The organism is Micromonospora sp. LOL_015 (assembly GCF_048060275.1).
Classification (GTDB): domain Bacteria; phylum Actinomycetota; class Actinomycetes; order Mycobacteriales; family Micromonosporaceae; genus Micromonospora_E.
On sequence record NZ_JBHMIO010000022.1, the window covers coordinates 56,776 to 97,555 of the forward strand.

A 40,780-nucleotide genomic window follows, 5' to 3' on the forward strand; every position below is an offset into this window, starting at 1 on the left:
AAATGGGCGGCGACCTCCCGGCCAGCCAGGGTGCCGTCCGGAAAGTCCCACAGTGGGCGTTCCCCGCGAACTGGTTTGTACACGCACCGGATCGCCGTCCCGTCGGCCTCGATGACGGCCCGCAACGTCGTGTTCGATGCGTCGATCAACTGGCCTTCGAGCCGCATCGCGCCGGTATGGAGCAGTCGCAGCACGGTGGCGTCCCGGTCCACCGCCGGCTGCCGGCCGATCTCCCTCACTTCAGCGGTGATAGCCGTTGTGCCGCGGGCAGAGGTGGCCGCGCGGGTCCAGCGGTTGACCACAGAGCGGACAGGGTGGACGCCCGGCGGCCACCACCCGGCGTGCCCGGTCGATGAAGCCGCGGGCCGCCGCCGGGGTCAGCCGGACCCGGAGCCGGTCCAGACTGGCGTCGACCTCGTCGTCAGTGTCGTCGTCATCGTCGTCGAGCAGGCCGTCGTCGTCGCCGGCTTCGAGCCCGGTTTCCGGCTCACCGGCGGCTATGGCCTCGATGACAACGGTGGTGGTGTCCACGTCGAAGGCCAAGCCGAGCGTGCCGACCCGGAACTCCTCGTCGACCGGCGTTTCCAGCGGTTCGTTGTCCGACTGCCCGGTCGGTAGTTCCGGCACATCGACACCGAACCGTCGCTGCGCCTCGGCCAGCAGCTCCTCGAGCTTTTCGGCCAGCAGCGACACCTGGACCTTCTCCAGGGCAACGCTGACCACGCGACCGCCACCCCGGGCCTGCAGGAAGAACATCCGCTCCCCCGGCGGTCCGACGGTCCCCGCAACGAACCGCTCCGGCGGCTCGAAGGCATGCACCTGGTGGGTCATGTCATCGACCCTATCGGGCGGCCGGGTCGATCCGGTAACGCACCGACCCGATTGACCGGTACGCTCACTGCCGGTCACGTCCGCCGGTACCGGAGCCGCCGCCGACGGCGGCGTCGGAATCGGCCGACCCACCCCGACGCCGTGGCCGACGCCGCTTCGCCGGCACCAGCCCGGCCACCTCACCACCGGTGTCGTTGAGCCGCACCAGGAACGGCCGAGTCGTCGTGTACCGGATCACCGTCAACGAGGCCGGATCGGCCACGATCCGCTGGAACAGGTCAAGGTGCAGGCCGAGCGCGTCGGCCACGATGGCTTTGATCACATCGCCGTGGGTGCAGGCCAGCCAGAGAGCGTCGGGCCCGCGTTCGGCGTCGACCACACCGTTCCAGTGCCGCACCGCAGCCACCGCGCGGGCCGCCACGGCGGCCAGCGCCTCCCCACCGGGGAACACCGCAGCGCTCGGATGCTCCTGCACGACCCGCCACAGCGGCTGTTTCACCAGTGACCGCAGCGACTGGCCCTCCCACTCGCCGTACCCACACTCGATCAACCTGTCGTCGATCACCGGGGTCGCCCCGGGGACGGCCAGCTCCACGGTCTGCCGGCAGCGGATCAGCGGGCTGCTGACCACCTGTGCCCACGGCACCCCGGCCAGCCGGGCACCGACCGCCCGGGCCTGTGCCTGGCCGGTCTCGTCGAGCTCGACCGGCTGCCGGCCGGCCAGGCCGCCCTCAGCGTTGGCGGTCGTCCGACCATGTCGCAGGAGTACCAACGTCGCCACCGGACCAGCCTACGGGGGGCGGCCTGGCCGGCCGGCAGCCGACCCGGTCACAGCGGTCGGGTCTGGTCGGGTCCGGTCAGGTGGCCGAGATGGTTCCGGTGACCAGTAGCGCCATCACCAGGGAACCGAGCGCCACCCGGTAGAGCACGAAGGCGTACAGGGTGTGATGCGCGACATAGCGCAGCAACCAGGCGATCGCCGCGTAGCCGACCACGAACGCGATGGCGGTCGCCACCACCATCTGGGCCGCCGTCGGCGCCCGGCCCTGCGGGTCGAACACGTCGGGCAGGCTGAACAGCCCGGACATCACCACCGCAGGGATGGCCAGCAAGAAGGAGAACCGCGCGGCCGCCTCCCGGGTGAGGTTCAACAGCAGTCCAGCGGTCAGCGTGCCACCGGACCGGGAGACGCCCGGGATGAGCGCCATCGCCTGGGCGAACCCCATGATCACGCCATCCCGCAGAGTCAACCGCTGCAGGGTACGGGTCTGCCGGCCGAGGTACTCCGCGACGGCGAGGATCAGCGCGAACACGATCAGCACGGTCGCGGTGATCCACAGGTTACGCAGACCGTCGCGGATCTGATCCTTGAACAGCAGGCCGATCACCCCGATCGGGATCGACCCGACGATGACGTACCAGCCCATCCGGTAGTCCGGCTCGCCGCGTACCGAGGGATTCCAGATGCCGACGACCCAGGTCCGGGTGATCCGCCAGATGTCCTTGGCGAAGTAGAGCAGCACCGCGGCCTCGGTGCCCAACTGGGTCACGGCGGTAAACGAGGCGCCTGCGTCCGCCTCGAAGAACAACGCCGAGGTGATCCGCAGATGTGCCGACGAGCTGATCGGCAGGAACTCGGTGAGCCCCTGCACCACGCCGAGCACGATGACCTCGATCCAGCTCACCGCCCCACCCCGGCCACGTCGAACGCCCGCGCCACAGTCCGCAGCGTCGCCAACCGCGCCTCCGTGTCGGCGTCGAACAGACTGACCGACAGGGTGGTCACCCCCGCGGCGGCGTACTCGCCGATCCGCTGCGCGATCCGGTCCGGCGGGCCCAGCAGCGCGGTCTGGTCGATGAACTCCAGCGGTACGGCCGCCGCGGCCTCCCGCAGCCGGCCGGCCAGATAGTGGTCCTGCACCTCGTCGGCGGCGGCACCGAAGCCCATCCGGGTGGCCAGCTGGTGGTAGAAGTTCTGCGTCCGGCTGCCCATCCCGCCGACGTACAACGCGGCGTACCCGCGCAGCAGGTCGGCGCAGGCGGCGACGTCGTCGCCGACCACCACCGGCACGGCCGGCACCACGTCGAAACCGGTGAGGTCCTGACCGGTGCGGGCCCGGCCGGCGGCGATCAACGCCAGTTGATCGGCGGCGGTGCGGGGCGAGAAGAACACCGCCAGCCAGCCGTCGGCGATCTCGCCGGCCAGTTCGAGGTTGCGGGGGCCGACCGCAGCCAGATATACGGGGATCCGCGACCGGGCCGGGCGGAAGTTGAGCTTCAACGCCTTCCCCGGGCCGTCGGGCAGCGGCAGGGTGTAGTGCCTGCCCGCGTACTCGACCCGCTGGCGTCCGACCGCGAGCCGGACGATCTCCACGTACTCGCGGGTCCTGGCCAACGGCTGACCGAACCGTACGCCGTGCCAGCCCTCGGAAACCTGCGGACCGGAGACCCCCAGGCCGAGGCGGAACCGGCCAGCGGACAACGTGTCGATGGTGGCGGCGGTCATCGCGGTCGACGCCGGGGTGCGGGCCGGGATCTGCATCACCGCCGAGCCCACGTCGATCCGGCTGGTCTGGCCGGCCAGCCAGGCGAGCAGACTCGGCGAGTCGGACCCGTACGCCTCGGCGGCCCAGACCACCGTGTAGCCGAGCCGCTCCGCCTCCTGGACGAGCGCCAGTTGGTCGGCCGGTGAGCCAGCGCCCGTGAGGTAGCCGAGATTTAGTCCGAGTCGCACTCCCAGTCATCCCCCATCTCCCGCCAGGCGGGGCGTCGACGGCGCTGCCGGAGCAGCGGCCGTGGCCAAGCCGCACCAGGGTACGCAATCGTCCGCCGGCACTGGACAACCGGCCGGTCGACTCGCCGACCGGCCGGTGCCGGTCGGCAGCAGACGTCGGCGAGAGTGAGGATGTCCGTACCGCCAGGATCTGCTTAAGGTGCATCCATGCAGCAGCGACCGCTCGGCCGCAGCGGGCTGGCGGTCTCCCGGCTCGCGCTCGGCACCATGACCTGGGGCCGGGACACCGACGCCGACGATGCCGCGGCGCAACTGAAGAGCTACCTGGACGCCGGGGGCAATCTGATCGACACCGCCGACGTGTACGGCGACGGCGACGCCGAGGCGGTCATCGGTTCGCTGCTGGACAGCATGGTGCCCCGCAAGGATCTGGTCATCGCTACCAAGGCCGGGTTGCGGCCGGGCGGGCCACGGCGGCGTGACACGTCCCGTTGGCATCTGCTGCGTACCCTCGACGCCTCGTTGCGGCGGCTCGGCACCGACTACATCGACCTGTGGCAGGTACACGGGTACGACCCGGACACCCCGATGGAGGAGACCCTTGGCGCGTTGGACACGGCGGTGGCCAGCGGGCGGGTCCGGTACGTCGGGGTGTCGAACTTCAGCGGCTGGCAGACCGCCCGGGCAGCGGCCTGGCAGGCCGCGGTGCCCGGCCGAGCCGCCGTGGTCGCCGCACAGGTCGAGTACTCGTTGCTGCAACGTGGGATCGAACGGGAGGTGCTGCCCGCCTGCGCCGCGCTGGGGCTGGGCGTGCTGCCCTGGTCACCGCTCGGCCGCGGAGTACTCACGGGCAAGTACCGGCACGGCCGCCCGGTCGACTCCCGGGCCGCGTCGCCGCATCTGGAACTGTTCGTCGCGACCTACCTGGAGCCGCGCTGCTCCAGCATCGTCGAGGCGGTCTCGACGGCCGCCGCTGGCCTGGGGGTGGCACCGCTGGAGGTCGCGCTCGCCTGGGTCCGGGACCGCCCCGGGGTCACCGCGCCGATCCTCGGGGCACGCACGGCGGGGCAGCTGGTCGGGGCGCTGCAGGTCGAACGGATGACGCTGCCCACGGAGATCACCCGGGCACTAGACGACGTGTCGGCACCAGCGGTCGGCTATCCGGAACGCGACGGGTGACACCGCCGCCGGAGGTGGCCGGCGGGTGACACAGCCGGGGGCCGGCGGCAGGATGGTGGTCATGGACTACGAGTACGCGCCGCTGCGGTTGCCGCCGAACGTCGACCGGTTGACCGCAGCCGCGCAGTTGGCGATTCAGGCCGAGTTCTCTGGCTGGGAGCTTGCCCGGGTGCGGCTGTTCCGTGACGGGACGCGCCAGGTGGTGCTCCGGCGCAGGATCGCCCGGCAGCCGCAGCCCGGGCTCAGTACGTAGGCGGTGTGCTTAGCGCAGGCCGCCGCCGGCCGGGCCGCCGCTGGCCGGTGAGTCGTCGCCGTCGTCGTCCGGCAGGTAGGCGTGCTCGTCGAGTCGGCCGACGATCTCGTCACCGGGAACTGACCGGAACGGTCCATCGACATCGCCGTCGCTGAACGCCTCCGGATCCAGCGGCGTGGTGACCTCGTGCACCATGACCACGCCGTCGAGCGGTTCCAGCTCCGGGATGTCCAGCGCGCCGAGTGAGCCGTCGCCGGCCTGCAGCAGCTCGAGCACCGCCTCTCCGACGCCACCGACCGGCTCTGCCTCCTCGGCGGACGGGCTGCCCTGGCGGCGGGCCGCGTCGGCGATGCGGACCAGCGCGGCGACCGACGGCACCCGGTAGTCACGACGCTGGCGTACCGAGACGACCTGCGGGTGCGGGTCGGCCGGCTCGTCGCCGTCGACACCGCCGGCACCGACACCGAACCGTTCGTCCGCCTCCTGCGGATCGATCGACTCGACGTCCCAGGGTGTCACCTCACCGAAGGCGTCCAGCAACTGCTCGTCGTACGCGTACGACGCGTTGTTGAGCGCCACGTACGCCTGCCAGACGGCGTCGTCGTCGATTCGGCCGTCGGCGGCCTTGACCGTGGCCAGATGTGCCCGGGCAGCCTGGAACACCTGCTCCAGCGCGGCGTCGAGGTCGGTGTGCTGGTCGGTCATGCGGATGAAATTCCCTTCACCGTCGATGGGGCGCCGGCGGTCAGCTCTGGCGCAAGAAGCGGTCGAGCACATGCACGCCGAACTGTAGCCCCTCGACCGGGACCCGCTCGTCGATGCCATGGAACAGCGCAGAGAAGTTCAACTCTGCCGGCAGCCGTAGCGGGGTGAACCCGAAGCATCGGATGCCGAGTTGGCGAAACGCCTTGGCGTCGGTGCCGCCGGAGAGCATGTACGGCACCGTCCGGGCACCCGGGTCGGCGTGGCGCAGCGCGGCGGCCATCGCGTCGACCAGCGCACCGTCAAAGGTCGTCTCGATCGCCGGCTGCCGCTCCACGTGTTCGATCGCCACATCCGGGCCGATCAGCTGGCGGAGCTCGGCCAGGAACTGGGTCTCCTGGCCGGGCAGCACCCGGCAGTCAATGGTGGCACTGGCTCGACCGGGGATGACGTTCTCCTTGTATCCGGCGTCCAGCCGGGTCGGATTGGCGGTGTTACGGACCGTGGCACCGATGATGTTCGCGATCGGCCCCAGCTTGGCGATCGTCGACTCCGGGTCGTCCGGGTCGAACTCGATGCCGAGCAGGTCGGAGACCTCGGCCAGGAAGTCCCGCACGGTCGGGGTGACGACGATCGGGAAACTGTGTCGGCCAAGCCTTGCCACCGCCTCGCACAACGCCGTCACCGCGTTGTCGTCGTGCATCATCGAGCCGTGTCCGGGACGGCCCCGGGTGTGCAGCCGCAGCCAGTTGATGCCCTTCTCCGCCGTCTCGATCAGATACAGCCGCAGGTCGTCACTCACCGTGTAGGAGAAGCCGCCGACCTCGCCGATCGCCTCGGTGCAGCCGTCGAACAGCCCGGAGTGCCGCTGCACCAGGTGGTGGGCGCCGTACCGGCCGCCAGCCTCCTCGTCGGCGGTGAAGGCCAGTACGATGTCGCGCGGTGGCCGGGTCCCGCTGCGCTGCCAGTCACGGACCACGGCGAGCACCATCGCGTCGAAGTCCTTCATGTCGATCGCCCCACGGCCCCACAGGTAGCCGTCGCGCAACTCGCCGGCGAACGGCGGGACCGACCATTCGGATGCGTCGGCCGGGACCACGTCGAGGTGGCCGTGCACGAGCAGCGCCCCGCGGGACGGGTCGGTACCGGAGATGCGGGCGACCAGGCTGGCCCGGCCGGGTGCGGACTCGACGATGGTGCTGGTGACGCCGACCTCGGCGAGCTGGTCGGCGACGTACTCCGCGGCGACCCGTTCACCGACGCTGGTCAGCGGGTCACCGGTGTTGGTGGTGTCGATCCGCAGCAGGTCGCGGCAGATCCGCACGACCTCGTCGGTCGGCGCCGGCGGCGGGGAGGGTGCAGTCATGCGGTTCTTCTTACCAGCCGTCCGGCCGCTGCCCCAGCCCCGCGGCGGCACGCCCCACGGTTTCGACGACGGCATGGGGGTACCGCCCCATTCGCAGGGCATCGCGACGGACCGCTGCGGCCGCCGTGGAACCGGGTGGTGAACCCGGCGCTGGGGGTGCTGGACAAGACCCGGGATCTGCTGTCCGGCCGTGCCGCCTATCCCGAGGATCTGACGGCGACGCGGGTCGGCCGCGACGGCTAGTCCGAAATGTCCGTTCAGTTCTGTTTCATATTGATGTCGGAGAACGTTTCCCGCATCGAAGGTCTTCCCGTCGATCCCGTTCTGGTCCTACCGTCACGTTATGAACCTGGAGCTGCGGCACCTGCGGGTTGTCTGCGCCATCGCGGAGACGGGAAGCGTCACCAAGGCGGCCTCCATGTTGGGGTTGGCGCAGCCCGCACTCACCGCGCAACTGCAACGGATCGAACGGACTCTCGGTGGGCCCTTGTTCGAGCGCGACCGACGGGGTGCCCGGCCGACCGCACTGGGCGAACTGGTCCTGGCCCGGGCCCGGGTGCTGCTGCCGGCGATGAAGGGGCTGCAGAACGAAGCGGCCCGGCTGGCCGGCACGGGCAGCGTGATGAGCAGGTTCCGGCTCGGCGGGGTCAACAGCCCGATCCTGGGTGGCCTGGTACACCGGCTCGCCGCCGACCAGCCGCAGGCGCAGATCAGCACCTACGCCTCCTGGTACGTCGACGAGCTCGCCCAGATGGTGCTCAGCGGTCGACTGGACTACGCGCTCACCGGGGTGTGCGGCGACGCCACCCCATCGGCTGAGTTCGGTTTGGCGTGGCGGGCAGTCGCCGTCGACGCGATCTTCGTCCTGTTGCCCGAGACCCACCCGCTGGCGCACCGCCCAGAGATCGAGCTCGGCATGCTCGCCGACGAGCAGTGGGTCGCCGCGCCCGGCGACGGATGCTTCGGCGACTGCTTCGCCGCCGCCTGCGCACGGTCCGGGTTCACCCCCCGCAAGATGTACGAGACCGACATCCGCGGCTGTGTCGACCTGGTCGAGTCCGGCGAGGCCATCGCCCTGTGCCAGGCGACATTCCGGCCGATCAGCGGGCTGGTGACCCGACCGTTGGCCGGCGCGCCGCTGCGCTGGCGGCTGCTGCTGGGCTGGCACCCGGACGCGACCGCCGCCGCCCTCGCCGACCGGGTGTTCACCCACGCAACCACGGCGTACACCGACTCGCTGGGGCGCAACCCGCAGTATCTCGGCTGGCTCGCCGACAACCCCGGATTCGGGGCGCAGAGCCTGGCCGGCATCCCGGTTTCGGACGGCTGACCGGGCTGACCGGGCCTGCCTCTCCCCGACCGGCCCCACTCCGCCCCGACCGATCGCTGTGACGGTATGAGCCAGCTGGTATCTGCCTGCTGACATAGACCGCCATTAAGTTGACAGCAACTCAACGTTACCCCGAACACCGACATCCGGGCCCGACGGCGCACCACGACCGGCGGACCGTTCGGGCTCCGGCCCCCGTCGGTATCGGAGACGTCGGGGTGCCACGTGCCTCCGGTCGGCTCCGCCAGGCGATCCCTGGCCCCCGCCGGAGTCACTTCCCGTTCAATCGTCAGGGGAGCAGATGAGACGAGCACTGATCGCGGCCACCGCAGCCGCCGTCCTGCCACTGGGCGCGGCCGGTCTGGCCGCGATGCCCGCCATGGCAGCACCCAGCGCCGGGCCGGTCGCCCAGCCGGCCGCCGACGCGGCCGCACCCGGAATGCTCGCGGCGATGCAGCGTGACCTGGGCCTTACCGCAGACCAGGCGCGGGTCCGGATCGCCAAGGAGGCCAGCGCCAACAAGAAGGAAGCAATGTTGCGTGCCACCCTCGGCACCGATTTCGGCGGGGCGTGGCTGTCCCCCGACGGCGGCACGCTGACCGTGGCGGTCACCGACTCGGCCCAGGCCGCCGCGGTGACCGCCGCCGGCGCGAAGGTCAAGGTGGTCGACCGCAGCGCGGCCGAACTCGACCGGGTCAAGGCCAAGCTCGACCGCACCGCGGCGAAGGCGCCGGCGAACGCCGTCGCCGGCTGGTACGTCGACGTGGCTACCAACGCCGTGGTGGTGCTGGCCCGCGGCGACATCTCGGTGGCCGAGAGCTTCGTCGCCGGCAGCGGCGCAGCGGCGGACGCGGTACGGGTCGTGCGCACCGATGAGACGCCGACCACCTTGTACGACGTCCGGGGCGGCGACGCCTACTACATGGGCGGGCGCTGCTCGGTCGGCTTCTCGGTGACCGGCGGGTTCGTCACCGCCGGGCACTGCGGCAGCGTGGGCACCGCCACCCAGGGCTACAACCAGGTGTCGCAGGGCACCTTCCGTGGGTCGTCGTTCCCCGGCAACGACTACGCCTGGGTACAGACCAACTCGAACTGGACGCCGCAGCCGTGGGTGAACAACTACAGCGGCGGCAACGTCACGGTCGCCGGCTCGGCCGAGGCGGCGGTCGGCGCGTCGGTTTGCCGGTCCGGATCCACCACCGGTTGGCGCTGCGGCACCATCCAGGCCAAGAACTCGACGGTGAACTACCCGCAGGGCCAAGTGTCCGGCCTGACCCGGACCAACGCCTGCGCCGAGCCCGGAGACTCCGGTGGGTCGTGGCTCTCCGGCCAGCAGGCCCAGGGGGTCACCTCCGGCGGTTCGGGCAACTGCTCGACCGGCGGCACCACCTACTTCCAGCCGGTCAACGAGATCCTCTCGGTGTACGGCCTCACGCTGCGGACCGGCGGTGGCGGCAACCCGCCGACCACCCCGCCGCCGGGCAGCGGAACCTGCAGCGGCTACCAGAACACCTACACCGGTTCGCTCTCCTCCGGCGGCACCCAGATCCAACCCAACGGCAGCTACTTCAGCGCCGGCTCCGGCACCCACCGGGCCTGCCTGGACGGGCCGACCAGCCGCGACTTCGACCTGTACCTGCAGCGGTGGAGCGGCAGCAGCTGGGTCAGCGTGGCCAGCGGCACCAGCCCCGGTCCGGATGAGACGCTGACCTACAGCGGCTCCTCCGGCTACTACCGGTACGTGGTCCACGCGTACAGCGGTTCGGGCAGCTACTCGCTCGGCATCACCCGGCCGTAGCCGTTCGTCTCCCGGCCGAGCCGGTCGGGCCGGGAGACGAACCGGCAGAGCCACACCCCGACGGCGGGTACCGGGAACGGGACCCGCCGTCGGCGTGCGCCAGGTGGAGGTGACTGGTCAGCCCGCCGTGTCCGCGTCGACGCGCAGCGGATCGTGCCCCAGGTCAAGCAGCGCCCGCCGCCACCGGTCGTCCGCCGCGCCCGCCGCCGGACGGCTGGCGAGCAGGTCCCGGATCTCCTCGACGACCCGCGCCATCACCTGCCGGTCCGGTTCGGTCAGATCCACCCGCCGTTTGCCCAGCACCGCCAGTACGGCACCACCGGGCTGCGGCAGGTCGACGCCGGGTCCGACGAACGCTTGTTCGCCGGACGCCTCGGTCAGCAGCCAGTCACGCAGCTGTTCCGAACTAATGTTCACGTACGCGTGGAACTCGTTCCACAACTGATCAGTGTCGGTGTCGGTACGCCGGTACGCCGCCATCGACAACCTCCTCACCTTGACAGTCAGTCGGGGGGCTCGGTGCTGCTCACCGGATCGTCGGAGTCGGCCCGGGTCTGTGTACCGGCCGGTTCCGGGCGCACATCGGTGTCCGCCAGGACGGCGCCGGGTCCGGTCCCGGTGTCCAGCGGGCTGTTCCGGGCCAGCACCTCGTCGGTCTTCGCGGACTTCTCACGTTGTTCCTCAGGTTGACTCATGATCGTCTCCTCCCTTCGGCCGCGCTGACGACATCGAACCGCAGACCACCGTCCCGCGCGTCGACGGTGACCCGTTGCCCCGCCGCCAACGTGCCGTCGAGCAGCAACCGGGACAGTTGGTTGTCGACCTCCCGCTGGATCGTCCGACGCATCGGCCGCGCGCCGAACTCCGGCTGGTATCCGGCTTCGGCTATCCAGTCGGCCGCCGCATCGGTGACCTCCACGGCGATGTCCTGGGCATGCAGCCGCCGGCGGGTCTCCTCCAGCAGCAGATCGGTGATCTGGCGCAGCTGCTGCTGGGCCAGTTGCCGGAAGATGATGATCTCGTCGATCCGGTTGAGGAACTCCGGACGGAAGTCCTCCTGCAGCCGGCGCAGCAGGCGCTCGCGCAGGTCGTCGTCAGGGCTGTCGCCGTCCGTCCCACCAAAGCCGACGCTGCGGCCGCCGCCGGTGATCAGCTCCGAGCCGAGATTGCTCGTCATGATCAGAACCACGTTACGGAAGTTGACCGTCCGGCCCTGGCTGTCGGTCAGCCGGCCGTCGTCGATCAGCTGCAGCAATACGTTGAACACGTCGACGTGCGCCTTCTCGATCTCGTCGAGCAGCACCACTGCGTACGGTCGTCGGCGAACCGCCTCGGTCAGCTGGCCGGCCTCCTCGTAGCCGACGTACCCGGGCGGTGCCCCGACCAGTCGACTTACCGTGTGCCGTTCCTGGAACTCGCTCATGTCGAGTCGGACCATCCGGTCGGCGTCACCGAACAGGGCCGCCGCGAGGGCCCGGGCAAGCTCCGTCTTGCCGACGCCGGTGGGTCCGAGGAACAGGAAACTGCCGACCGGCCGGTCCGGGTCTCCCAGCCCGGCCCGCGAGCGACGGACCGCCTCGGCGACCGCGGTGACCGCGTCGTCCTGGCCGACCACCCGTTGGTGCAGTTCGCCCTCCAGCCGCAGCAACCGGTCCCGCTCCTCCTCGGTGAGCTGGCTGACCGGAATGCCGGTGGACCGGGATACCACCTCGGCGATCTCCTCGATGCTGACCTGGGGCACCCCGGCGCTGTCCGGGCTGCGGGCCGTCTCGATCCGCTGTTGCACCTGCGTCAACTGGTCCCGCAGGCCGGACGCCCGTTCGTACTGTTCGTCGGCGACTGCCTGAGCCTTGTCCCGGTGCAACTGCTCGAGCTGCCGTTCCAGGTCCCGTACGTCGGCGGCCGGTGTGCGGGTGCGCAGCCGGACCCGGGCGCCGGCCTGGTCGATCAGGTCGATCGCCTTGTCCGGCAGGAAACGGTCGCTGATGTAGCGGTCGGCGAGTTCCGCCGCCGACAGCAACGCGTCGTCAGTGAACCGCACCTGGTGATGCGCCTCATAGCGGTCCCGCAGACCGTGCAGGATCGCGATGGTGTCCGCCACGGTCGGCTCGGGCACCAGGACCGGTTGGAACCGCCGGGCCAACGCGGCGTCCTTTTCGATGTTGCGCCGGTACTCGTCCAGCGTGGTCGCGCCGACCACCCGCAGTTGGCCTCGGGACAACGCAGGTTTCAGCATGTTGCTGGCGTCCATCGACCCTTCGGTGCCGCCGCCGCCCGCCCCGACCAGGGTGTGCAGCTCGTCGAGGAAGACGATGAGGTCGTCGCCGTGGTTACGGATCTCGTCGATGACCTTCTTCAGCCGTTCCTCGAAGTCGCCGCGGTACCGGGTACCGGCGACCAGCCCGGCGAGATCCAGCTGCACCACCCGCTTGCCGATCAGCGTCTGGGGGACGTCCCCGTCGACGATGCGCTGCGCCAGTCCTTCCACAATCGCGGTCTTGCCGACCCCGGCCTCCCCGATCAGCACCGGGTTGTTCTTGGTCCGCCGGGACAGGATCTCCACGGCCTGCTCGATCTCCTCACCCCGGCCGACGACCGGGTCGATCGCCCCCTGAGCGGCGAGTTCGGTCAGATCCTGCCCGTACTGGTCGAGGGTCGGGGTCCCGCGGGCCGTCCGCGGCTTGGCCGCACCGCCGCGTTCGGCGCTGGCGTTCTGCAGCGACCGGGGTTCGACGTGGCCGGCCGCGAGCATCCGCCCGGCGGCCGACTCCGGGTTGACCGCCAGCGCCATCAGCACGTGCTCGGGTCCGATGTAGGTCGCGCCGGTGGCCCGGGAGAGCTGGTGCGCGTCCAGTAGTGCACGTTTCGCCGCCGGGGTCAGCGAGAGGTTGGCCGGTACCTCGCCCCGGCCGGCCGCCGGTCCGCCCAACTCGGCGAGCAGCCCGTTCGGGTCGGCCCCGGCCCGGCGGACCAGCTCCCGCAGCGGTTGACGCTGCAACGCCGCCCAGAGCAGGTGATCGGTGTCCAGGTCGCTGGTGCCGGCCTGGGCCGCCCGCCGGGCGGCGGCGGTGAGCAGGTCACGGGCATCGCCACTCATTAGCCGGGTGATGTCGACCCGGTGCACCGGCAACCGGGGCTCGCCGCCGGTGAGAAACCGGGCCAGCAGGTCCTCCCAGGGATCGGTGCCGAGCCCTCCCGGGCCGTACGGTCCGTCACTCATCTGCGCGCCCCCTCGCCGTTTCGCCCCCGCCGGCTGTGAACCGGACTGTGGCTACCCGGGCCGCCCCGGGCCAAACGTCCCGGTCGACGAGCGACGTCCGGAACCACCCCGCATGCCGCCGAGGTAACGGCACGTGGGTCGGGATTGGGGCGGCCGGCCGGGGTGCCGGGTCCACGGCCGCGCATGCTGGCAGGCTTGCCGGATGCGGACTCTGCTGATCGTGGACGGCGCGAACGTGGTCGGCTCCCGACCCGACGGTTGGTGGCGCGACCGGATGGCGGCGGCCGCCCGGCTGCGTAATCAACTGGTCGGCGTCGCCGACCGGGGACTCCCCGAGCTGACCGGCCCGCTGGAGGTGGTCCTGGTGGTGGAGGGGGCGGCCCGTGGTCTGCCGCCGACCGACGGGGTACGGATCGGCGTGGCTCCCGGGTCGGGGGACGATCTGATTGTCGAGATCGCCGCCGAGGGCGGACCGGACCGGCGGGTGGTAGTCGTCACGGCCGACCGCCGGTTGACGGACCGGGTCGCCGAAGTGGGCGCGCAGATACGCGGACCCCGATGGCTGACCAGGCAGCTGACCGATCCGGTGTCGGACTTCTGACCGGTATTCAGCCTGAATACCTGATCCGCCACCGGCAGTTGCCCAGCTCACACGGGCTAAGCGCCGGCGGCCGGACGGTCGCTGCGGACCAGCCTATCTGCGGGACCAGACAGCCGGGCAGCAACCACCCACCAGCGGTAGGCTCTAATAGAGCCTTCCAGCCGCTTGAGGAGGTTTCGCCCGTGGCGAGTGTCGCCGAGGTCAAGTCCGCCATCGAAGCCGCGATAATGCAGGTGTCGGAGGGCCAGGCTGCCGTCCAAGCCGCCAGCGAGAAGATCGCCGAGGCGCAGCAGAGCCTGGCGGCCGCCTTCGAGGGCAGCGGCCACGAGGCGGTCGGAGCGGCCCAGGCCGCCCTGTTCCAGGCCAGCTCCGAGCTCGAGGAGTGCCTCGCCGCCACACTCGCCGCCGTCGAACAGGCGCAAACGTACTCCGCGACGCTGTAGTCACCAATGTCCCTCGCCGAGAATCTCGCCGCCCGGGTCCGGGCGGCCACCGACGACCTGCCGGTGGGCCAGCTCGCGGTCGCGGTGCAGCGGCTGCGCGCCGCGACCGAGCTGCTCATCTGGGTCCGCCAGGAGTCGGCGGACCCGCTGGCAGTGCCGCAGCTCGCCGGCGCCACCGAACACGCGGAGCAGGCCGGCCACGCGATGCGGGTCGCTGCGCAGTCAGTGGACGACTACCTGGCGGCGATCGGCTTCGGCGCCGGCCCGGCGTCGGGGGGCGACGGCGGGTGGCGGGCGGCGCTGGACAGCGACCGGGACCCGACAGCGGCACCGGACGGCACCGGACGGACGAGCGCGCCTGTCGCGCCCGAGCTCGGCAACTGGTGGGCCGCCCGGGTCGCGGAGCTGACCGACCGGGAGTCCGGGGTCGGGCCGGGGCCGGACGCCGCGACCGACACGCCCGGGCCGGACGCCGCCACAGACACCGCCGAACTGCTGCGCAGGGTCGCGACGGCGGTCCGTCGGGAGGACCGGGCCGGACTGCACCGCGACCTCGCCGCGGCGGCCGCGCCGACCGGGCTGAATCTCGCCGCGGTCACCCCACCGCTGCTGCACCGGCTCGCCGGGGACCTGCTGGACCACGAGCCGCAGGCCGAGGACCTGCGTCGGCTCGCCTCCGCCACCACCCGACAGGTACGCGAGCTGCTACCCGGCATGCCGGACTCGGTGCTGTCGACCCTGTTCGCCCGGATCTGCCGGGTGCCGGCCGACGAGCGGCGCGGCGACGTTCACCGGGCCGACGATGAACAGGCCGGGCAGCCCCCGGCTCCGCCACACCCGGCCGATTCGGCGGTCGCCGGCGCGGTACTCACCGGCGTACTGCTACGGCTGCTCGACCGCGAGCCGCAGACGCTGCGCCCGGAGCAGCCCCGACCGCTGCGGGGGCGCGATGCCTGACGCGCGGGCCGAGCTGGTAGCCGCGGTCCGCCGGGCGCTCGGTCATGCCCGCGCGGCGGCCCGCAACCGACTCGACGACGTCGAACAGGACATCGCCGCGGCGCAACAGCAGCTCAAGCGGGTACGCAGGGCAGCCGAGCAGGTGCCGCACCGAGCCGCAGCGCACCGCGACCGCCGGCTCGCCGACCTCGCCGAGCAGTACCGCGATCAGATAGCGGTGACCGCCCGGCGAGCCGTCGCGGCGGTGAACCGGGCGGCACCAGGAGCCGCCGCCGCTGACTGGGCCCGGTGGCGTCCTGCTCCGGCGACGCGCACGGAAGCGCCAGGAGCTGCCCGGATCGGCCTGACCGGGCTGGCCGGAGGTCCCGCCGTACCCGCGCTCGTCGCGGTCCTGGACCACGGCCACGTGGCGCTAAACGGCGCCGACCGAGCGGGGTGTGACGCCGTGCTGTCCGCGCTGCTGCTGCGGATCCTCGGCCGTACCGCGCCCGGCACCGTCCGGCTGACCGGCTACGACCCGGAACAGCTCGGTGGCGGCCTCGCCGGTTTCGCCCCGCTGGCCGGACCCGGCCTGCTCACCTTCGCCGGCCCCGGTGGGTTGAGCCGGCACCTGGACGAGCTGGTCGACCACATCCGCCGGATCAACGAGAAGGTGCTGGCCGGGGAGTTCCGATCGCTGAGCGAACTGGCGACGGCCACCGGCCGACGGCCGGAGCCGTGGCGGATCGCCGTCCTGCTCGGCGGGCCCGGGGAGGAGCTGTCCCGGCACGAACGGGCTCAGCTGGACCGGATCACCCGCGCCGGTGCCGCCTGCGGCGTCCATCTGATCGTCCGCGGTGTCGGGCTCAGCGCCGCGCCCACCGTGACCACCGTGTCGGTCTCCGGCGGCACGGCTCGGGTCAGCGGCTATCCGCAGCTACCGGTGCGGATCGACCCGCCGCCGCCGGCCGAGCTGGTCACTCGTACCTGCCGGGAGATCGCCGCCGCAGTCGCCGCCGGCCCGGTTCCGGCGGTATTCAGCGATCTGCTGCCCGAACAGGAATGGACCGAGGACGCCACCGCCGGGCTGACCGCGCCGGTCGGCGACAGCCCACAGGGCCGGCCGGTGACGGTGACGTTGAGCGACTATCCGCCGCACGCGCTGATCGGTGGGCCGTCCGGTACCGGAAAGACCAACCTGATCTACGCGTGGATCGGTGCCCTAGCCGCCCGCTACTCCCCCACCGAGCTGGAGTTCTATCTGCTGGACTTCAAGGAGGGGGTGTCCTTTGCCCGGTTCGCGCCGGGCCGGCGGGACCCCAGCTTCCTGCCGCATGTCCGGCTGGTCGGGGTGAACGTCAACACCGACCGGGAGTTCGGTCTGGCGATGCTGAACTTCCTCGGTGCGCAACTGCGGCAGCGGGCCGACGCCGCCAAACGCCACGAGGTGACGAAGCTGGCGGAGCTGCGCGCCGAGGACCCACAGGGCCGGTGGCCGCGCATCGTGGCGGTGATCGACGAGTTCCAGGTGCTGCTCGCCGGCAACGACGCGCTGGCCACCGAGGCCGCGACGCTGCTGGAGGACCTGGCCCGGCGGGGCCGGTCACAGGGCATCCACCTGATCCTGGCGTCCCAGGACGTCTCCGGTATCCAGGCGCTGTGGGGGCGTACCGCGCTGATCGCCCAGTTCGCACTACGGATCGCGCTACCGAAGGCGCGCCGCGTTCTGCCGGAGACCAACACCGCAGCGGAGTCACTGCCCCGCCATCACGCCGTGGTCAACGCCGAGTCCGGGGCAACGGAGGCCAACCAGATTGTCCGGGTTCCGCCGGCCAGCGACCGGGACACCTGGCAGGAGCTGCAACACCGGCTGTGGCGACGGCGGCCCGCCGACCTGCCCACGCCGCGGCTGTTCGACGGCGACGTGGTGCCCCGGCTGGCCGAGGCACCGGACTACCAGGCACTGGTCGCCGACGGCGACGGACCGCGCGTACCGGTGGCGTTGCTCGGCGAGACGATCGACGTACTGGCCCGCTCCGCCCAGCTCAGCCTGGCCCGGGCACCCGGACGTAATCTCGCGGTACTGGGCACCCGGGTGGACGAGGCGTGCGCCCTGCTCGACGCCGGTGCCCGGTCGCTGGCCCGGCAGTACCCGCCCGGCGCGGCGCGGTTCGACGTCGCCTGTCTGGATCCGGACGCGGAGGCAGCCGCCCACCGGCTACACGCGGCGTTGCCGGCCGGCACCGGACTGTACGACCTGGATACCGTCGGCGGGCTGCTCGCGGACACCGCCGACCGGCTCTCCGGTGACGTGCTGGACGGTCCGGTCCGCCCACACTTCCTGGTGCTGTACGCGGTCGACGCCGCCGCCGGGCGGCTGGCGGCGAAGTTCGCCGGCCGCTCCGGCCTGGACCGGCTCCGCCGGGTGCTGCATCTCGGGCCGGAGCGGCACACCCACGTGCTGGGCTGGTGGCGCGGGGTGGCCCGGATGCGCGACGATCTCGGCGGGGTCGGCTCACGGACCGACCAGATTGGCGCCTGGGTGGCGTTGGACGTGCACGGCTCCGACCTCGGACCGCCGCTGTACCCCCGGGCCGGCGGCCCGGCCTGGTATCCCCGGCCGTGGCGGGCGCTGTTCTTCGACCGAACGGTGCACCGCAGCGCAGAGGTCATCATCCCGTACGGGCTGACCTGATGGACGCCTCCTACCCCGAGCTGATGCGCCGGCTCGCCGAACTCGCCGCCGCGCTGCAGAACCGCCGGGACGAAGCGCAGCAGTGGTACGCGCAACGGTGCGACGGCGCGCAGACCGCGGTGGCTGAGGTGGAGGCCGACCTGGCGGAGCTGCACCAGCTCCACGATCAGGCAGGCCGGGAGCTGGCGGACGTCGACCGGGTGGCCGCCGACATCTGGACCGAGATCGGTCACCGGTTCGGGCCGTTGGCCGGACGGCTCGGCGGCCTCCCGCCGCCACTGCCGACGCCCCCGGGTACCGCCGTCGACGACGATCCGGAGCACTGGCTCGCGGCCGCCCGCGCTTTGGTCGAGCGGTCCAACGACGTGGGCCCCCTGCCCCGGTCGGCGTATCCGGTGCTGGCGGTGTTCGGCGCCGCCGGAGCCGCCGCCGCGTTCGGGCTGTCCACCGCCGCGCGATGGGCTGGCCAGCGCTACGGCGGCGACCTGGCGGTCGGGATGCCGGTGATCGCGCTCGTGGTCACCTTGGTCGGTCCGCTACTCGGGCTGGGTCCGGCCAAGGCGCTGGCCGACCGCCGGCACGCGGTGCTCGACCTGCGTACCGTGTCGATCGTCCTGGTCGCCGGCCTGGCAACGACCGCCGCCCTGCTGACCGGGCTGGGCTGACCAGCCGACGCCCGGCCCCGGTGGTCATTCGGCGACCGCGACCGCTTCGCGCAGCAGACGGCGGGCCAGCACCAGCTGGTCGGCGGTGGTGTCCAGCCCGGGCAGATCACCGACCCGGACACCGGCGGTGTCCAGCACCGTCCGCAGGGCCGGAACGCACCTACCCGGAAACTCCACCGCACGGTCGAAGATCTGCAGGGTGACCCGGTCGTCCGACTGCGAGGTGAGCCGCCAGCGCAACCCGGGTCGGCGGCGGATGACGTCGTCGACGGTCAGCGTCCGGATCCGGTCCGCCTGCTGCAGTGGGGGCAGTGGGGCCGGGCGGACCGCCGACCAGGCCCGACGGCGCATCCGCGCCGCGACCTGGCCGGGCTCGACGGAGGCCAACCAGTCACGCAGTACCGCCGCCGTTGCGGTCAGCTCCGAGGCGATCCCGGCCGGTTCGCCCGGGTCGGTGCCGAACGGCAGCGAGGTGCGCAGCCGGGGCTCGGTCACGGCGAGCTCGAGCAGCGCCTCGACCAGCGAATAGCGGGTGAACGCGCGGACCCCGACGGTGAGGTGGATCGAGCTCTCCTGCTGCGCGGTGGCGCTGTGCAGCCAGCCTCGAGGCAGGTAGAGAGCATCGCCAGGGCCGAGCACGACGTCCAGCGCAGGTGCGGCCTCGGACCGGGCGGCTACCTCGTCGGCCCGGCCCGACCAGGTCTGCTGAGGCAGCGGATCGATCAGTACCGGATCGTGCACCTGCCACCGCTTGCGGCCCTCGGTCTGCAGGACGAACACGTCGTGGGTGTCGTAGTGGGTGGCGAACCCACGGCTGCCGGCCGGGGTGAGGTAGGCGTTCGCCTGCAACGGCTGGCCCAGCATGGTGGACAACTCGCCGACGAACGAGATGATCGGTGGCCAGAGCCGGTGCAGGCCCTGCAGAACCAGGGTAGCGCCGTCCGCGTACAGGCCCAACACCCGCTCGTCGAGCACCTGGTCGTCGATCTCGGCACCGGCACCGGCACCGCCGGTGTAGGTGGGTTCCGCGAACACCTCGCCGTCCCGGGCCACCCGGAGGAACGGGGTACGCAGGCCGTGCCGGCTCAGCAGTTGGTCGGCCGCAGGGCGATCGAGCAAATCGGTGAATCCGGCGGGGCCGGCCAAATCGACGGCGCGGGACAGCAGCGGTCTACGCCCCCAGTAGACATCTGCGAAGGTCGCCGGGGCGACGGCAACACACCGGGTCAGCGCCGCCGGGCGGCGGGACGGGTCCGCACCGCCCGGCGGGCCCGGTGGCGTCGCGGCGATCCGCAGCCGGTCGGGAGGTTCAGGTCCGCCGGTGCCGGTACCGCGCGACGCCGTGGGCAACTGGGTCAACGCCGGTTCGCCCCGCCGTCAGCACCACCGTCCCGCCCAGCCGGATTCGCCCCACCATCGGCCGGGCCCTCCTGCGCCTTCGGACCAGCGCCGCCGTCAGCACCACCGTCCCGCCCAGCCGGATTCGCCCCACCATCGGCGGGGCCGTGACCCGCTGCGGGCCCGGTGCTACGGATGTCGTCGTCGTCGAGTGTCATGGCTGCCCCCTGCGGGTCGGTCGACACGCGCCGGTTCCACGCCGGCACGGTCCTGCCTGCGGGTGGTACCCAGGGCGGATCGCCACTAACCTCGCATGCACCCGGACCGGCTGAGGATCACAGCTCCTGGTACGGCGCGCAACTGTCCCGCACGACCAGCTCGGTGGCGAGCTCCACCCGCGGTGTCTCCAGTGGTTCCCCCTGCGCCAGACGCAGCACCGTCCGCGCTGCGAGCAGCCCCATCTCGGCCAGCGGCTGGCGCACCGTGGTCAGCGGCGGCGACGACCACTGCACCTCGGGCAGGTCGTCAAAGCCGACCACGCTGACGTCGTCCGGGACCCGCAAACCGCGTTGCCGCAGGGCCTCGTAGGCACCGAGGGCCATCTGGTCGCTGGACGCGAAGATCGCACTGGGTGGTTCGTCGAGGTCGAACAGCGCGGCCGCGCCGGCGAAGCCGGACTCATGGTAGAAGTCGCCGGGGACGACATACTCGGGGCGCAGCGGTATCTCGGCTGCCTCCAACGCGGCCCGGTAGCCGTCGAGCCGGGCCCGGCTGCACAGCAGCCGGGGCGGACCGGCGATGAAGCCGATCCTGCGGTGTCCCAGGGAGATGAGGTGTTCCGTCGCCCGCAGTCCGCCGGCCCAGTTGGTCGCCCCGATGGTGGGAATGTCCAGGCTCGGGACGCCGGCCGGGTCGACCAGCACCATCGGAACGTTGAGCCGTCGCAGTTCGGTGTGCAACGGCGGAGCAAGTTCGCTGGTAACCAGGATGACACCGTCGGTGGCCCGGGTACGCAGGTTCTGCAACCACTGCCGGGTCGATGCGGACCGGCGGTGGATGGCGGAGACGACGGTACCGACCCCGGCGGCGTGCGCGACATCCTCCACGCCGCGGATTATCTCCACCGCCCACGGGCTGTCCAGGTCGTTGAAGACCAGGTCGATCAGGCTGGCACCGGCGCGGGACCGGGTCGCCCGCCGCCGGTAGCCGTGCCGACGCAGCAGCTCCTCGACCCGTTCACGGGTCTGCGGGGCGACGTCGTTGCGACCGTTCAGCACCCGTGACACGGTCGGCACGGAGACACCGGCTTCCTGAGCGATCGCGGTGATCGTGATCCTGCGTCCTTCATCGACCGTCACGGCAGCAGCTCCTTCGTCGAGGCTTCAGCGTACGGCCGAACTTTCCGCCGGCCGGTCGGGCTCCGTACGCCGAGTCCGGGCCCTATCTTGCCGCAGCTGGAAACGCCTGGCATCGACCCGGCCGACAGTGTTTCGCCGATGCCGGCGGCCGGGTCGACCACACCACCGGCCGGAACTTTCCGGAGAATCTGGCGGCGGTGGCCAAACGGTAGCCGGACGGGGCGCTTGCGGCCCCTACGATGCGGGAGCGTACCCGGACACTGCCAGCAAACTGTAGGGCGCCGGATCTCGACGGGGCGGTAGGTTTCCGGAAACATGTCGGAAAACAGGGCGCGACGGTCCGGCGAAGCCGGGATCGGACTGGCGCGGCGACGATCGACAGGAGGCTGCCGGTGAGCGGCAAGGACTACGCCCTGGACGAGGGGCCGGCCCAGCCCGGTCCGGCCGGGCAACCGGACGATCACGCCGCCGCCGCCGCGGCCACCGGCCGGGCGGCCGGGTCGCCCGCCGCCGACACCCCCGACCGGTCAGCACCGTGGCGCGATCCCACCCTGGCGGTGGAGGAACGGGTGTTCGACCTGCTCAGTCGGATGTCGCTGACGGAGAAGGTCGCACAGCTGTACAGCTATTGGCGGGGCGCCAATGCCTCGATCGACGACATGGCCCCGTTGCAGCATGACCTGGTCGACGAGTCGGTCGACTGGGCCGGCCTGCTACACACCGGCCTGGGGCAGTTGACCCGGCCGTTCGGCACCGCGGCGGTGACTCCGGCCGACGGCGCCGGGGCGCTGCTCCGGCTGCAGACCGAGATCGTCGCCGGTAACCGGTTCGGTATTCCCGCGGTGATCCACGAGGAATGTCTGACCGGGTTCATGACCTGGGGCGCCACCGTGTACCCGACCCCACTGGCCTGGGGTGCCAGCTTCGACCCCGACCTGGTGGCGCAGATGGCCGGACGGATCGGGCAGGACATGCGGTCGGTCGGGGTGCACCAGGGACTCGCCCCGGTGCTCGACGTGGCCCGAGACCCCCGTTGGGGCCGCACCGAGGAGACCATCGGCGAGGATCCGTACCTGGTCGCCACGATCGGCACGGCGTACGTACGAGGGCTGGAATCGGCCGGGGTGGTGGCCACCCTCAAACACTTCGCCGGTTACTCGGCCTCCCGGGCGGGGCGCAACTTCGGGCCGGTGTCGGTCGGCCCGCGAGAGTTCGCCGACGTCCTGCTCCCACCGTTCGAGATGGCTGTCCGGGACGGCGGCGCCCGTTCGGTGATGCACTCGTACGCGGAGGTGGACGGCGTCCCGGCGGCGGCAGACGGCGGTCTGCTCACCGATCTGCTCCGCGGCCGCTGGGGGTTCACCGGCACCGTGGTCGCGGACTACTTCGGCGTGTCGTTCTTGGAGCTGCTGCACCGGGTGGCCGACGGTCCCACCAGCGCCGCCGCCCTGGCGCTCAGCGCCGGAGTCGATGTCGAACTGCCAGCGGTACGGTGCTACGGTTCCCCGCTCGTCGAGGCGGTCCGGCAGGGCGCCGTACCGGAGTCGGTGGTCGACCGGGCCGTCACCCGCGTCCTGCGGCAGAAGTGTGAGTTGGGGTTGCTCGACCCGGACTGGGATCCGGTGCCACCGGCGCTGGTTGGTGCGTACCGCACGGGCAAGGCGGGCGGGGCGTCCGCTGGTCCGGGGATCGACCTGGATTCGCCGGCGAACCGGGACCTGGCCCGGCGGCTGGCCGAGGAATCGGTGGTGCTGCTAGCCAACGACGCCGTCCTTCCGCTGCCCGAGCGGGGCCGTATCGCGGTAGTCGGGCCGCTGGCCGACTCGGTCAGCGGGCTGTTGGGCTGCTACACGTTCCCCAGTCACGTCGGTACCGTTCCGGCCGATGTCGGGGACCAACCCCAGATGGGGACGGTCCTGGCCGCGCTGCGGGCCGAGCTGCCCGCAGCCGCCATCGAGCACGTCGTAACCGGTCCGGTGGACGGGCAAAACACCCCGGGCATCGTGGTGGCCGCGGACGCCGCGGCGCGGGCGGACGTCTGCGTCGCGGTGGTCGGGGACCGGGCCGGGCTGTTCGGCGCCGGGACCTCCGGCGAGGGTTGCGACGCCACCGACCTGGAACTGCCCGGACGGCAGGGTGAGTTGATCGAGGCGTTGGTGGCCACCGGCACTCCGGTGGTGCTGGTACTGCTGACCGGACGCCCGTACGCGCTCGGCCGGTACGCCGACCGGCTGGCCGGGGTGGTGCAGGCGTTCTTCCCCGGTGCCGAGGGAGGCGGTGCGGTCGCCGGTGTGCTCAGCGGCCGGGTGTGCCCGTCCGGCAGGTTGCCGATCGGGGTTCCCCGGCTGGCCGGCGGCCAGCCGACCAGCTACCTCAGCCCGCTGCTGGGACACCGGACCGAGGTGAGTAACGCGGATCCCGGTCCGCTGTACCCGTTCGGCCACGGCCTGTCGTACACCTCGTTCGAGTGGTCGACGCCGCTGGTCGACGGGGTCGAGCACGGCTGGGGTGCGGCCCCGGCGCAGATCGGCACCGACGGCACGTTGCGAATTCGGCTGCAGGTACGCAACACCGGCGACCGGGCAGGCAGCGAGATCGTCCAGCTGTATCTGCACGACCCGGTGGCGCAGGTCACCCGACCGGTGATCCGGCTGGTCGGGTACGCCCGAGTGCCGTTGCAGGCTGGCCAGGCGCGCTGGGTCGAGTTTGACTTCTCCGCCGACCTGTCGTGTTTCACCGGGCGGGACGGGCGGCGGATCGTCGAGCCCGGCGACCTGGAACTGCGGCTGGCCGCGTCGAGCATCGACGTCCGCCACCGGGTCGCGGTCCGGCTGGTCGGCCCCCAGCGGCAGGTCGACCACCGACGCCGGCTGGCCACCGAGGTGACCGTACGGTGACTGACGCTGCGGCCCGCGCTGGCGCGGGCCGCAGCGTCAGTCACCCAACAGGTCGCGCAGGTCGACCGGTACGGTGGCCAGCACGTCGTCCCACTCGCCGGAGCTGACGTGCCGTCGCAGCACCCGGCTGACCGTCCGGATCACCTGTTCGGCCCCGCCCTCGACGTCGAACGGGAAGTCCCGTCGCACCCGGGCGACGAAATCGGCACGGTCCAGCTTCGTCGGCGCCGAGGTGGCGTCCCAGCCCTCGTAGTACAGCCCGCGGACCAGTAGCGGCAGTTGCGCCGCAAGCTGCACCACCTCGGCCAGGGGTAGCCGGTCGCGCAAGGTGTGCAGCACGGCGGCGAGCGCCGAGTAGGACTGCTGGCGGCGCTGGGCCGGCCAGCCGAGTTCGTGTTCGATCTCGCTGAGCAACCGGTTGGTCTTGTCCACCGTGGCGTCAATGGCAGTCAACTGGGCAGTCGTCATCTCGTGCTCCCTCGTCGGTTCGCGGTGCCGGTGATCCGGGGGGCGCTGATGAACGCGGCCTCGGTCAGGCCGCCCGCCGCTCGCGGGACTGCTTGCAGGTGACGCAGGTGGTGGCCGAGGGATAGATTTCCAGCCGCTCCACCGGAATGGCCGCGGCACAGCCCTCGCAACGCCCGTAGTCGCCGGCGGCGAGCCGGGCCAAGGCATGCTCGAACTGGGTACGACGCTCCAGGATGGTCCGGATCAGGGACTGGGCCGCGTCCCGCTCGGCGGTCTTCGTGCCGCTGTCGGCCTGGTCGTCGCCGGCGGTGTCGCCCCCTTCGACCAGCCGGAGCACCTGGCTCTGCGTCATCGCCTGCTCGTACTCAGCCGTCAGCTCCTGGTACCGACTGGTCAGCGCGGTGCGGATCCGATCACTGTCGATGGTTCCCGGTGCACCTACGGTTCCCGGCGCGCCGAGACCCGGTCGCCGGTTCACCTCATGTGTCAGCATGCGCGCATCCCCCTTCAGATCGAGTACGGCGAGCCACGACCGGCTCGGACTCCGGCACACCGGGTCGCCGCGAGATCCGCCACTTACCCGTCGCCGAGGGCCGGCAAACCCGTCCGGCCCTCGACCAACCACGCGCCATCGGACCTCGCCGACGCCGGCCGGTGTCCGCCGGCGGTGTGATCAGCCGGCGGTGTCGATGCTGACCCGGACGTCGTCGGCGAGCCGGTAGCCGACGCCGTACACGGTGGTGATCAGGGGCGAGTTGCCCACCTTGCCGCGGAGCCTGCGGATGTGCACGTCCACGGTACGCACCCCGGTGTGCTCGTAGCCCCACACCGCAGCGAGCAGCTGCAGCCGGGTGAAGACCCGGCGAGGGTTCTCCACCAGGTGCAGCAGGAGATCGAACTCGAGTCGGGTCAACAGCAGTGGCTCGCCGTCCAACAGAACGGTCCGCGACGCGACCATGACGTGCAGTGCCGGCACGGTGACCGTCGCGGTCCGCCCTGACCGGGTGGCGGGTTCGGTGAACACCCCGCCGCCCGCTGGCGTCGGACCCGGCCCGTCGCGGCCGGCGACGATCTGGTCGAGCACCGCGCCGGGCTGCGCCCGGGCCGCGTCGGCCGCCGGCATCTCCACCGTCGCCTCACCCCGTTCCACCAGCTCCCGGGCGGCCTCCAATAGCCGACGGGCGGACGACGAAAGCGCTTCCTCACCGGCGGTGAGCGGGATCGACACGGTGACGGTCACGGTCGCCATCGCCGGGCCGGTCCCCCGCCGGGGCGCGGCGGGCGGACGGGCCGCACCAGACGGTGGCAAACCGGACCAACCGGCGCGCTGCGAGGCGGGGCTGACCGACATGGTCCTCCTAGACAGTTCCGGCCGGAAGCGTGCATCCCCGGCCACCGGCCGGTGTCCGTACGCAACGGTAGCCGGGTGGGACGCGGCAGCCGGCACCGGACACAGGGGACGACCCAGTGTGCCGGCGGCTGCGCACCAACCGATGCTGCCGTTCACTCGCTCCCGGGTCAATACCGGACTGCGTTGCAGGAATGTGATGATTGACAAGCGCACCGTAATCGATTGCTCGCTCTGGATACCCGACCTCGGTGCTATTGGCGAACCGGCAGGATGATCACATGCGCGCCATCGTCGCCGGGTTCGCCGCGATCTGGTCGGTCACCCTGATCGGGTACCTGATCGGCCGTTTCGAGCTGCTCGGCCCGGACGGCACCGCCGTCCTGGCCCGGCTGACCTTCTTCATCGCGACACCGGCGCTGTTGTTCACCACCCTGGCCGGCACGTCCCCGACCGAGGTGTTCACCCCCGCGTTCCTCGCCTACCTGGCGAGCACCGTGGTGGTGGCGGCCGGCTACCTGGCACTGGCCGGTTGGCTGTGGCACCGGCCGGCCGGCGACGTCACCATCGGCACGCTCGGCGCGTCCTATGTGAATGCAGCCAACCTCGGCATCCCGGTAGCGGCGTACGTGCTCGACGACGTCTCGGTCGTCGCGCCGGTGCTGCTGTTCCAGGTACTCGTCGCGGCACCGGTGGCCTTCGCCGTCCTGGACCTCACCGCCGGCGACCGCCGCCCGTCCGTCCGTCGGCTGCTGTCCCTGCCGGCCCGCAACCCGATCATGATCGCCTCGGCGGCGGGCCTGGCGCTGGCGGTCAGCCGCTGGCAGCCACCCGCCGAGCTGCTGCGGCCCTTCGAGCTGCTCGGTGCGGCCGCCGTACCGCTGGCCCTGCTGGCCCTCGGAATGTCCCTGCCCGGAAGCCGGCCGCTGGCGGCCGACCCACAGGCTTGGGAACGCTACACCGCTGTCGCCCTCAAGGTGCTCGGCCAGCCGGCGGCGGCCTACCTGATCGCCCGACACGGTCTCGGCCTCAGCGGCACCGCGTTGCTCGCCGCAGTGGTCACCGCCGCGCTACCGACGGCGCAGAATGTCTTCATCTTCGCCACCCGGTACCAGCGCGGTCAACGCCTCGCCCGGGACTCGGTGGTGCTCTCCACGGTCGCCACCGCCGTCACGCTGCTGCTGATCGCCGCCGTGCTCGGCTGACGTCCCCAGCGGGCGCGAACCTGGCCGACGTACCCCGACGACTGACGCTCACCGGCGGCGAGCGCCGCCGCGAAGACGACCGGATCACCCGGATCGCCGGTGAGCGCCGCTCGTGCTGTCGCATCCGGCGTCAGGAACACGGTGCGCACGGCCGCGGCAGGGCCAGCGGCGCCGTAGACCAGCGCCGCAACCAGGGCACCGGTCGACGTCCCCACCATCAGATCCGGGGCGCGCAGTCCGGCGCCCGCCCGGTCGAGTCCGACGAGCATCCGTTACCTTTCAGTGCGCTCTAGCGAGCACACGGTCGGTAGTCCCGCCTTGCGGTGGGACGGTCGCGGTCCATGACCAGGCCACACGCCGCGCAGTGGTACGCACGCTCGGACAGGGCCAGCTTGGTTTTCACCGCGCCGCAGCCCGAGCAGGTTTTCGAGGAGGGGTACCAGCGGTCGGCCACGAGCAGCCTGCCGCCGTTCCATCCGGTCTTGTACGCCAGTTGCCGCCGCAGTTCGGCGAATTTGGCGTCGGTGATGTGCCGGGCCAGCCTGCGGTTGGCCACCATCCCGGCCACATGGAGGTCTTCCGCCACGACCGTGCCGTGCTCGCGGGTCAGCCGGGTGGTGAGCTTGTGCAGCCCGTCGCGGCGCAGACGAGCGACCCGGGCGTGCGCCCGTCCGAGCCTGGCAGATGCGCGCTGCCACCGGTTCGACGGACGCCGGCCGGTACGCCGGTCCGGGCCTTGCCGGCGCGACAGGGTCCGGCCGAGTGTCCGTAGCCGGGACCGCGCGCCGGCGAGGTGTCGCGGGTTCGGTCGGGGCAGCACTACATGGTTACGGTCCGGCTCGACGCGGATCACGCCGGTGGTGAACCGAACGCTCGGGGTCGACCTGCGACGGGACTTGAACCGGGAAGCCCGACCGGGCGGCCGGCTCGTTCTCCGTTTCGGGAGTCGGCCCAGTTGGTCAACGCGCGGGCCAGGGCGTCCAAGCCGGTGTTGAACGCCTCCTTGGACACCTCCGGCCACCACGGCGCCACATCCCGTTTGGCCGCGTTCCACGCCCTACGCAACGCGGGCAACGACCACGACACCGCCGGGGTGAGCCGATCGTCGGCGACACCGTACGAACGCTCGGCGGCCCGCTGGCCCATAATTGCCTTCACCCGCGCCAGCGCCCAGTTGTAGGCCACCCGCGCCGCCCCGGCATGCGCCAGCACCGCGCGTTCCTGGCCCGGGGTGAGGTCCAGAGCGAACCGGTACGCCTGAATCGTCCTCACACCCGGCCACCCGCCCCGGTGACAGCCTCGACAGCCCGGCGGGCACGGCCCACCGCCGCCCGACGCCCGTACCCGGCGAACACACAACGAGGTGAGGATCTCCGTCACGTCACCGACCAGGTCGTTTTCCACCTCGGCCGGGTCGACAACCAGGAGACGCCGGCCCTGCGCGGCAAGCGCCGCCTCGACATACTCGACACCGAAGCGGGCGAACCGGTCCCGGTGTTCCACCACGATCGTTGACACCGCCGGGTCACCAAGCAGGGCCAGGAACCTATGGATGAACATCCGGCCAACTGGTCAGGCGCGGCGGGTGGTCGGACCGCGGTCCGACCACCCGCCAGCTGTCTCCGTCTCACCAGCGCGGTGTCACCAGCTGAGGTACCAGGGCTGGGTCTGCACGTTCAACTCCGGGAACCGGACCAGCTTGGCGCTCGCCGTACGCCAGTCCTTGAGGTCCAGCACATCCAGGCCCTTCTGGATGTCACTGGAGTAGATGTAGCCGTTGTAGTAGTACGTCGACCATGGTCCGCCGGTGACCATCCGGGTGTCCGAGACCGGTCCCCGCTCCCAGTAGGCGATCTCCTGCGGCCTGGCCGAGTTGGTGAAGTCCCAGACCGATACGCCGCCCTGGTACCAGGCCTGGACCATAATGTCGCGGCCCAGCACCGGGATCAGCGAACCGTTGTGGGCCACACAGTTCTCGGTCGACCCGTTGGTCCGGGGGATCTTGAAGTAGCTGCGGAAGGCCAGTGTCCGCGCGTCACCCGTACCGGTGATGTCGTAGATCGCGTTGGCACCCCGGTCCGGACCGATGGTCGGGTTGCAGGTCGCCGCCCCGCCGCCGCCAAGTTCGTCGGTGAAGACCACCTTGGTGCCCGAGTTGTTGAACGTCGCCGAGTGCCAGAAGGCAAAGTTGGTGGTGTCCCGGACCTGGTGGATGACCCGGGGCGCCTCCCGGTCGGAGATGTCCAGCAGCACGCCGTCGCCCATGCAGGCGCCCGCCGCGAGATCCTTCTGCGGGTACGCGGTGATGTCGTGACAGCCGGTGGTGGTGGCGCTGCCGTTGCCGCCCGGGTTGCCGCCGTCCGGGAAGATCGCCGGAGTGGCCACCACGGCCGCGTCGGTCGGCTTCTTCAACGGCACCTTGACGATCGAGATCAGGTCGTGCGGTGGCTGGCAGTCCGGGAAGTTCGTCGACGGGTTGTACGACGAGACGTAGAGATAGACAGAACCACGGCTCTTCGCCGGCACCAGGGTGTGGGTGTGTGAGCCGCAGTTCGTCTCGACGGACTTGACGTACCGAGGGTTGCTCTTGTCTCGAATGTCGAAGATCTTGATGCCCTCCCAGGACTCCTTCACCGACGCGGACTGGGAGGTACTGGCACAGGAGTCGTCACTGCGCGACGAGTCTGTGGACAGGAACAGCAGGTCACCGTGGACCGACACGTCGTTCTGCCCACCCGGACAGACCACCTGCGACACCAGCTGCGGCCGCCGCGGGTTGGCGATGTCGTAGATCACGAAGCCGTTGTAGTTGCCGACGAAGGCGTACCTGCCCTGGAAGGCAAGGTCCGAGTTCAACGAGGACTCGGTGTCGAACGGCGCGGGCTTGGGCATGCTGGCGATCTGACGCAGGTTCCGACTGCTGTCGATCTCGTCGACGCCGAGTCCGGGGTCGTCGGTCCCCGCCGCCGATGCCTGGGCCAGGCACAACTCGACCGCCAGCGCGTCGGTGGCGTCAGCGCAGTCGACGTCGAACGGGGTCCCTGCATGACTAGGTGTCGCCAACGCGGTGCTACCGAACAGGACGGCGATCGCCGCCACTGCCACGGTCCGGAGCTGCCGCGGCCCTCGTGGGGAACGTCTGATCATGTGCGGCACCCTTCGAAAGGGATTGATGATGCTGCGACGATACCGCCCAGTTGCCAACATCGATGTGACGGTGATCACATCGATACATGGAGTTGGCCGGATAGCATCGCGACCGTCCACTCCGGGAGGCCCGATGTCCCGACTGTCACTCGGCCGGCACCGACGGCTACTGGCGCTCGCCCTGATACCGGTCGTGGTCGTCGTCGCGGTGGTCGTGCTGCGGACCACCGCGACAACCTCGGCCACAACCGACGACGCAGCGACCGGGCCGGCGGGAACATCCACCGGCGCCGACGGGACCACGAACGCACCGCCGGTGATCCTGCCCGGCCGGCCCGGCGAGCCGGCCGAGCTGCGCCCTGCCACGGACGTGACCATCGATCCACCGCAGTACAACGCGCTGGACACCTGGTACGTCCAGATGATGATCCCGCACCACACCCAGGCCGTGCAGATGGCAGCGCTCGCCGCCGACCGCAGTGCCGACCCAGGGGTACGGGCCTTCGCCGACCGCATCCGGGCAGGACAGACCGCCGAGATCACCGTACTCCGGCAGTGGCTGCGGGACCGGCGGTTACCGGCCGGTGGGCACGACCACGACACGATGCCCGGGATGCAGACCGAGCAGGCCGTCCGGGAGCTAGCGGCCGCCCGGGGGGCCGAGTTCGACCAGCTCTTCGTGGCGATGATGACCGACCACCACCAAGGCGCCGTCGAAATGTCCGACCGGGTTCTCACCGGTGGCAGCGACGTGACCATCGAGGAACTCGCCACCTCGATCGCTGCCGAGCAGGCAGTCGAGATCAACCGGATGCGGGACCTGCTGGACAGCTGAGCCGGCGCCCAACGGTCGTGCGCGCCCCGGTCGCGAGGAGTCAGCTAGCGGCGGGCCAACGCGTCCAACCCGTCCGACCGGCGGCCACGTTCGTCGGCGGCCGCTACCTCCCCGACGTGGCGCAGCAGAGCCGTACCGTGGCGCAGCCCCGCCACCCCCACACCGAGGCCGACCAGCTCCACGATCAACAACGGGACGCCGGCCAACGACGTCGGACCAGAGGTACGAATCAGGCCGGCGAGCAGGAACATCCCGCCCATCGCCGTACTGATCAGGTTGAACCGGACCAGCGAGGTACGGACCGGACCGGACGGCTCGTCCCAGAGATCGACCAGACCCACCGCCACGGTCAGTGCCATCGCGGCCAGCCCGGCGACCAACGTCCAGTAGCCGACCTCACCGAACAGGTCGGGTGCCCCGGCCAGCACCGAGATGTCGAACAGGGCCGCACAGACGAAAAGTCCGAACGGCAGGGTCACCAGCATCGGCTGGATCGGCTGGCCGGGCACGCGGAGTTGCGCCTGCATCGCCCTCACGCCCTTCCCACTGGTCACACCGGTCACACCACCCGTGCTACCCAATTATCTCCCGCCGCGAACCCACCCACCATCACCGCTGCTGGCTGTCGGTCCGCAGCGCCGACGCCACCAGCCGCTTGGCGACCTCCGGCAACGGCACCGCGAGCGCCTCCCCGGCCGGGCACCGCCGCTGGGTCATCACGGTGCCGATCGCCGGGCCGATCACGTCGCCGTACTCCGGCCGACCACGGCGAGATGCTCCACCGCTTGATCGAAATCGGTGCACCGAATCATGCCGGCGGTCAACTCCCGCAGCAGGGCGGCGGTCTCCAGTACGGCCAGCCTGCTGTCCGCCGGATCGGCCTGAGCCAACGCGATCGCACCCGGCCGCGCTCAGCGGCGGCCGCTGCCACTGAGCCGGCGGCCAACGGACGAGATCAGCCGGTCCAGCTCGGAGCCGAACGGGTTGTCGTGCACCAGGTAGGTCCAGGTCGCACTGGGCCGTACCAGTTGGGCCTCGTCGGGCTGCCAGTCCTCGTCGAACTCGGTCTGTTCGAAAGTCGCGACGGTGCGGGCCTCGATCTCCGGAATCAGCTGGTTGAACGCGGGCACGGCCGCCCGGTGGAACTCGTCGAGTGGATCGAGCCGGCCGAGTGCCCGCAGATGCACGCCCTCGCGCACCTCGGACAGTTCGGCGAGGTGTTCGGTCCAGAGCCGGTCCAGGTGGTAGAGGGCGATCGAACGGGCGGCCCGCGACAGCAGATCCTCGTCCATCTCGGCGCACCGCTGCGGGAACCGGTCCATCAGCATCAGCGCGGCGACCTCGGTGGTCAGCAGCCGCTCACGCCGCTCCGCGAGCGCCTTGCGCTGCTGCTCGATCACCACGCTGTAGCGCCAGGTGTTCCGGTGGATCTCGTAGTCGACACCCTCAGCGATCCGCTGGGCGTGTTCGATGGCGAAGTCAACCTGCTCGTCCTGGACGATGCCGTCGGGCGTCATCCGCGGCGAGGGTGGGATCGCGTCCGGGGCGTGCCGGACGACCAGGTCGTCCTCCAGGCTGACGAAGAACACCGAGCCACCCGGGTCGCCCTGGCGACCGGCCCGGCCGCGCAACTGATTGTCCACCCGCCGACTGTCGTGCCGGCCGCTGCCGATCACGTACAGCCCGCCCAGCTCGGCGACCTGGTCCCGGTCGGACTGGTCGCTGCCGCCGAGGCGGATGTCCACGCCGCGCCCGGCCATCTGGGTGGAGACCGTCACCGCCCCCAGCGCACCGGCTTCGGCGATGATCGCGGCTTCCTCATCGTCGTTCTTGGCGTTGAGTACCACGCAGGCAACGCCGGCCTCGCCCAACGACGCCGCCAGGCTCTCCGACTCCTTGACGTCGAGGGTGCCGATCAGAACCGGACGCCCGGTGGCGTGGGCCGAGCTGATCTCGGCGACCAGCGCCTCGTCCTTCTCGGCGCGGGTGGCGTAGATCCGGTCCGGCTCGTCGATCCGTACGCACGGGGTGTGTGGCGGGATCACCGCCACCTCCAGCTTGAAGAACTCGCGGAGCTGGTCGCCGACGAGGACCGCCGTCGCGGTCATCCCGCACAGGGTGCGGTACGCCGCGACGAACGCCTGCACGGTGATGGTGCCGAGCACCTCGCCCTCGGCCGTGGCGTTCAGACCCTCCTTGGCCTCGACTGCCGCCTGCAGCCCGTCCGGCCATCGGCGGCGCTGCGCCACCCGGCCGCGCATCTCGTCCACCAGTTCCACGGCGCCATCGCGGACGATGTAGTCGACGTCGCGGTGCAGCAACGCGTGGGCGTGCAGGGCGACGTGGATCGCGGACAGCTGCCCGACGTTGTCGTCGGCATACAGGTCGACGCCGTCCAGCTTGGCCTCGACCGCGGCCAGCCCGGTGGAGGTGAACGCGACGCTGCGGCCGTCGTCGGCGACCTCGTAGTCCCGGCCGGCGCGCAGCCCGCGTACCAGTGTGGCGGCGGCGTGCACCGGGTCCTGCTCACCGACGACTGCCCCGGCCAGCACCATCGGCACCCGAGCCTCGTCGATGAGGATCGAGTCGGCCTCGTCGACGATCGCCGTGGACAGCGGTGGCTGGACCCGGTCGGCGATATCGGTGACCAACTGGTCACGCAGGAAATCGAAGCCGGCCTCGCTCACCGACACGTAGGTGACATCCCGCTGGTACGCGGTCCGCCGCTGCTCGGGGCTGCTGCTCTCGGTGACCCAGCCGACGGTCAGCCCGAGCAACTGGTAGACCGGCGCCATCCACTCGGCGTCTCGGCGGGCGAGGTAGTCGTTGACCGTCAGCACGTGCACCGGGCCGTTGCCCCGCCGCACATGCCCGTAGGCGGCGACCGTGGCGGTCAGGGTCTTGCCCTCACCGGTGGCCATCTCCGCGACCTTGCCGGCCAGCAGGGACATTGCGCCGAGCAGTTGCTCGTCGAACGGCCGCTCGTCGATCGCCCGCCGGGCAGCCTCCCGGCCGACGGCGCAGAGGTCGACGAACTCGTTGGCCCGGCCGGCCTCGGCGGTCAACTCGGCGTCGTCGAGCGCCCGCAGGTCGTCCTCCCGGCCGGCGATGTCGGGGAGCAGTTTCGCCAACGGAGCGAGGTCGACCGTGCTGCCCGGCCGCTGGAGGAAACGCCGGAACCGACTCTTCAGACGCTGCGACACACCCATGAACGTCAACGCTACGCGACGCGTCCGGCTCGCGGTGCCCCACCCGCCCCAGGACGCTCAGCCGTGGCGGCCCAACCCGATCGGACGACGCATACCGCCCGCTGGGCGGGGTAGCCAGCAGCTGATCGAGTGTCGTCACGGGGGGTGGATCATGGGGTACGCGCGAACGGCCGTCGCTCCCACGGTTGCGGACTGGGCCGCCCGTCGCACCGGGACGGCGGGCCGGTGGACGCCCTGGGAACTGGCCATGGCCAAGGCCAGGACCGGCCGGCGGGTGAGCGTCGTACTGCCGGCCCGCAACGAGGAGGCCACCGTCGGCGCCATCGTCGAGTCGATCGTCGGGAACCTGGTGGACCGGGTGCCGCTGGTCGACGACGTGGTGGTGGTCGACTCCCGGTCCGACGACAGCACGGCGGCCGTGGCCGCCGCCGCCGGCGCGCGGGTCGTCGGCCAGGACGAGATGACCCGAGGGCTGCCGCGACTGGAGGGCAAGGGTGACGCGCTCTGGGCCGGGCTGGCCGCCACCGACGGGAATCTGATCGCCTTCGTCGACGCCGACCTGCGGGAGTTCCAGCCGGCCTTCGTGACCGGGCTGCTCGGCCCGCTGCTCACCGATGAGTCGGTCAGCTTTGTCAAGGGCTTCTACCACCGGCCGCTGGTGCGGTCGAGTGACGTCGAGGCGGATGCCGGTGGCCGGGTCACGGAGATCATGGCTCGACCGCTGTTCAACCTCTTCTGGCCGGACCTGTCGGGATTCGTCCAGCCGTTGGCCGGCGAGTACGCCGGCCGACGCGATGTGCTGGAACAGATCCCGTTCGTCTCCGGCTACGGGGTAGAGACCGCGATGCTGATCGACCTGCTCGACGTCTGTGGGCTGGACTCCCTGGCTCAGGTCGATCTCGGCGAGCGGCGGCACCGGCACCAGAGCACCGAGGCGTTGGGGCGGATGTCCGCCCAGATCCTGTTGACGGCCTGGTCGCGGCTCCACCGAAAGGGCTGGGTGGTCTCGGAGCGTCCGCCCGGCGGCCTGCTCACCCAGTTCCGGCGCGGCGAGGCCGAGGCGCTGAGCAATCTGGAACGCGAGATCGTCGTCAGCGACGTGTCGGTCCAGGAACGGCCCCCGTTGGGCCAGCACCGGCGGGCGCTGGCGACCACCGCGGCTGCCGGCTGACGCCGAGCCCGGCCGGAACCGCCGACCAGGCTATTTGCTTCCCGCACTCGGCTTGGTGGCGTGGAAAACGATCAGACCGACCACCAACCCGACCAGTGCGATGGCACCGGAGTTCGACGTATCGTCCCCAGCTCCGGAGATGCCGAAGGCGAACGTGCCCGCGCCTGCGACGATTGCCGCGACCAAGCGGTTTCCACGTTGTTTCACGGTCGGCACGCTATCGGCGCCGGTAACGCCGCCAGCGCCAGCCGGCACCGGTTCCCCCGATCGAGGTAGCGGGGCGAAACCGGCTCAGACCACGGCGAACAGCGGTGCCAGGCCGGCCACGGTCAGGCTGCGTCGCACATAGGGCTGGGGCCGGGTGAACCGTAGCCGTACCGCCGCCCGGCGGGCGGCCTCGTGGCTGGCCAGCAACGCGGCGATGCCGGCGGCGTCGACGAAGCCGACGCCGTCCAGGTCGACCAGGACCTCGGCGTCGGGGCCGGCGGCCCGGACCGCGTCGACCAGTCCGTCGCGGACCCGTTCGGCCGCCTCCCGGTCGAGTTCGCCGGTCAGGCCGATCTCAGTCCGGCCGTCGGCGCGCCGCACGGAGACGGTCAGCGCGACGTCGGCCGGCTCCGGCTGGGCGATCCCGGAATCCCACCGGGGCGGGGCGTCGGTCAGCATCGCCTGGCGCAGCCAGGTCAGGGTCCGGGACAGCAGCCGGGAGACATGCATCTGGGAAATGCCGAACTCGGCGGCGATGTCCGACTGGGTGTAGTTGCCGTAGAAGCGCATGGCGAGTATCCGGCGTTCCCGGGCCGGCAGCCGGTAGAGCAGCCCGCTGACCGTGAGCCGATCGTCGACGGACTCCAGGTCGGCGTCCAGCGCGCCGAACATGTCGCCCAGCTCGGCGGGTCCGTCGTCGCCGACCGGCCCGTTCAGCGACGCGGGTGTGTAGCCGGCGGCGGATTCCAGGGCCGCGAGGATGTCCTCTTCGGAGGTGTCCAGCCGCTCGGCGAGTTCGGCGACGGTCGGCGACCGGGACAGCTCGCTGGTCAGCACCGCGGTCGCCTGGCTCACCTCGATGGTGAGATCCTGTAGCCGGCGGGGCACGTGTACGCCCCAGGTCCGGTCCCGGAAGTGGCGTTTGATCTCCCCAGTGATGGTCACCGCCGCGTAGGCGGTGAACGAGCCACGGTCTGGGTCGTAGCGGTCCACCGCTTTGACCAGCCCGAGCCGGGCGACCTGCTCGAGATCCTCCAGCGGCTCGCCGCGACCGCGGTAACGCCGGGCCAGCCGACCGGCGAACGGCAGGGCCAGCTGGACGAGTTCCTCTCGCAGATCCCGGCGCCGATTCTCAGCCTGGTCGGCGAATCGGGCCGCGTAGGACAGAGCTGCTCCGTCGAGGTCCTCCAGCGCGTGTTCCGAACGAGTTACCGTACGTCTTTGTCCGGACATTTCGCCCCTCCCCGGTGATCCGGCCCTGAGCTCCGCATTCCGGCACATTGATCGGGTCGCGAGTCCGGTCCAGCACCGGACGGACGCCCTCACTAAGCCGGACCCTACTTGCAGTGACAACGCCACCCGATCCGAATGCCATGAAAATTCCACGCCGAGGACGGCTGCCGACGCACCGGCAGTGCGCTCAGCTGGTGATTGGATCGGAATACCGCAGCACGGCGCCGACCCCGCCGGCCAGATCCGCGTCACCGGGACCGACCAGCACCAGATCGGCGTCGGTGGCCGCCAGCGCGCGCAGCAGCGCCGCGTCGGCGCGGACCTCGCAGGGCTCGTCCACCGCCATGACGGCCAGGTCGGCCGGATCCAGGGCGATCTGGGTCGGCTCCGGGCCGATCCAGACCCGCTGGGTCGAGGAGGGGTCGTCGACCAGCAGCAGCGTGTCGACCTGAGCCCGCTGCAGCGCGTCGACCACGGCGGGCAGCCCATCGCCCCGACCCTGTTGCGCGCCGTAGCGGTCAAGTGCCCGGTCGGTGTGCTCGGCGGCCACTGCGGCGATGGCCTGGATGGTGGCCTCGGTCAACGGCTCGGGGTCGGCACCCACCGCCCGCGACCCGGCATCGGTCTGCACCGTACGCGACTGCCAGCGCCTCGGCAGCTGGCCGACCATGAGCTGGCGTGCCTCCGGGTCGCCGGCGACCACCAGCACCTCGGCCCCGATCTGGTCGGCCAATGCCGCCGTCGCCGCGGCGCTGGCACCGGCGTTGCGTCGCCACGACACCTCGGCCGCCCGCTGGAACCGGGCCTGGGACCAGGCCCCCGGTTTGACCTTGCGGATCGGGTGGGCGGCCGGACCCTCGACGCCGGCCTGCCGGGGCAACCCGCCGGCGCTGACCGCGTCGATCTCGGCCCCGGTACGACTGACCAGGACCCGCAGCCAGCTGATCTCCTCGCCCCGCTGGGCGACCAGCGGCATCGCGTGCGGAAGCGGGCCGACCGTGGCGAGGTCATGCGGGGGCGGCGCCGGCAGGTAATTGTGCAGTACCACGTCGCCGCTGGCGGCGCTGAGCGCGAGGCCGTACTCACCGGCGCGGGGCACATGTCGGGTCACCGCCGCGCCCAGCGCCACGACCGTCGCCGGATCGGCGCCCTGCTGGTTCAACTGATCACGCAGCGCTCGCCAGCGCAGTTCGAGCGCGTCCACCGCGTCCTCGGTGTCGTGTGAGGCGTCCAGGTAAACCGACGCCCACGGTCCGGGCCGGGCGTAGAGCGGCCGTAGGAAGGACAGATCCATGACGTACCCCCTCCTCTCTCCGCCGGCATACCCGGACAGCTCGACGAATCACCTCAAATCAACCACCTTCTCCCCCATGAACCCATTCATTCACAGCATTCACTCGACCACCTCGATACAATGCGTGAACAAAGACAAACATTGGGTGGTGATGGATGGATCCCGAACTTTTCCCCGAGCGAGCCGTCCACCGGACCGGGCCGATCATCACCGGACACGTGGTCCGTCTGGTCGGCGGCTACTCCCGGCCGATCAAAGTCGGTCAGCCCATCCTGATCGGGGTCCTCGCGGCGGCCGGGGTGATCCGAGCGCTCGGCGCGGTGCTCGCCTCGATCCGCCTGGCCGGAAGCGGCTCCACCGCCGCTCGCCGCAAGTGGAAGGAGCTGCGCAACGGACCTGAGTTCCTGGTGACCCCCCTGCACATCCGGGACACCGTCGGAGTGCTGTGCGAGATGGAAATCCACGGACATGTGCCGCAGAGTGCCCTCGACCCGGCCGACCACGTGCAGGTGACGGTACGCCGGCAGAAGGATCCCGAGCTGCCGCCCCGGGTGGAACGCATCGTCAACCTCACCACCGGCCAGTTCCTCAACCCACGGACCCCGACCGTCTGGTCGCACCTCGGTCCGGCGCTGCTGTTCCAAGCGGTCCTCGGACTCCTCTTCCTGGTCGCACTCGCCGGGCTGGTCGTCGTTCTGGCCTGAGCGTTCTGATCTGAGCGTTCCGGCCACCACCCGGAGATTCACTCCGGTTCCGTCCTCCGTCAGACGGAGGAACCTCGACAGCGAGGTACTTCGTGAGACGGAGACAACTGCCCCCCGACGGGGTGAGGGTGACCGGCGTCGGGTGAGGGATCATGGGACGATGACGCGCCAAGGGTGCCGACGGGCCCGGTCGTGACCGACTTACTGATCTCCGTGGCCTTCGCTGTCGCCTCGGCCCTCGCGTACGCCCTCGGCGCCGTGGTCCAGGAACGGCTCGCCGTCCGACTCGGGGCCCAGACCCCCTGGCGGGCGGTCGTCCGGGCGCTGCTAAGGGCCCGCCGCTGGTGGCTGTCGGTGGCGCTGAACGCCGCCGGCGCGCTTCTGCACGTGGCGGCGCTCGCGTACGGCCCCCTGTCGGTGGTGCAGCCGCTCGGCGTCCTGACGCTTGTGCTGGCCCTGCCGATCGGCGCCGCGTTCACCACCCGGCGGGTCGCCGCCCGGCAGTGGGTCGGTGCTGCGGCGGCCGTACTCGGTCTGCTCCTGCTGCTCAGCCTGACGGTGCCGGGCAGCGGCGACGGGATGACCGCAGCGGACGGCACCGTCCTGATCGTGGCCAGCGCCGTCGTGCTCACCGCGATGATCGCCGGCACCGCGGCACTGCGCCGCCCGGTGCCCCGGAGCCTGCTGTACGCCACCGGCGCCGGCATCGCGTTCGCCGTCGCATCCGCGCTGACCCACGCGGTGACCCGCGAGTACGCCGAACACGCAGCGGCCGCCCTGATCGGCCCGACCGTGCCGGCCGTCGCCGCGATGGCCATCGCCGGGGTGCTGCTGTCACAGCTCGCCTACCGCGGCGGCGGCCTCGGCGCGCCGCTGGCCACTGTCACGCTGGCCAACCCGCTCGCGTCGGCGGTGATCGGGGTGGCCCTGTTCGGGGAACGCTTCGCCGACGGACCGGTCGCGATGGTGCTGCTGGTGTGCGCCTGCGGTACCGCCGGTGTCGGGATCCTGCTGCTGACACCGCCGACGGCGATGACCGACACCGCCGACCCGGTAGACCCGGCCCCCGACCGGCCGGGTCCGCTGGCACTCTGCCGCCGCTGACTGCCAACCGGCCGGGCATCAGGGGCACCGGCGACCCGGGGCCGAGTGTCTTCGGTCACCTCCGGTACCTACGGGATGCGGATCCGGTCCGGATGTCGTTTCCTTGAAAACGGCGGCACCACGCACCGCAGCATGGCAGTCCGCCCGCCACCGGCCGTCGGCCACCTCTTCTCACTCGCGCCACGGCCATCGGCCACCGCTCGACCTCGTCGCGCAGCACCAGATCACCGCCGCAGCACCCTCTCACCGCCTGTCTTGCCGTCACCGGCGCCGGCGCACCCGCACTTGTTCGAGATGGATGGAGAAGATCGCGATGCCCCTGCGGGTCGGCGACCAGTTCGCCAACGCACTGGTCACTCAGGACGGCCTGTGCCGTCCGGTCCCGACGTCCCGACCGCACCCGCCGCTGCCGTCCGCCGGCGACGCCGCCGACGGACGCCGCCGGATCCTGATGCTGTCCTGGGAGTACCCACCCGTCGTGGTGGGCGGACTGGGCCGGCACGTACACG

General features: G+C 71.3%; 41 protein-coding genes and 2 pseudogenes (1 of these 43 cut by a window edge). 16 read left to right on the forward strand and 27 right to left on the reverse strand.

Annotated features, from left to right (window positions below; all coding sequences use genetic code 11):
- The 5 genes from ACFHWU_RS18335 to ACFHWU_RS18355 all read right to left on the reverse strand — a co-directional run.
- On the reverse strand, positions 1 to 167 hold the 5' end (the start) of the coding sequence (locus ACFHWU_RS18335) for an SCO1664 family protein (RefSeq protein WP_416555869.1). It extends 583 nt beyond the left edge of the window; the window shows 167 of its 750 coding nt (coding positions 1-167); its start codon is at positions 165 to 167; its stop codon lies beyond the left edge, outside the window.
- A gap of 73 nt (positions 168 to 240) precedes the next feature.
- A complete protein-coding gene (locus ACFHWU_RS18340) occupies positions 241 to 831 on the reverse strand; it encodes a DUF3090 domain-containing protein (RefSeq protein ID WP_278169007.1) in 591 nt (196 codons plus the stop codon).
- Positions 832 to 895: 64 nt separating this feature from the next.
- The gene (locus ACFHWU_RS18345; protein WP_416555802.1) at positions 896 to 1,612 is read right to left on the reverse strand and encodes an MSMEG_4193 family putative phosphomutase; all 717 of its coding nucleotides are present in this window, start codon (positions 1,610 to 1,612) and stop codon (positions 896 to 898) included.
- A 76-nt stretch (positions 1,613 to 1,688) separates the two neighbouring features.
- Complete coding sequence (locus ACFHWU_RS18350; RefSeq protein ID WP_278169005.1) at positions 1,689 to 2,516, reverse strand: undecaprenyl-diphosphate phosphatase; 828 nt, start codon at positions 2,514 to 2,516, stop codon at positions 1,689 to 1,691.
- Positions 2,513 to 3,565, reverse strand: coding sequence for an LLM class F420-dependent oxidoreductase (locus ACFHWU_RS18355; RefSeq protein WP_416555801.1), 1,053 nt, complete (start codon positions 3,563 to 3,565; stop codon positions 2,513 to 2,515). Before ACFHWU_RS18355 ends, ACFHWU_RS18350 begins: the two co-directional genes overlap by 4 nt.
- A 207-nt stretch (positions 3,566 to 3,772) precedes the next feature.
- Between ACFHWU_RS18355 and ACFHWU_RS18360 the strand changes: the two genes are divergently transcribed.
- Positions 3,773 to 4,744 (forward strand): aldo/keto reductase, encoded by a 972-nt coding sequence (locus tag ACFHWU_RS18360; protein WP_416568628.1) that lies wholly within the window; start codon positions 3,773 to 3,775, stop codon positions 4,742 to 4,744.
- Between the two features lie 61 nt (positions 4,745 to 4,805).
- On the forward strand, positions 4,806 to 4,997 hold the full coding sequence (locus ACFHWU_RS18365; RefSeq protein WP_278169002.1) for a DUF5703 family protein: 192 nt from the start codon (positions 4,806 to 4,808) through the stop codon (positions 4,995 to 4,997).
- A gap of 9 nt (positions 4,998 to 5,006) precedes the next feature.
- Here ACFHWU_RS18365 and ACFHWU_RS18370 read toward each other — a convergent pair whose 3' ends face one another.
- Positions 5,007 to 5,702, reverse strand: a complete 696-nt coding sequence (locus tag ACFHWU_RS18370; protein ID WP_416555799.1) for a hypothetical protein — start codon at positions 5,700 to 5,702, stop codon at positions 5,007 to 5,009.
- Positions 5,703 to 5,742: 40 nt separating this feature from the next.
- Positions 5,743 to 7,065, reverse strand: a complete 1,323-nt coding sequence (locus ACFHWU_RS18375) for a M20/M25/M40 family metallo-hydrolase (RefSeq protein WP_416568629.1) — start codon at positions 7,063 to 7,065, stop codon at positions 5,743 to 5,745.
- Between the two features lie 343 nt (positions 7,066 to 7,408).
- Between ACFHWU_RS18375 and ACFHWU_RS18380 the strand changes: the two genes are divergently transcribed.
- A complete protein-coding gene (locus tag ACFHWU_RS18380; RefSeq protein ID WP_416555797.1) occupies positions 7,409 to 8,395 on the forward strand; it encodes a LysR family transcriptional regulator in 987 nt (328 codons plus the stop codon).
- A 301-nt stretch (positions 8,396 to 8,696) separates the two neighbouring features.
- A complete protein-coding gene (locus tag ACFHWU_RS18385; RefSeq protein ID WP_416555796.1) occupies positions 8,697 to 10,193 on the forward strand; it encodes a S1 family peptidase in 1,497 nt (498 codons plus the stop codon).
- Between the two features lie 117 nt (positions 10,194 to 10,310).
- On the opposite strand, the gene ACFHWU_RS18390 is transcribed toward ACFHWU_RS18385, so the two are convergent.
- From ACFHWU_RS18390 to ACFHWU_RS18400, 3 genes are read right to left on the reverse strand one after another with little or no spacing between them, the layout of a single operon-like run.
- Positions 10,311 to 10,673: a DUF3140 domain-containing protein gene (locus ACFHWU_RS18390; RefSeq protein ID WP_416555795.1), complete on the reverse strand. Its 363-nt coding sequence runs from the start codon at positions 10,671 to 10,673 to the stop codon at positions 10,311 to 10,313.
- A gap of 23 nt (positions 10,674 to 10,696) precedes the next feature.
- Positions 10,697 to 10,888, reverse strand: a complete 192-nt coding sequence (locus tag ACFHWU_RS18395) for a hypothetical protein (RefSeq protein WP_278168993.1) — start codon at positions 10,886 to 10,888, stop codon at positions 10,697 to 10,699.
- On the reverse strand, positions 10,885 to 13,413 hold the full coding sequence (locus ACFHWU_RS18400) for an ATP-dependent Clp protease ATP-binding subunit (protein ID WP_416555794.1): 2,529 nt from the start codon (positions 13,411 to 13,413) through the stop codon (positions 10,885 to 10,887). Before ACFHWU_RS18400 ends, ACFHWU_RS18395 begins: the two co-directional genes overlap by 4 nt.
- A 202-nt stretch (positions 13,414 to 13,615) precedes the next feature.
- Here ACFHWU_RS18400 and ACFHWU_RS18405 point away from each other — a divergent pair, with 202 nt between their 5' ends.
- The 5 genes from ACFHWU_RS18405 to ACFHWU_RS18425 all read left to right on the forward strand — a co-directional run bounded on the left by ACFHWU_RS18405 (position 13,616) and on the right by ACFHWU_RS18425 (position 18,753).
- Positions 13,616 to 14,014: a hypothetical protein gene (locus ACFHWU_RS18405; RefSeq protein WP_416555793.1), complete on the forward strand. Its 399-nt coding sequence runs from the start codon at positions 13,616 to 13,618 to the stop codon at positions 14,012 to 14,014.
- A gap of 182 nt (positions 14,015 to 14,196) precedes the next feature.
- Positions 14,197 to 14,457: a hypothetical protein gene (locus tag ACFHWU_RS18410; RefSeq protein ID WP_278168988.1), complete on the forward strand. Its 261-nt coding sequence runs from the start codon at positions 14,197 to 14,199 to the stop codon at positions 14,455 to 14,457.
- Positions 14,458 to 14,463: 6 nt separating this feature from the next.
- Positions 14,464 to 15,414, forward strand: coding sequence for a hypothetical protein (locus ACFHWU_RS18415; RefSeq protein WP_416591122.1), 951 nt, complete (start codon positions 14,464 to 14,466; stop codon positions 15,412 to 15,414).
- A complete protein-coding gene (locus ACFHWU_RS18420) occupies positions 15,407 to 18,088 on the forward strand; it encodes an FtsK/SpoIIIE domain-containing protein (protein WP_416591123.1) in 2,682 nt (893 codons plus the stop codon). The genes ACFHWU_RS18415 and ACFHWU_RS18420 overlap by 8 nt, the downstream gene beginning before the upstream one ends.
- Positions 18,088 to 18,753 (forward strand): hypothetical protein, encoded by a 666-nt coding sequence (locus ACFHWU_RS18425; protein WP_416555790.1) that lies wholly within the window; start codon positions 18,088 to 18,090, stop codon positions 18,751 to 18,753. The genes ACFHWU_RS18420 and ACFHWU_RS18425 overlap by 1 nt, the downstream gene beginning before the upstream one ends.
- 24 nt (positions 18,754 to 18,777) lie before the next feature.
- On the opposite strand, the gene ACFHWU_RS18430 is transcribed toward ACFHWU_RS18425, so the two are convergent.
- Together ACFHWU_RS18430 and ACFHWU_RS18435 are read right to left on the reverse strand one after the other, a co-directional pair.
- Entirely contained in the window at positions 18,778 to 20,043 is a 1,266-nt protein-coding gene (locus ACFHWU_RS18430; protein ID WP_416591132.1) for a JmjC domain-containing protein, read from the reverse strand.
- A 383-nt stretch (positions 20,044 to 20,426) separates the two neighbouring features.
- Complete coding sequence (locus tag ACFHWU_RS18435; RefSeq protein ID WP_278168982.1) at positions 20,427 to 21,449, reverse strand: LacI family DNA-binding transcriptional regulator; 1,023 nt, start codon at positions 21,447 to 21,449, stop codon at positions 20,427 to 20,429.
- A gap of 392 nt (positions 21,450 to 21,841) precedes the next feature.
- Between ACFHWU_RS18435 and ACFHWU_RS18440 the strand changes: the two genes are divergently transcribed.
- Positions 21,842 to 24,346: a beta-glucosidase family protein gene (locus ACFHWU_RS18440; protein ID WP_416591124.1), complete on the forward strand. Its 2,505-nt coding sequence runs from the start codon at positions 21,842 to 21,844 to the stop codon at positions 24,344 to 24,346.
- 36 nt (positions 24,347 to 24,382) lie between these two features.
- On the opposite strand, the gene ACFHWU_RS18445 is transcribed toward ACFHWU_RS18440, so the two are convergent.
- From ACFHWU_RS18445 to ACFHWU_RS18455, 3 genes are all read right to left on the reverse strand, one after another.
- A complete protein-coding gene (locus ACFHWU_RS18445) occupies positions 24,383 to 24,814 on the reverse strand; it encodes a DUF2267 domain-containing protein (RefSeq protein WP_416555788.1) in 432 nt (143 codons plus the stop codon).
- A 64-nt stretch (positions 24,815 to 24,878) separates the two neighbouring features.
- Positions 24,879 to 25,307, reverse strand: coding sequence for a TraR/DksA family transcriptional regulator (locus ACFHWU_RS18450; RefSeq protein WP_416555787.1), 429 nt, complete (start codon positions 25,305 to 25,307; stop codon positions 24,879 to 24,881).
- A gap of 180 nt (positions 25,308 to 25,487) precedes the next feature.
- The gene (locus ACFHWU_RS18455; protein WP_416555786.1) at positions 25,488 to 26,063 is read right to left on the reverse strand and encodes a winged helix-turn-helix domain-containing protein; all 576 of its coding nucleotides are present in this window, start codon (positions 26,061 to 26,063) and stop codon (positions 25,488 to 25,490) included.
- A gap of 380 nt (positions 26,064 to 26,443) precedes the next feature.
- Between ACFHWU_RS18455 and ACFHWU_RS18460 the strand changes: the two genes are divergently transcribed.
- Positions 26,444 to 27,367: an AEC family transporter gene (locus ACFHWU_RS18460; RefSeq protein WP_416555785.1), complete on the forward strand. Its 924-nt coding sequence runs from the start codon at positions 26,444 to 26,446 to the stop codon at positions 27,365 to 27,367.
- Here ACFHWU_RS18460 and ACFHWU_RS18465 read toward each other — a convergent pair.
- The 5 genes and pseudogenes from ACFHWU_RS18465 to ACFHWU_RS18485 form a co-directional block, all read right to left on the reverse strand.
- The gene (locus ACFHWU_RS18465) at positions 27,283 to 27,636 is read right to left on the reverse strand and encodes a hypothetical protein (protein ID WP_416591125.1); all 354 of its coding nucleotides are present in this window, start codon (positions 27,634 to 27,636) and stop codon (positions 27,283 to 27,285) included. The genes ACFHWU_RS18460 and ACFHWU_RS18465 overlap by 85 nt on opposite strands.
- Positions 27,637 to 27,656: 20 nt before the next feature.
- Positions 27,657 to 28,220, reverse strand: coding sequence for an RNA-guided endonuclease TnpB family protein (locus tag ACFHWU_RS18470; RefSeq protein WP_416591126.1), 564 nt, complete (start codon positions 28,218 to 28,220; stop codon positions 27,657 to 27,659).
- Positions 28,217 to 28,639: a helix-turn-helix domain-containing protein gene (locus ACFHWU_RS18475; RefSeq protein ID WP_416591127.1), complete on the reverse strand. Its 423-nt coding sequence runs from the start codon at positions 28,637 to 28,639 to the stop codon at positions 28,217 to 28,219. Before ACFHWU_RS18475 ends, ACFHWU_RS18470 begins: the two co-directional genes overlap by 4 nt.
- Positions 28,636 to 28,915: pseudogene (locus ACFHWU_RS18480) on the reverse strand (IS607 family transposase); the annotation flags it as partial. The pseudogene ACFHWU_RS18480 and the gene ACFHWU_RS18475, both read right to left, overlap by 4 nt.
- Positions 28,916 to 29,008: 93 nt before the next feature.
- Positions 29,009 to 30,514 (reverse strand): LVIVD repeat-containing protein, encoded by a 1,506-nt coding sequence (locus ACFHWU_RS18485; RefSeq protein ID WP_416555783.1) that lies wholly within the window; start codon positions 30,512 to 30,514, stop codon positions 29,009 to 29,011.
- A gap of 133 nt (positions 30,515 to 30,647) precedes the next feature.
- Here ACFHWU_RS18485 and ACFHWU_RS18490 point away from each other — a divergent pair, with 133 nt between their 5' ends.
- Positions 30,648 to 31,349, forward strand: a complete 702-nt coding sequence (locus ACFHWU_RS18490; RefSeq protein WP_416555782.1) for a DUF305 domain-containing protein — start codon at positions 30,648 to 30,650, stop codon at positions 31,347 to 31,349.
- 44 nt (positions 31,350 to 31,393) lie between these two features.
- Here ACFHWU_RS18490 and ACFHWU_RS18495 read toward each other — a convergent pair whose 3' ends face one another.
- The 4 genes from ACFHWU_RS18495 to secA2 form a co-directional block, all read right to left on the reverse strand.
- Entirely contained in the window at positions 31,394 to 31,876 is a 483-nt protein-coding gene (locus tag ACFHWU_RS18495; RefSeq protein WP_416555781.1) for a DUF2231 domain-containing protein, read from the reverse strand.
- An 82-nt stretch (positions 31,877 to 31,958) separates the two neighbouring features.
- Entirely contained in the window at positions 31,959 to 32,093 is a 135-nt protein-coding gene (locus tag ACFHWU_RS18500; RefSeq protein WP_416555780.1) for a hypothetical protein, read from the reverse strand.
- Complete coding sequence (locus ACFHWU_RS18505) at positions 32,090 to 32,239, reverse strand: hypothetical protein (protein ID WP_416555779.1); 150 nt, start codon at positions 32,237 to 32,239, stop codon at positions 32,090 to 32,092. The genes ACFHWU_RS18500 and ACFHWU_RS18505 overlap by 4 nt, the downstream gene beginning before the upstream one ends.
- Positions 32,240 to 32,260: 21 nt before the next feature.
- Positions 32,261 to 34,558 (reverse strand): accessory Sec system translocase SecA2, encoded by a 2,298-nt coding sequence (secA2, locus tag ACFHWU_RS18510; protein ID WP_416555778.1) that lies wholly within the window; start codon positions 34,556 to 34,558, stop codon positions 32,261 to 32,263.
- 151 nt (positions 34,559 to 34,709) lie between these two features.
- Between secA2 and ACFHWU_RS18515 the strand changes: the two genes are divergently transcribed.
- On the forward strand, positions 34,710 to 35,729 hold the full coding sequence (locus tag ACFHWU_RS18515) for a glucosyl-3-phosphoglycerate synthase (protein ID WP_416555777.1): 1,020 nt from the start codon (positions 34,710 to 34,712) through the stop codon (positions 35,727 to 35,729).
- A gap of 30 nt (positions 35,730 to 35,759) precedes the next feature.
- Here ACFHWU_RS18515 and ACFHWU_RS18520 read toward each other — a convergent pair whose 3' ends face one another.
- The 3 genes from ACFHWU_RS18520 to ACFHWU_RS18530 form a co-directional block, all read right to left on the reverse strand.
- Positions 35,760 to 35,936 carry a hypothetical protein gene (locus ACFHWU_RS18520; protein WP_158632101.1) on the reverse strand — a complete coding sequence of 59 codons (177 nt, stop codon included), beginning with the start codon at positions 35,934 to 35,936 and terminating at the stop codon, positions 35,760 to 35,762.
- 84 nt (positions 35,937 to 36,020) lie between these two features.
- Positions 36,021 to 37,169, reverse strand: coding sequence for a SigB/SigF/SigG family RNA polymerase sigma factor (locus tag ACFHWU_RS18525; protein WP_416555776.1), 1,149 nt, complete (start codon positions 37,167 to 37,169; stop codon positions 36,021 to 36,023).
- Positions 37,170 to 37,356: 187 nt separating this feature from the next.
- Positions 37,357 to 38,463 (reverse strand): Vms1/Ankzf1 family peptidyl-tRNA hydrolase, encoded by a 1,107-nt coding sequence (locus ACFHWU_RS18530; RefSeq protein WP_416591128.1) that lies wholly within the window; start codon positions 38,461 to 38,463, stop codon positions 37,357 to 37,359.
- Between the two features lie 155 nt (positions 38,464 to 38,618).
- On the opposite strand from ACFHWU_RS18530, the gene ACFHWU_RS18535 reads away from it, so the two are divergent.
- The 3 genes and pseudogenes from ACFHWU_RS18535 to ACFHWU_RS18545 form a co-directional block, all read left to right on the forward strand.
- A complete protein-coding gene (locus ACFHWU_RS18535; RefSeq protein WP_416555774.1) occupies positions 38,619 to 39,167 on the forward strand; it encodes a hypothetical protein in 549 nt (182 codons plus the stop codon).
- Between the two features lie 192 nt (positions 39,168 to 39,359).
- Positions 39,360 to 40,271 (forward strand): DMT family transporter, encoded by a 912-nt coding sequence (locus ACFHWU_RS18540; protein WP_416591129.1) that lies wholly within the window; start codon positions 39,360 to 39,362, stop codon positions 40,269 to 40,271.
- Between the two features lie 313 nt (positions 40,272 to 40,584).
- Positions 40,585 to 40,780, forward strand: a pseudogene (locus ACFHWU_RS18545) (glycosyltransferase family 1 protein); the annotation flags it as partial.

Excerpts from the sequence above, each read along its gene's own strand:
- ACFHWU_RS18465 (WP_416591125.1), bottom strand. The coding sequence starts at position 27,636 with ATGCTCGTCGGACTCGACCGGGCGGGCGCCGGACTGCGCGCCCCGGAT.
- ACFHWU_RS18450 (WP_416555787.1), bottom strand. The coding sequence starts at position 25,307 with ATGCTGACACATGAGGTGAACCGGCGACCGGGTCTCGGCGCGCCGGGA.
- ACFHWU_RS18365 (WP_278169002.1), top strand. The coding sequence starts at position 4,806 with ATGGACTACGAGTACGCGCCGCTGCGGTTGCCGCCGAACGTCGACCGG.
- ACFHWU_RS18525 (WP_416555776.1), bottom strand. The coding sequence starts at position 37,169 with ATGTCCGGACAAAGACGTACGGTAACTCGTTCGGAACACGCGCTGGAG.
- ACFHWU_RS18485 (WP_416555783.1), bottom strand. The coding sequence starts at position 30,514 with ATGATCAGACGTTCCCCACGAGGGCCGCGGCAGCTCCGGACCGTGGCA.
- ACFHWU_RS18375 (WP_416568629.1), bottom strand. The coding sequence starts at position 7,065 with ATGACTGCACCCTCCCCGCCGCCGGCGCCGACCGACGAGGTCGTGCGG.
- ACFHWU_RS18360 (WP_416568628.1), top strand. The coding sequence starts at position 3,773 with ATGCAGCAGCGACCGCTCGGCCGCAGCGGGCTGGCGGTCTCCCGGCTC.
- ACFHWU_RS18415 (WP_416591122.1), top strand. The coding sequence starts at position 14,464 with ATGTCCCTCGCCGAGAATCTCGCCGCCCGGGTCCGGGCGGCCACCGAC.
- ACFHWU_RS18460 (WP_416555785.1), top strand. The coding sequence starts at position 26,444 with ATGCGCGCCATCGTCGCCGGGTTCGCCGCGATCTGGTCGGTCACCCTG.
- ACFHWU_RS18395 (WP_278168993.1), bottom strand. The coding sequence starts at position 10,888 with ATGAGTCAACCTGAGGAACAACGTGAGAAGTCCGCGAAGACCGACGAG.
- ACFHWU_RS18390 (WP_416555795.1), bottom strand. The coding sequence starts at position 10,673 with ATGGCGGCGTACCGGCGTACCGACACCGACACTGATCAGTTGTGGAAC.
- ACFHWU_RS18530 (WP_416591128.1), bottom strand. The coding sequence starts at position 38,463 with ATGGATCTGTCCTTCCTACGGCCGCTCTACGCCCGGCCCGGACCGTGG.
- ACFHWU_RS18495 (WP_416555781.1), bottom strand. The coding sequence starts at position 31,876 with ATGCAGGCGCAACTCCGCGTGCCCGGCCAGCCGATCCAGCCGATGCTG.
- ACFHWU_RS18370 (WP_416555799.1), bottom strand. The coding sequence starts at position 5,702 with ATGACCGACCAGCACACCGACCTCGACGCCGCGCTGGAGCAGGTGTTC.
- ACFHWU_RS18445 (WP_416555788.1), bottom strand. The coding sequence starts at position 24,814 with ATGACGACTGCCCAGTTGACTGCCATTGACGCCACGGTGGACAAGACC.
- ACFHWU_RS18515 (WP_416555777.1), top strand. The coding sequence starts at position 34,710 with ATGGGGTACGCGCGAACGGCCGTCGCTCCCACGGTTGCGGACTGGGCC.
- ACFHWU_RS18535 (WP_416555774.1), top strand. The coding sequence starts at position 38,619 with ATGGATCCCGAACTTTTCCCCGAGCGAGCCGTCCACCGGACCGGGCCG.
- secA2 (WP_416555778.1), bottom strand. The coding sequence starts at position 34,558 with ATGGGTGTGTCGCAGCGTCTGAAGAGTCGGTTCCGGCGTTTCCTCCAG.
- ACFHWU_RS18490 (WP_416555782.1), top strand. The coding sequence starts at position 30,648 with ATGTCCCGACTGTCACTCGGCCGGCACCGACGGCTACTGGCGCTCGCC.
- ACFHWU_RS18385 (WP_416555796.1), top strand. The coding sequence starts at position 8,697 with ATGAGACGAGCACTGATCGCGGCCACCGCAGCCGCCGTCCTGCCACTG.
- ACFHWU_RS18425 (WP_416555790.1), top strand. The coding sequence starts at position 18,088 with ATGGACGCCTCCTACCCCGAGCTGATGCGCCGGCTCGCCGAACTCGCC.
- ACFHWU_RS18400 (WP_416555794.1), bottom strand. The coding sequence starts at position 13,413 with ATGAGTGACGGACCGTACGGCCCGGGAGGGCTCGGCACCGATCCCTGG.
- ACFHWU_RS18420 (WP_416591123.1), top strand. The coding sequence starts at position 15,407 with ATGCCTGACGCGCGGGCCGAGCTGGTAGCCGCGGTCCGCCGGGCGCTC.
- ACFHWU_RS18455 (WP_416555786.1), bottom strand. The coding sequence starts at position 26,063 with ATGGCGACCGTGACCGTCACCGTGTCGATCCCGCTCACCGCCGGTGAG.
- ACFHWU_RS18405 (WP_416555793.1), top strand. The coding sequence starts at position 13,616 with ATGCGGACTCTGCTGATCGTGGACGGCGCGAACGTGGTCGGCTCCCGA.
- ACFHWU_RS18380 (WP_416555797.1), top strand. The coding sequence starts at position 7,409 with ATGAACCTGGAGCTGCGGCACCTGCGGGTTGTCTGCGCCATCGCGGAG.
- ACFHWU_RS18340 (WP_278169007.1), bottom strand. The coding sequence starts at position 831 with ATGACCCACCAGGTGCATGCCTTCGAGCCGCCGGAGCGGTTCGTTGCG.